We start from the raw sequence: 56,987 nt of genomic DNA, 5'->3' as shown, positions 1-56,987 counted from the left end.
GGCGATCAACGGATCAGGGACGCAGAAAATCGCCGGATCAGTTTTCGTCAGCGCACGCTCAAGCCGAACGAAGAACTTCATAAGCTAATGCTTAAAAGTTATTTATTTAGCGATTCTTAGATCATTTAACCTCGCTTCCTGCCGATATCCGGCCGCCTGTCGAGGAGCCTCAACGTGAAACAGTATTCTCCCCTACGCCTTCTGGCTGCATTGTCCCTGGCAACAGCCAGCTTCTTCGCACAGGCCGCCACGGATCTCACCGTTGCCTACCAAACCACCGTTGACCCGGCAAAAGTTGCTCAGGCAGACGGCGCTTACGAGAAAGCCATCGACGCCCCCATCAAGTGGCGCAAGTTTGATAACGGCGCAGACATCATTGCCGCTATCGCGTCGGGCGATGTGCAAATCGGCTATCTGGGTTCCAGCCCGTTGACCGCGGCGATCACCCGTAACGTCCCGGTCGAAACCTTTTTGATAGCCACTCAGATCGGCGGCGCTGAAGCGCTGGTAGCGCGCAACGGCTCAGGCATCAACAACCCGCAGGATCTGATCGGTAAAAAAGTCGCCGTACCGTTTGTATCAACGGGCCACTACAGCCTGCTGGCCGCGCTGAAGCACTGGAACATCGACCCGTCGAAGGTCACGATTCTGAACCTTGCGCCGCCCGCCATCATTGCCGCCTGGAAGCGCGGTGACATTGACGCGACGTACGTGTGGGACCCGGCGCTGGGCGCCGCCAAAGAAAACGGCAAGGTGCTGATTACCTCCGGCGAGTTGAGCACGTTCGGCGCCCCGACGTTTGATGCGTGGATCGTGCGCAAAGACTTCGCCGCCAAACACCCGGACGTCGTCAAAGCCTTCGCCAAGGTGACCCTGGATGCTTACGCCGACTACCACAATGACCCGAAAGCCTGGCTGGCCAATCAAAGCAACATCGACAAGCTGGTGAAGCTGTCGGGCGCCAAAGCGGCTGATATCCCGTTGTTGCTGCAAGGCAACGTGTACCCGCTGGCCACCGATCAGGCGGTATTGCTGGGCGCGCCCACCACCAAAGCCCTCGCTGACACAGCGGCGTTCCTTAAAGAGCAAGGCAAAGTGGACGCCGTGCTGCCTGACTACGCGCCGTCTGTGAACGCCCACTTCGTCGCTCAATAACTCACGCTTTTTCAGGAGCCGCCCGCCATGGCCTTGTTATCACTGGAGCGCATCAGCGCACAGTATCCGGGGGCTGCCGAACCGGTGCTGTCGGACATTTCCGTCAACCTCGGCCCGCAGCAGTTGCTGGTCGCACTCGGCCCGTCGGGCAGCGGTAAAACGTCGTTGCTGAACCTGATTGCAGGCTTTGTCGAACCCAGCGGCGGGCGTATCACCCTCGATGGCGCGCCGGTCCATGGCCCCAGCGCCGAACGCGGCGTGGTGTTTCAGGATGACGTGCTCCTGCCTTGGCAAGACGTACTGGCCAACGTCGGCTTCGGCCTTGAACTGGCGGGTATCGCCAAGGAAAAACGCGAAAGCCGGGCCCGCGAAATGCTCGCGATGGTGGATTTGTCAGGTTTTGAAAAACGCCGGATCTGGGAGCTGTCGGGCGGGCAGAAACAGCGCGTGGGGCTGGCCCGTGCGTTGGCGGCCGATCCTCGCGTGCTACTGATGGACGAACCGTTTGGCGCCCTCGATGCCTTCACCCGTGAGCAGATGCAGGAGCTGTTGCTGCAAGTGTGCCGCCGTACTGCCAAGCCGGTGTTCCTGATTACCCACGACATCGAGGAAGCCGTGTTTCTGGCCACGGACCTGATTCTGCTGGCACCGAATCCGGGACGCATCGTGGAACGCCTGACGCTGGACTTCGGGCAGCGCTACAACGCCGGTGAGTCGGCACGCTCGATCAAGTCCGACCCCCGTTTTATTGAAACCCGCGAACACGTGCTCGAACGCGTGTTTTCGCAACGCGACGCCACCCGGCGGCAGGAGCGCGCATGAGCAGTTATGAACTGGCGAACGACGCCACCCCACCCGCAGCGGCCCATGCACCGCGCCCGGCCAAACGTCCGTTGAGCACGCGCTGGATCAGCCTGTTGACCCTTATTACGCTGATCGCTGCCTGGTGGGCCGTGACCGCTGCGGGCCTGATCGAGCCGCTGTTTTTGCCACCACCGTCTGCGGTGCTGGAAAAAGGCTGGCTGCTGGCAACCCGGGGCTACATGGATTCCACTTTGTGGCAGCACTTGGGCGCCAGCTTGAGCCGCATCGGGCTGGGCCTGGGGTGTGCGATTCTCACGGCGATTCCGGTGGGCATTGCGATTGGCCATAACCGCATTGCGCGGGGGATTATCGACCCGCTGATCGAGTTCTATCGCCCGATCCCGCCACTGGCTTACTTGCCGCTGATCGTGATCTGGTGCGGCATCGGCGAGCTGTCGAAAGTGCTGCTGATTTACCTCGCGATCTTCGCGCCGATTGCCATTGCCACCGCCACCGGCGTGCGCACCGTCGACCCGGCCAAGGTGCGCGCTGCGCAGTCACTGGGCGCGACCCGCTGGCAGTTGATTCGGCATGTAATCCTGCCCAGTGCCCTGCCCGACATTTTGACCGGCGTGCGCATTGGCCTGGGCGTGGGTTGGTCCACGTTGGTGGCCGCCGAGCTGATCGCCGCCACCAGCGGCCTGGGGTTCATGGTGCAGTCGGCCGCGCAATTTCTGGTCACTGATGTAGTGGTGCTGGGCATTCTGGTGATTGCCATCATCGCTTTCGTCATGGAAATGGGCCTGCGCGCCCTGCAACGCAAGCTGGTGCCGTGGCACGGCCAGGCTCACTAACTGTTTCGAACTAACACGACGCTGATCCATCGGCGCGCTGATGAAGAGAATGACCATGAGCCTGACCCTTACCCCGCTTAGCGCTGCCCTCGGCGCGCAGATTGAAGGCGTTGACCTGACTCAGCCGCTGAGCATCGAACAGCGCGAAGCCATTGAACAGGCGTTGCTGACGCATCACGTGATCTTCTTCAGGAACCAGTCGATCAACCCGCAGCAACAAGCGCGATTTGCGGCCAATTTCGGCGATCTGCACATCCACCCGATTTACCCGAACATCCCCGAGCAACCCGAAGTGCTGGTGCTGGACACCGCCGTCACCGACGTGCGCGACAATGCGGTCTGGCACACCGATGTCACCTTCCTGCCAACGCCTGCCCTGGGCGCGGTGTTGAGTGCCAAGCAGTTGCCAGCCTTTGGGGGCGACACGTTGTGGGCCAGCGGAATTGCGGCATTTGAGGGACTGTCAGCACCCTTGCAGCGGCTGCTGGACGGGTTGACGGCGACCCACGACTTTACTAAGTCATTCCCGCCGGAGCGCTTCGGCTCCACCCCGGAAGACTTCGCGCGCTGGGACCAGACGCGCAAGAACAACCCGCCGCTGTCACACCCGGTGATACGCACGCACCCGGTGAGCGGTCGCAAGGCGTTGTTCGTCAACGAGGGTTTCACCACTCGCATCAATGAGCTGTCAGAGACTGAAAGCGAGGCGCTCCTGAAGCTGTTGTTCGCCCACGCCACGCGCCCTGAATACACCATTCGCTGGCGCTGGCAGGAAAACGACGTGGCGTTTTGGGACAACCGTGTCACTCAGCATTACGCCGTGGATGACTACCGCCCCAACCGCCGCGTGATGCACCGCGCCACTATTCTGGGCGATGCACCGTTTTGATTCCCAGGGTTCAGGCAGTGAGGGCGCAGGCTACCACCTGAGCCCGTGGGGATCGGTCATAAAGGGCAGTGATTGACGCTTTGATGGCGGCACATGCACCTCTTGCAGCACAAAGTGGGTCGCAGACGGGGCATAGGCTCTGACAAGCGCCTGAGAGAAGCCCGCAGGCTTGATGGTGAAAGTCGACTCCAGCGGGTAAACGCTTTCGGCCTCATTGACCGGTGATGGCAAGGACATAGCAAGTTTGCCTATGACCGTGAACATCACGGGGTTCAGAGCCCCCCGACGTGTGTCGTAGGACCCCAGCGCAAACCGCTTGGCTACGCTCATCATGTCGCTCACAGACAGGAATTGCTCGGTGCGCACAATGTCCCCTTTTTTGGCTTGTGCGGACAGGGCTTTCAACCCCACATCGCTCACCCTTTGGCCTCTGTAGGTCGTCGTCACGGAGGCGCCGGGGTTGCTGCGAATATGCAGATTGAACAGCTCGACCGCGCGTTGGCGGGTCACACTCAACGCGTCACTCATGCCTGATTCGGCAGGATCAAACGTGACAGCGCCTTCGGGTTGCATGCCGGAGTAGGTCGTCTCGATGTCCGCTGCGCGCCAGTCGCCAGGGGCCGGATTGAAAAGAGGATTGGTCATCCACCTGGCCGCTTCGTTGAAGTAACTGGATGACGCGATATAGACCTGACCCAAGCCCTGCATGATATTGGCTGGCCTGTTGGCGCTGATGCTCACGGACGCGTTGTACAGGGCCATTTCTTCGAAACTGAACCCTTCAGCGCTTAATGCGTTGATGACATCCGCATGCTCACCGCCTGAAAGGCTATGCCGGAAGATGAATGTCTCCAGGGGCTGAAGGTAAACCGTCGGAAAATGCTCCTGAACGTAACGTTCCAAGGCCTGAACACGATTTGGCCTGAGATCCGAATAAGCGCCATTCAAGCCCATGCGATCACGTTTTGAAACCGGGTTGTTACCGACCATGACGTAGCGGTTCAAACCGTCCACGGCGCCCGCGGGGTCGGGGTTGATCCAGCGTTGCAACCATGGCGCGTAATAGCGAAATCCGTAGTAATACAACCCGCTGGCGTCCTGTTCCTTGCCCGAGTAACGCACCGTTTTATACGTGGCCTGCAACGCCGTCCGGGCCGCCCACCAGGCCGTGGCGCCAAAGGGGTAGTAGCTTTCCTGCGTGATTAACTGCCCGTGCCCGTCAAGCTCCAGCGTCGTGCTGCCCGACAGGTCTGCGAGGCTGAAACGCAACTGCGTGTCAGCCTCGGTGTTAATCCGGCTGCGGTCCCATTGCAACACCCTGACCCCGCTCAAGCCGGTTTGAACGGTAATGACATTGAGTTGCTCGCCGGTGGCCGTGTCTTCGCGGATCTCAAGCCCTGGCAAATACAAAACCGAACGGGTATGGACCCTGCTTGCGGCCAGGGTCGTGCGCACTTTCTGCACCCGTTGTCCGGCCGCGTCATAGGTATAAGCCTCCTCGTCGTTGCGGGCATCGGTGCGGTGAACCAGCGTGACGCTCAACAGGTGGTTGTTCACGCTCCATTGAAGGGCCTGCCCTCGACCCAGCGACAGTTGGTTGCCGTTGCGGTCAAACGCACTGCCCAGTCCAGGGGTTTGAGGCGTAACGGCCTCGTCGTCATGCAGTACTCCGTGATTGCTGGTGCTGGCCACCGCCAGGGTCCGTCGATAGCCGCTGCCGGTCTTCACGTGATGGCGTAACTGGGTCAGGTTGCCCGCCTCGTCGTAGGCATACACTTGCCGGTAGTTGCGCCAGACCGTGTCATCTTTCACGCCAAACAGCTTGAGCTCAGATAAAGCCGGGGAGGGGCTGTTATTCGCGTTTTCGCGACCACTTGCAGAGGCCAACTGATAGAGCGTGTCGTAAGTAAAAGTACTGACCGGATCGACCTGGGCATTAAACGACCACTGCACCGGCTGCGCGTTGTCACGGATCCGGATCACATTGCCCACCCGGTCATATTCATAGTTCAGGTCTTGCAGCGGCGACTTCGCCTCGCCAGCCCGGTAAGCCTGCAACCGCTCCAGACGTCCATCAGGCTGCGCGTACTGCGCCACTGTCATGACAGTGTTTGAAGCGCGTTCGGACTCCAACTGGCCACTGGCGTTGTAGGTGCGTTGATCGATCAGCACCTGGCGGCGCTCACCGTTGAGGGTGAGGGCGTTTTCGAGCAACAGCCCGTCGATGCCATAGACACTGTGCTGGCAATGCCCTTTGGCATCGGTTTGCCCGATGACGGCGGCGAACACGTCGTAGTGCCAGGCCGTAGTGAACCCCTCAGGCTTCAACCGTGCATCCCGCTCAGCCACCGCCTGCGGCCAGTCCACCGCGTCCAGTGACTGACAGAGCCTGCGCTGCTCGCTCAACACCTGCCCGGTCAACGAATAGTGCTCATAACGCAAAGACCCCGAGGCATCTTCATGCCGCACCAACCGCCCACAGCGGTTGGCGAGCTGGTCCTGTGGCGTGAAGCTTCCATAGGTCAGCACCTCGACGCAACGTTCGGCCAGTTCATCAGCGCCGCGCTCATGCCGTGCGATCAGTCGCAGCCATGGGTCGAACACCTGCCGCTGTTGTCCACCCCTTGAGTCCCAGCGCCTGAGCACCTGCCCCGCTGCTCCGCGCAACCACCAGCGGCTGCCCGCATCGACGCTGCGGCTAAAGAGGCGTTGGCCGCCGAGGCTGTACAGGGTGCTTTGATTGGAGGGAGGCGCGGGCGAATGGTCCCGCAGGCGATGCAAGCGCGGGTCCCACTGCTCCAGCAGCACGCCCGTCGCGCTAAACACCTGGCGGGTGATGCGCGCCCGAGCCGGTGCGCTGGAGGAGGTTCGGTGATAAGCCACGCGGCGCACACTCAAGCCACGTGGGTCAAAAGCGGCGAGGCTTGGCGTGTGGTGGTGCAGGGAGGAAGGCATGGGCATGACCGCAGGTAAACAAGGTCATGCCAGCCTGACGGCCCGATCAGGCCGTCAGGTAGTGGATAGTTATTGTGGCGTACGGGCCTCTCAGCGTTGCGTCATCACCTGCGCCAGCAATTCATAGGAATGAATCCGGTCAGCATGTTCGTACAGGTCGCAGGTGAACATCAGCTCATCAGCGCCCGTTTGCTCGACCAATACCTCGAGTTTGGCGCGGATCTTCTCGGGGCTACCGACCATGGCCAGGCCGAGGAAGCTCATCACCGCGTCTTTCTCATGCGGCAACCACACACCGTCCATGGTCTTGACCGGCGCTCGCTGCACCAGACTTTGCCCACGCATCAACGCCAGAATGCGCTGATAGACGGACGTCGCCAGGTACTCGGCGTGCTCGTCGGTATCGGCGGCCACCAGCGGCACGCCCAGCATCACGTAGGGTTTGTCGAGTACGGCCGAGGGTTTGAAGTGATTGCGGTAGACGCGAATGGCTTCATGCATCAAACGGGGTGCGAAATGGGAGGCGAAGGCGTAAGGCAAGCCGCGTTCACCCGCCAATTGGGCACTGAACAAGCTCGAACCGAGCAGCCACACAGGCACTTGGGTGCCGGTCCCGGGCATGGCAATCACGCGCTGATCCGGCGTACGCGGGCCCAAGTAGCGCATCAGCTCGGCCACATCCTCTGGGAAATCATCGGCGCTGCCGGAACGTTCGCGTCGCAACGCACGCGCGGTCATCTGATCCGAACCCGGCGCACGGCCGAGCCCCAGATCAATGCGCCCGGGGTAGAGGCTTTCAAGGGTGCCGAACTGCTCGGCAATCACCAGCGGCGCATGGTTGGGCAGCATCACACCGCCAGAGCCCACGCGAATGGTCGATGTACCGCCCGCCAGATAACCGATCAGCACCGCGGTCGCGGAACTGGCGATGCCGTCCATGTTGTGGTGTTCAGCAACCCAAAAGCGGTGATAGCCAAACTTCTCCACGTGCTGCGCCAAATCCAGCGAATTGTGCAGCGATTGGGCAGCGCTGCCGCCTTCACGCACGGGCACCAGATCGAGGGTTGAGAACTTGATATCGGACAGGTGTGTCATCAGCCGGCTACTCCTAATGGGACGCAGGCTCAGACGCTCGCCAAAACCTGCCAGTGCTCTTTGCAATATGGGCATATACCCGAGTTTCAATAGCAGGCTACGAAATGAGCTACTAAAAAAGACGATTGGTCCGACAGGATGAACTTTACTCGGCCGACTACCCTCACAACTCCACACAAGGCGTGAAACCTTCACGCCGTTCTTCAGGAGGCACGCATGAGTATTAAAAAGACAGCATCGGCTCATTGGGCAGGCGATCTTAAAACCGGCATCGGCTCCATCTCCACTGAAACCGGCGTACTGCGCGAAGCGCCTTACGGCTTCAAGGCACGATTCGAAGGCGGCAAAGGCACCAACCCCGAAGAACTGATCGGTGCCGCACACGCTGGCTGCTTCTCGATGGCCCTGTCGATGATCCTCGGTGAAGCAGGGCTCACCGCCGAGAGCATCGACACCACCGCAGAAGTGACGCTGGATAAACAAGACGACGGTTTCGCGATCACCGCCGTGCACTTGGTGCTCAAGGCCAAAGTGCCGGGCGCCACCCAGCAGACATTCGACGAATTGACCACCAAGGCCAAAGAAGGCTGCCCGGTGTCGAAGGTTCTCAATGCCAAGATCACCCTCGACGCCACGTTGCTGGGCTGATCAAGCACGGCACCGCGCCCTGGCCCGCTCACCCTTGAGCAGGCCAGGGCGGTCTTGGCGATCCCCGTGTGTTTGCCCTGGATCAGTCTGGATTGACGCCGAATGTGATCGAATCATCCCCGCGTGCGTCAATGCATGACTTTGCGCATCGCAATCAAGGGAGTCTCACCATGAAACGTTTCGCTTTAGCTGTTATCTGCTGCGCCATGGCGACCACTGTGTTGGCCGCGCCCAAGCCGTGTGAAGAACTCAAGGCTGAAATCGAGGCCAAGATTCAGGCTAATAACGTGTCGTCCTACACCTTGGAAATCGTGACTAACGATGAAGTCCAAGACCAGAACATGGTGGTAGGCACGTGCGAAAACGGCACGAAAAAGATCATCTACCAGAAGAACGACAACTGATCGCTACGGAATACAGTTGACCAGCCGCTCCTCGGCCACCACCTTGCCCTCGGCGTTAAACAGCCGGGCATAGGCGTTGAAGCCCAGGGAGCGTGCCTGCAACCGATAACGCTGACCGGGCTGAAAATCGGCGTAATTGAGCGTCAGGTAGCACAGCCGTTCCTGCGGGTTGCTGAACTGGCTCATGCCCCCGATAAACACCTCATAGTCGAATCGCACCATGAGTTCATGGCTGCCCGGCGTCACCTGAAAATAGCGGCCATCGGCCGTGCGCTGGTTATCCAGCCGTTCCGCCATCACCAGCTTGCCGGTTTGCGTCTCAAGATCGACCCACGCCATGGCGGGGTTGTGCACAGGCAAGGGCGTGCTGGCACACGCACTCAGCAGCAGACACGCTAGCGCCAACCCGGTAAAAGTTCGCATGCTCGTTTCCTTGGCAGTGTGAAGTGCCAGCATAGCGCCTTCACCACGACTGTGGCGCACCCACCCTCTTAACAGCTAGGCTTGCCGCACTCTTTGACTGGATTACCCGATGACGCCCAGGGCTTGTTGTTTATGGGTGCTGGCTGCACTGACCCTGCTCAGTGGCTGTTCCAGCGTGAACTATTACTCACAACTGGCCAGCGGGCAGTTGCACCTGCTAAAAGCCCGCGAGCCGATCGATCGCGTCATCAACGACCCCCAACGCCCCGCAACCCTGCGCAAACAGCTCGCCCATGCTCAGGCGGCGCGCACCTTCGCCAGCCAGCATCTGCTACTGCCTGACAACGCCAGCTATCGCCTGTACGCCGACCTCAAACGCCCTTACGTGGTGTGGAACGTGTTTGCGACCCCGGAATTTTCACTCGACCCCATCACCCATTGCTTCCCGATTGCCGGGTGCGTTGCCTACCGCGGCTACTACTCATTGGCAGGCGCGCGGGGCGAGGCGGCCTTACAACGCGAGCAACACCGGGATGTCTTTGTCAGTGGCGTGGAAGCCTATTCAACCTTGGGCTGGTTCGACGATCCGATCCTCAATACCATGCTGAACTGGGGTGACGAGCGGCTCGCCAGCGTGATTTTTCACGAACTGGCTCACCAGCGTGTTTACGTCAAAGACGACACAGAATTCAACGAATCCTTCGCGAACTTCGTCGAACAGGAAGGCACGCGTCAGTGGCGTGCCCACCAAGGCTTACCGCCCCCCGATCCACGCGCCACTCAACAACGCGAGCAATTTATCGGCTTGGTGCTGCAAACGCGCCAAGCGTTGCAAACCCTCTACGCGCAAGAGTTACCGGCCGACACTCTGCGCCAGCGCAAAGCCCAAACGTTTGAGCGCATGCGCGATCAATACCGCCTATTGCGCGATCAACACTGGGCCGCCAATACGCGTTTTGACCCTTGGATCAACAGCCCGATGAACAACGCCAAACTGCTACCGTTCGGGCTCTACGATCAATGGGTGCCCGCGTTCGCGGCGTTGTTCCAGCAAAGCGGCAACGACTGGCAGACGTTTTATGCCGCCGTGGAACACCTCGCGAAATTGCCGCTGCCGGCGCGCAAAACCGCCTTACGCCAACTGGCCGCACACGCTGCGGCTTAAGCCTTGCCCGGCTTCAGCCAGTTCATCACCACACACGATGCAAATGCACTCGTGCTGCACGCGCCACTGCTCAAGGCTGCACGCAAGGCCGGTATGTCTGCGTTCATCAGGTATTTCGCGCCATCCTTGTAATGCGCATTTTCACCGAAGCCGCCTTGGGTCATTTCTGTAAGAGCCTCTTCTTTGCTCCAGCCCTGAACCACCACGCGGTACATGGCTGACATCAGCCCGGTGCGGTCGGCGCCATGCTTGCAATGCATCAAGACCGGCCCGCGCGCTTGTGCCGTCTGAATGGCGCGCAGCGCAGCCAGTACGTCCTGGTCGTCCACGTGATTGGTGCGATACGGTAGCTGCACCTGAGTCACGCCGGGGGTTTTCAGCCACGTGCTGTCGGCCTCGGGCAGAAAATTGATCACCGTCGCAATCTGCAACGTTGCCAGCAGCGGCTGCGCATGGCTGTCTGGCAAGGCGCTGCGGTAGAGCGTGGGCGACATTTGATACAGGTTGTATTGCGTGGCAACAGGCTGGGCCCATTGCGCAGGGCGAGACGCAGGATGTTCATCCGCCTGCGCCTGTGGCAGCGCCGCCAGCGTCAGGAATATCAGGCACAGCGCAGGGAGAATCCGATGTTTCGCCATATCAGTTCGACCGTTTTTATAAAGATCAGAAAATGTGGGGCGAGGGTGGATCAGCCGCAATAAAAACGCTGTGAGCCGCTTGTCAAAAAAACGTGAAGCCCGCAATTGCCCCGATTTAATTGCCGAGGGGTGCGGCAAAATTACGCATGAAACGATTCACCTAGGTCATTGGCCTGTTAGAATTTGTAACCAATGTTTGCCTGCGCGTTCTTTTTCCCGGTCGAAGCCGACCCGTGCCGCCTGCCAAAACGAAAAGCTGCCGCTGAGCAGCTGTCATCCGTGAATGCCTGATGAGGTGCCTCATGTCTGAACAAGACAACCCGCGGCGTGAGTTTCTGCGCAAAACCCTGACCCTGATTCCCGTGGTGACTGTCGCCAGCACCAGCCTTGGCGGCTCAGTGCTGATGGCCTCGGCCAGCGTCGATGCCAACGCCGCGGCTCGCGAAGGGCGATCGCCCGCGCCGGCTGCCGGCAATGCGTACGAACCCACCTACTTCACCGCCCAAGAGTGGGCATTTGTGCAGGCCGCCGTGGCGCGCTTGATTCCAGCCGACGAACAAGGCCCCGGCGCTCTGGAAGCCGGTGTACCGGAATACATCGACCGCCAGATGAACACGCCTTACGCCAGCGGCGCGCTGTGGTTCATGCAAGGCCCGTTCAATGCTGATGCCCCGGCCGAGATGGGCTGGCAGAGCAAACTGGTCCCCAATCAGATTTATCGCCTGGGCATTGCTGCCACGGACGAGCACTGCAAAAAGGTCTACGGCTCTGTATTTGCTGGGCTAGACAGCGCTATCCGAGACATCGTGCTCTCGCAGCTGGAAGCAGGCACCCCGCAATTGGAGAGTGTCCCGGCGAAGATGTTCTTCAGTTTGCTGCTGCAAAACACCAAGGAAGGGTTCTTCTGCGACCCGATTCACGGTGGCAATAAAGGCATGGTCGGCTGGACCCTGATCGGCTTCCCCGGCGCCCGCGCCGACTTCATGGACTGGGTAGAACGCAATGAGCAGTACCCCTTCCCGGCAGTATCGATCCGCGGCGAGAGGGCCTGAGCATGACCGTTATGAAAAAAGTGGACGCCGTGATTGTAGGTTTCGGCTGGACAGGCGCGATCATGGCCAAGGAGCTGACCGAAGCGGGACTGAACGTGGTAGCCCTTGAGCGCGGCCCGATGCAGGACACGTACCCGGATGGCAATTACCCGCAGGTCATCGACGAACTCACCTACAGCGTGCGCAAAAAGCTCTTCCAGGATGTGTCGAAAGAAACCGTCACCATCCGCCATAGCGTGAACGACGTCGCACTGCCGAACCGCCAGTTGGGTGCCTTCCTGCCCGGCAACGGGGTGGGCGGTGCCGGTTTGCACTGGTCAGGCGTGCATTTCCGTGTCGACCCGATCGAACTGCGCCTGCGCAGCCATTACGAAGAGCGTTACGGCAAACACTTCATCCCCAAGGACATGACCATCCAGGACTTCGGCGTGAGCTATGAAGAACTGGAGCCGTTTTTCGATTACGCCGAAAAAGTCTTCGGCACCTCGGGACAGGCCTGGACCGTCAACGGGCAGTTAGTGGGTGAAGGCAAGGGCGGCAACCCGTATGCGCCGGATCGCTCAAATCACTTCCCGCTGGAATCGCAGAAAAACACCGTTTCTGCACAACTGTTTCAGAAAGCCGCCAATGAAGTGGGCTACAAACCCTACAACCTGCCTTCAGCCAACACCTCGGGGCCGTACACCAACCCCTATGGCGCGCAGATGGGGCCGTGCAACTTCTGCGGCTTTTGCAGCGGCTATGTCTGCTACATGTATTCCAAAGCCTCGCCCAACGTGAACATCCTGCCCGCGCTCAAGCAGGTGCCCAACTTTGAACTGCGCCCCAACGCGCACGTGATTCGCGTCAACCTCGACAGCGACAAAACCAAAGCCACGGGCGTTACCTACATCGACGCCCTGGGCCGCGAAATCGAACAGCCCGCCGACCTGGTGATTCTGGGCGCGTTCCAGTTCCACAACGTGCGTTTGATGCTGCTCTCGGGCATCGGCAAACCTTACGACCCGATCACCAATGAAGGTGTGGTGGGTCGTAACTTTGCCTACCAGAACATGGGCACCATCAAGGCGTACTTCGACAAAGACGTGCACACCAACAACTTCATCGGTGCGGGCGGCAATGGCGTGGCGATTGATGACTTCAACGCCGACAACTTCGATCACGGGCCGCACGGTTTCGTGGGTGGCTCCCCCATGTGGGTCAACCAGGCCGGGAGCCGTCCGATTGCCGGCACGTCCAACCCGCCGGGCACCCCGGCGTGGGGCAGCGCGTGGAAGAAAGCCACCGCCGATTACTACACCCACCAAGTGTCCATGGATGCTCACGGTGCGCATCAGTCTTACCGTGGCAACTATCTGGATCTCGACCCGGTTTATCGCGATGCCTACGGCCAGCCCTTGCTGCGTATGACATTCGACTGGCAAGAAAACGACATCAAGATGAACCGTTTCATGATGGAAAAAATGGGCAAGATCGCCCAGGCAATGAACCCGAAGGCCATCGCCCTGCTGGGCAAAAAAGTCGGTGACCACTTCAACACGGCGTCCTATCAGACCACCCACCTTAACGGTGGCGCGATCATGGGCACCGACCCGAAAACCAGTGCGCTGAACCGCTATTTGCAGAGCTGGGATGTGCATAACGTGTTCGTACCGGGCGCGTCAGCCTTCCCGCAGGGCTTGGGCTACAACCCGACCGGGCTGGTAGCGGCACTGACCTACTGGTCGGCGCGGGCCATTCGCGAGCAGTACCTGAAAAACCCCGGCCCGCTGGTTCAGGCATAAGGAGCGATGACCATGAAAGCACTTGTTATCGCAACCTTCGGGCTGCTGGGCAGCGTCTCGGCCATGGCCGCCGGGGCAGATCCGCAGGCCTTGATCCGGCAGGGCGAGTATCTGGCGCGCGCCGGGGACTGCGTGGCCTGCCATACCGCCAAGGACGGCAAGCCGTTCGCGGGCGGCCTGCCGATGGAAACCCCGATTGGCACGATCTACTCGACCAACATCACGCCAGACAAAAGCGGCATCGGCGATTACAGCTTTGAGGATTTCGACAACGCCGTGCGCCATGGCATTGCGCAAAACGGCAGTACCCTGTACCCGGCGATGCCCTACCCGTCCTACGCCCGGGTGAATCAGGCAGACATGCACGCGTTGTATGCCTACTTCATGAAAGGCGTGGCGCCCGTCAAGCACGCGAACAAACCGGTGGATATCCCGTGGCCCATGAGCATGCGCTGGCCGCTGGCCATGTGGCGCTGGACCTTTGCGCCCGCCGTGCACGATTTCACCCCCGTCGCGGGCCAAGATCCGGTGCTCAGCCGTGGCGCGTACCTGGTGGAAGGCCTGGGCCACTGCGGCGCATGCCACACCCCGCGCGCCCTGACCATGCAGGAAAAAGCATTGAGCGCCACAGACGGCAGCACCTTCCTCTCGGGCAGTGCGCCGCTGGAAGGCTGGATCGCCAAAAACCTGCGCGGCGACCACAAGGACGGCCTTGGCAGCTGGGACGAAACGCAGTTGGTGCAGTTCCTGAAAACCGGGCGCAGTGATCGCAGTGCGGTGTTTGGCGGGATGAGTGACGTGATCGTTCACAGCATGCAGTACATGTCTGATGCCGACCTGACGGCAATCGCACGTTACTTGAAGTCTTTGCCTGCGGTGGATTCAACCGATAAACCCCACCAGTACGACCCGGCCGTGGCCGACGCACTGTGGAACGGCGACGACAGCAAACGCGGTGCGGCGGTCTACATCGACAACTGCGCCGCGTGCCATCGCACCGATGGTCATGGCTATACCCGCGTGTTCCCGGCGCTGGCGGGCAACCCGGTGTTGCAGTCCGAAGACCCGACCTCGTTGATCCATATCGTGCTCAAGGGCGGGACACTCCCGGCGACACACACCGCGCCGTCGACCTTCACCATGCCCGCCTTCGACTGGCGCTTGTCGGATCAGGAAGTGGCCGATGTGGTCAATTTCATCCGCACTAGTTGGGGCAACAGAGGGGCGGACGTCAACGCGTCTGATGTGAAAAGCATGCGCGACTCATCCACACACCCATGATGTATCGGGCGCCACGGCCGCTGCCGAGCAGCGGCCGCAGGGCGCCTGTCTCTCGGCCACCTGCCCTCTCTGTGCCAGAGCGGCCCACCGGCCTTCGCCCCGGATGCCATCTAAGCCCGTTCGGCGTGGGCATGCCTGCGATTAATCGCGCGCTGATAATGTCTAGCTGATCAACCAATCCCTTAGAAATGAGAGCCTTTGGGAAAAGTCCTATTTACGTCCAATGATCGTCGCTCCAATGTGCTGCCTACGCATTAGATCTTCTCACTTATTGCCATCCGACATTAAGGCGTGCATAGGGCAGAAGACTTCTCCCACCTATCGAGTGGATCCTAAGGCGTGGCGCTGCCTGATGGCTGCTCAGTGCCACGCTGTTCAAATGATGTCGAAACTGACGGTTAATTAAAGGGCGGAGTCAGCTTGGCTTAGGCTAGGTGAAATGGAGAAAAATCAATGACTCATGGTTATTTCATTGGTCTGGGCGACAAAACTACCTGCGGCGGGGAAGTGTTGGATGGTGATGACAGAGTCAACATCTTTGGACTTCTTCATGCTTGCGCAGGCGATCGGGTCACTTGTGGCAAGGACGGTAAAACTTATCGGATCGTCGGCGGCATTTCGCACATGGAAAGCCATGGCAGGCTTATGGCCGGCACGCTCGATAGCCTCAGCGATTGCCCCTGCAGAGCCCAACTGATTCCTTCGGCCTATATGGCCACCTATCAAAATCAGGTACGTCCTACAGCACGAACCACTACGGCAGTTAATCAGCCATCAACGCCTGCCTTAACTAGCCACACGGCAACTTCAGGTCAAGCAAGCGTAACCCGCACCTTATTAGACAAAACGCCGGAGCAAGTTACTTGTAATCACCCAGACATGTTGGAGCAGGTGGCCATCTATATCGCCGAAGAGATGAACCGCAACATCACACACCCATCCGTATTGAAAATGAAGAAGCTAACCAGCTTTGACGCGACAGCGAAAAATGCCCTGTTTCAAAAGCTCCCCTGGTATGCACGACTTTCCCCACCTGATTTCCAGGCAATAGAGCGTGGTAACACTGCTGTTGCGATGGCCCTGTGGGCTGAGCGGGTTGGTCAACATAGGCCATGGGATCACAAGGTGACAATTGGACAGCAGTTCGGCGGGCCTTGGCAGAAGCAAGGCGACGTTGACTACTTCTACGACATCTGGTCCAACATCCACTATGGCTACGTAGGGCGCGTTGGTGGTCTTTCAGAAAGTGCTCTTCTGGACGGCGCTGGGCTTGAACAGATTGCATCAGATGCTATTCGAAAAGCTCAGAAGTGGGACGAACGAAAAGGGCCTCACCGCTCAGCCAACATTGAAGGAATGCGAGCTTGGGATGACATCGGCGACCGAGTCTCTATCAGCATTGGTGTCAACCTGCACAAGAAGCGCCCTTACGGCGGGATTACGGCAAAGATGCTAATGGACGAAGTTTTAGCTTTACCACGTTCGAGCTGGGGAGATGGCATACGTGAACACGTCTGCAAATAAACCGAAACGGCATTTCCGGCGGTGGGTGATGGCGCTATTACTCGCCCCCCTCATCTTTTGGTATGTCGCCACACCCCAAGTAAGCTTCCATTTCTCAGACAAGGGACAGGGGCGTCTCGGTTACATTTTGAATGTTCAGCACGACCTCTCAAAAGGTGAGATCTACCCGGGTCAAACCACGGGTGGCGCAGGACACATCTTCCCGAACAGCCAATTTTTTATGGAGTTCGATTGGAACAACGGGGGGAAATCGCACTGCATCCGGGTTAAACCGAAGTGGCCGAAGACCGATGTCTATATCGGGGAAAAGGGGGCTATCGATAGCCGAACGGATGGCAAGCTCATTGAAGCATGCGGGCCACTGCCCAAATAGAACACGCCGAGAACCTGGTCTTTCGTATGACGTGATGACGCAGTATCCGATCTATACGCACCCGCTCTAACGTCAATAAACGGCGTTGGCGATCGATCTTCCTTCACGTTTTCCAGCCCCTTCTGACCGCCACTGTTCTCAACGAACCCGCCAACCTTCAGCCCGTATCAGCAGGGGCAAGAGCAGTTGAGGCGTTCCAGCAAAAGCTAATTGATCAAATGGCGGCCACTGCAGGTCTAACCACTATGATTGATTGCAACATCGTATGTCCCGCTTTCAATCCCTGACAGCAACTCGTTGCCGTTCGTGATCAGGGTTGAGGCCTGCATGCTGCGCTTGCGCCAACCGTTGGCCCGGCTCAACCTCAAACCCGGTCGGGTGCCCGGCGTGCCTGTAGATTCAGGGCGGCGTGTCTGCGTCGAGGGCGGTGTGCGATTCGCATCGGTGGCTAACGTCATCGATCAACGCGGCGTGAGCCAAAGGGCTTATCCGTGGCAATAACAGCAACAGGCCTGGCAGAAAGCGCAGGGTCACTGGGTTGAGCAGGATGCAAGCGATTCGCAATAAAGGTTCGCTTTGCTTTATGTTGGTCCGCTGCGGGTTGGACAGCACTGCGACTGGACGTTGTCTTAACCCCATGAATTTTGTGAAAAACGGAGAAAAAAATGAAAAGTTTACTGTCTCGCGCTGCACTGGCTTCAGTTCTGATGGGCGCTTCGGTCATGGCCATGGCGGCCACCCCGGCACCCGAAGGCGCAAAAGTTTCGATCATTTCCCCGGCTGACGGCGCCACAGTGGATAAAACCTTTACGGTCAAATTCGGCGTTGAAGGCATCCAACTGGCACCTGCTGGCGACCAGACGCCGAACACCGGCCATCATCACCTGCTGATCGACGTTGACCAGCCCATTGCTGCGGGCCAAGTGATCCCGGCAGACGCCAACCACGTGCATTTCGGCAAGGCGCAGACTGAAGCTGAAGTCACCCTCGCGCCCGGCAAGCACACCTTGCAGCTGGAGTTGGCAGACAAGAACCACATGACCTTCGAACCGGTGATCGTGTCGAAGAAGATCACGGTCAACGTGAAGTAACTTTACGGGCGGCACAAAAAAGGAGACCCGAAGGTCTCCTTTTTAGTAGCGCGACTTAGAACAGTACGCGGCAACGGATGGTGCCGGTGATGCTTTGCAGCTTCTCTTGCGCCAGGTCCGAGGACTCGGCGTCGACGTCGATCACCACGTAGCCAACTTTCTCGTTGGTTTGCAGGAACTGGCCGGAAATGTTGATGCCGTTTTCTGCAAAGACCTTGTTGATCTCGCTCATCACACCGGGAATGTTCTGGTGGATGTGCAGCAAACGGTGCTTGCCCGGGTGAGCCGGCAATGCCACTTCGGGGAAGTTGACGGAAGACACCGACGTACCGTTGTCGCTGTACTTGACCAGCTTCTCTGCCACTTCCAGACCGATGTTGGCTTGCGCTTCAGCGGTAGAACCGCCGATGTGCGGGGTCAGGATCACGTTGTCCAGACCACGCAGCGGGCTTTCGAACTCTTCGTCGTTGGAACGCGGCTCGACCGGGAACACGTCGATGGCGGCGCCGATCAGGTGTTTGTCCTTGATCGCGTCAGCCAGGGCGTCCAGCTCGACCACGGTGCCACGTGCGGCGTTGATCAGAATGCCGCCCTTTTTGATGGCGCGGATTTCTTTCTCACCGATCATCCACTGAGTGGCGGCGGTTTCAGGCACGTGCAGGGTCACGATGTCGGACATGCCCAGCAGTTCGTGCAGGTTGCCCACTTGCGTGGCGTTACCCAACGGCAGCTTGGTCACGGTGTCGTAGAAGAACACCTGCATGCCCAAGCCTTCAGCCAGTACCGACAGCTGTGTGCCGATCGAACCATAACCGACGATACCCAGCTTTTTGCCGCGAATTTCGAAGGAGTTGGCAGCGCTTTTGATCCAACCACCACGATGGCAGGAAGCGTTTTTCTCAGGGATGCCACGCAGCAACAGGATCGCTTCAGCCAACACCAACTCGGCCACCGAACGGGTGTTGGAGTAAGGGGCGTTGAAAACAGCGATACCGCGTTCGCGAGCAGCGTTGAGGTCGACCTGGTTGGTACCGATGCAGAAACAGCCAACAGCCACCAACTTCTTGGCGCAATCGAACACTTCTTCGGTCAGTTGAGTGCGAGAACGGATGCCGATGAAATGGGCATCAGCGATCTTTTCCTTCAGCTGATCTTCAGGCAAGGAACTGGTGATGTACTCAATGCTGGTGTACCCGGCGGACTTGAGAACATCAACAGCGGATTGGTGGACGCCTTCCAGAAGAAGGAACTTGATCTTGCTCTTATCGAGAGAAGTCTTGCTCATCTGCGTAAACCTGTGTCCCAGAGAAAAATGGCAGGGAAGTGGACAGCCTGAGCTGACCTGGCCGGCGTGAAGACCGGCACCGAGAATCGTCCTACGGCTCGATTCTACGGGGGGGCCGTATGCTAGCATAAGCGCCCCGCTAAACACCCATTCCTGCGACGTGAAGCGTTCTCAGGATGACCATGAATTGTTCGAGAGTTCTGTTGATGACCCATCCTGCCTTGATTGATGAGCTAAAGACCCTGGTAGAGCCTGGCAAGGTTCTCACCGACGCCGATTCCCTCAATGCTTATGGCAAGGACTGGACCAAGCATTTCGCCCCCGCGCCGCTGGCCATCGTGTTCCCGAAAACCACTGAACAGGTGCAGGCCATCGTGCTGTGGGCCAACGCCCATCACGTCGCGCTGGTGCCGTCGGGCGGCCGTACCGGTTTGTCGGCCGCAGCCGTGGCGGCCAATGGCGAAGTGGTGGTGTCCTTCGACTATATGAACCAGGTGCTGGATATCAACCTGACCGACCGCACCGTGGTGTGCCAGCCGGGCGTGGTCACTGAGCACTTGCAGAACCTCGCTGAAGAACACGGTCTGTATTACCCGGTGGACTTCGCCTCGGCAGGTTCCAGCCAGATTGGTGGCAATATCGGCACCAATGCCGGCGGGATCAAGGTGATTCGCTACGGCATGACCCGCAATTGGGTCGCGGGCATGAAAGTGGTCACCGGCAAGGGCGACATACTCGAACTGAACAAAGACCTGATCAAAAACGCCACCGGTTATGACATGCGCCAGCTGTTCATCGGTGCCGAAGGCACGCTGGGCTTTGTGGTCGAAGCCACCATGCGCCTGGACCGTGCGCCTAAGAACCTGACCGCGATGGTGCTGGGTACGGCCGACTTCGATTCGATCATGCCCGTGCTGCATGCCTTCCAGAGCAAGCTGGACCTGACAGCATTCGAGTTCTTCTCTGACAAGGCTCTGGCCAAGGTCATGGCGCGTGGCGATGTGCCTGCAGCTTTTGACACCGAGTGCCCGTTCTACGCGCTGCTGGAATTCGAAGCGACCACCGAAGAAGTGGCCAATGCCGCGCTGGAAACCTTCGAGCACTGCATGGAACAAGGCTGGGTGCTGGACGGCGTGATGAGCCAGAGCGAAACCCAGTTGCAAAACCTGTGGAAACTGCGCGAGTACATCTCCGAGACCATTTCCCACTGGACACCGTACAAAAACGACATCTCGGTCACGGTTTCAAAAGTCCCGGCGTTCTTGAAAGAAATTGACGCTATCGTCGGCGAACACTACCCGGACTTCGAAATTGTCTGGTTCGGCCACATTGGCGACGGCAACCTGCACTTGAACATCCTCAAGCCTGAAAACCTGAGCAAGGACGAGTTCTTCGCCAAGTGCGCGACCGTCAACAAGTGGGTGTTTGAAACCGTCGAGAAGTACAACGGTTCGATCTCGGCCGAGCACGGCGTGGGCATGACCAAGCGTGATTACCTGACGTACAGCCGCTCGCCGGTGGAAATCGAGTACATGAAGGCCATCAAGGCTGCCTTCGACCCCAACGGCATCATGAACCCGGGCAAGATTTTCGCGATTTAATCAGCGACACCACAGCGGTCGTCGTTGCCGGGCGGTGGTTCACCCACCTGTTTCACTGAAGGCCGCGTGCATTGGGCCTTCAGGGGCAACATCGGCATCGACGCTTTCAGCGAACCCACCAGCGGAGTCGGTCAATGAGCTATCAGCACCAATATGTCGACGGTACGAGGATTCACTTTCCAATCGGAAAAGTGGTGTGCATCGGGCGTAATTACGCCGAGCACGCCAAAGAGCTGGATAACCCGATCCCGACTGAACCCTTGTTGTTCATCAAGCCCGGCAGTTGCGTGGTGCCACTGCAAGGTGGCTTCACTATCCCGACCGAGCGCGGCTCCGTGCATTACGAGGCCGAGATCGCTGTGCTGATCGGCAAGCCGCTGTCCAACCACCCGAGCCCTGAAGAGGTGCTGGACGCCCTCTCCGGTTTTGCTCCGGGCCTGGACCTGACCCTGCGCGACAAACAGGCCGAGCTGAAAAGCAAAGGCCTGCCCTGGGAGATCGCCAAATCATTCGACGGCGCCTGCGTGCTGGCCCCGTTCGTACAAAGCAGCGCGTTCAAGGATCTGGCTGACATTGGCATTCGCCTGACCATCAACGGCGAAGTCCGCCAGGACGGCAACAGCGCCCTGATGCTCAACCCGATTGTGCCGATGATTCAGCACATGGCCTCGTGCTTCTCGCTGCAAGCGGGCGACGTCATCATGACCGGCACGCCGGTTGGGGTAGGTCCGTTGAATGTCGGGGATGAGATCGTGCTGGAACTGCCAGGCGCCAGCCGCTTCGAAAGCCGCGTGAACTGAGTCAGGGTCATAAGCCTCCTGGCCCATCAGCGCCCCTGCTCAGGGGCGCACAATCTCTCAGGCGCCAGCAGTACTTAAACGTTATTCTGTCGAGGATTTTTCCTATACAGAATGTGAACCCGCCGCATGCCAAACTGGAACCACTACTTACAGCGCGTCATTGAATTGATGAAGCGCTATCCGGGGCTGATTGCGCTGTTCGGCTTCTGCTCGGGTGTGGGCAGTTTCATTCTGGTTGATCGCCAGCAAGGCATGGCCCGCTGGATCGCGGTGATTTTGCTGGTGAGCTGGGTCTGGCTGATGCTGGAAAACACCTTCACGCAGCTGTTTATGCGGGTGTTCAAACGCGAAATCCCCCCGCCGCTGCTGCGTTACGCCACGCAGATGATCCATCAGGAAAGCCTGTTTTTCGTCTTGCCGTTTTTCTTTGTCACCACCACCTGGAACAGTGGCCAGCTGGTGTTCACCGGGCTGCTCGGTGCAACTGCGCTGGTGACCATCACCGACCCGCTCTATTACAAATGGTTGGCGCCCAAGCGCTGGCTGTTTTTGGCCGTTCACACGCTGGCGCTGTTCGCGGCGCTGCTGACCGCACTGCCGATCATCCTCAACCTCACCACTTCGCAAAGCTACATGCTGGCGCTGGGTGCCGCTGTGGTGCTGTCCATCCCCAGCCTGGCCGTGAGTTTGCCGCTCAAGACCATGCGCGGCTGGCTGTTGCTGCCGTTGATGGTCATTGCCCTCGGCGGCACGGGGTGGCTGCTGCGTTCATGGGTGCCGCCCGCCACCTTGTGGATGACGGAAGTGGCCGTGACCACGCAATTACAAGACCGCACGCCGGGCGAGAGCCTCAAGCGCATCGACGTCAATGAGCTGCGTGCGCGGGGTCTGTACGCCTACACCGCGATCAATGCGCCACGGGGCTTGAATGAACGGATTTATCACGTGTGGAAGCTCAACGGCCAGGAAGTGGACCGCATCGCGCTGGACATCAAAGGCGGACGCCAGGAAGGCTACCGCGCCTGGACCCACAAACAGAACTTCCCGCCCAATCCTGTCGGCCGCTGGCAAGTGCGGGTGTTGACGGAAGACGGGCAAATGATTGGCGTGCTGCGCTTCCGGGTTACCGACGCAGATCAATCGTCTTCGGCGTCCCGTCAGGCAAACTGACCGGATTGTGCTATTACCTATGGTCTACGTATTCGCGAACCGAGCTTGGAGCCGACGATTATTACTGCTAAGGCTGGCGACGCCCAATTAGACACTTCGAGTAAACCGGCCCGGCTCCACATCAGTGGCGACTGGACGCTGGCCAATTACGCACGCCTCAAGCAACTCAACGCGCAGTTGGCTGGCAAGTACGACGACAGCACCCACGTTGACCTCGATGACGTGACCCGCCTCGATACGGCAGGCGCTTCGCTGCTGGTCGAGCTGCTGGGCGCCGAACGTGTCAGCCAACTGGCCGACACCACCTCCAGACTCCCTGCTGCCGACCGTGCCTTGTTGCAAACGGTCTATTCCTCGATGCGCGACTTCTGCGTGCCGACCAAGGCCCCCGAGGAGAACACCGGCATTCAGGTGCTTAGCCGCATTGGCTGCGCCGTCGACAAGCTGTGGCAAGACTCGCTGAAACTGCTGGGGTTCATCGGCCTGATCCTGCAAACCCTGGCCCGTAACCTGTTTCGCCCCAAGCAATGGCGCATCACCCCGGTGGTGGCGCATATCGAACAGATCGGTTTGAACGCGGCCCCGATTGTGGTGTTGCTGACCTTCATGGTGGGCGCGGTGGTGGCGTTCCTTGGCGCGACGGTGCTGGCCAACTTCGGCGCGGGTATTTTCACCGTCGATCTGGTGGCGTTTTCCTTCTTGCGGGAATTTGGCGTGTTGTTGACCGCCATCCTGCTCGCCGGCCGCACCGCGAGTGCGTTCACGGCACAAATCGGTTCGATGAAAGCCAACGAAGAGATCGACGCCATCCGCACCCTGGGCCTCGACCCCATGGATTTGCTGGTGTTGCCGCGCGTCCTGGCGCTGCTGATCGCGCTGCCGCTGCTCACGTTCCTGGCCATGATGGCCGGGATTCTGGGCGGCGCCGTGGTGTGCATCGTGTCGCTGGGCATCTCGCCCGACATGTTCATCTCGCTGCTGCACTCGGACATCGGCGTGCAGCACTTTTTGGTGGGCATGGTCAAAGCGCCCTTTTTCGCCTTCCTGATCGCCGCCGTTGGCTGCCTTGAAGGCTTCAAGGTGGCGGGCAGTGCTGAATCGGTGGGCGAACACACGACCTCCAGCGTGGTGCAGTCGATCTTTATCGTGATCGTGCTCGATGCCGTGGCGGCGCTGTTTTTCATGGAGATGGGCTGGTGAGTGCTTCTGTGCCAAACGACCGCGAGGCGGTGATTGAAGTGCGCGGCCTGTGCAATCGCTTCGGCAGCCAGACCGTGCACGAGCACCTCGATCTGGATGTGTACAAGGGCGAGATATTGGGGGTGGTGGGCGGCTCGGGCACGGGTAAATCCGTGCTGTTACGCAGCATTGTCGGCCTGCGGCGGCCCAATGAAGGTGAAGTCCGCGTGTTCGGTCAAGACTTGATGAGTTTGCCGGAAGAACAGCGCTCACGGGTCGAACGACGCTTTGGCGTGCTGTTTCAACAAGGCGCGCTGTTTTCATCGCTGACAGTGACCGAAAACATTGCCTTGCCACTGATCGAACACGCAGGCCTGAGCCGCCCGGACGCCGAGCATCTGGCGCTGGTGAAACTGGCCCTGGCCGGGCTGCCGCTGTCGTCGGCCGATAAGTACCCGTCGTCGCTGTCCGGCGGCATGGTCAAGCGGGCCGCGCTGGCCCGTGCCCTGGCGCTGGACCCGGACATCCTGTTTCTCGACGAGCCGACTGCCGGGCTCGACCCGATTGGGGCGGCGGCGTTCGACCAATTGATTCTGACCCTGCGCGATGCGCTAGGTTTGAGCGTGTTCCTGGTCACCCACGACCTCGATACGCTTTACACCATCACCGACCGGGTGGCGGTGCTGTCACAGAAACGCGTGTTGGTGGCCGAACCGATCAAGCAGGTCGAAGACTACGACGACCCGTGGATTCATGAGTATTTCCATGGCCCTCGTGGCCGCGCCGCGTACGAAGCGGCAACCCAGCGTAAGGAGCAATGACATGGAAACCCGCGCCCATCATGTATTGATTGGCTTGTTCACCGTGCTGGTCATCGTCGGTGCCATGCTGTTTGGGCTGTGGTTGGCCAAGGCCAGCATGGACAGCACCTTCAAAGACTACGAAGTGGTGTTCAACGAGGCTGTCAGCGGTTTGTCCAAGGGCAGCTCGGTGCAATACAACGGGATCAAGGTCGGTGATGTGATTGAGTTGCGGCTCGACGACAAGGACCCGCGCCGAGTGCTGGCGCGCATCCGCCTCGCGGCCAATACCCCGGTCAAAGTCGACACCAAGGCCAAACTGGCGCTGACCGGTGTGACGGGCACGTCCATCATCCAGCTCAGCGGCGGCGACCCGAACAGCCCGCCACTCAAAGGCAAAGACGGCAAATTGCCGGAAATCGTGGCCTCGCCCTCGCCTATCGCGCGCCTGCTGACCGACGGCTCGGACGTGATGGCCAACGTCAACATGCTGCTGCACAACGCCAATCGACTGTTCTCCCATGAAAACGTCGACCGCGTGGGTAAAACCCTGAACAACCTTGAGCAAACCACCAACGCCATTGCCGGCCAGCGCGGGGATATCTCCCAGACGCTTAAGCAACTGGCGCAGGTCGGCAAACAGGCGAGTATCACGCTGGAGCAAACCACGGCGCTGATGCGCAATGCCAATGGCCTGCTCAACACCCAGGGCAAGCAGATGTTCGGCAGCGCCGAGCAGGCGATGCAGTCGCTGGAGCAAAGCGCGGCCACCATCAACACCTTGCTCAGCAATAACGAAGAGTCGCTGAACAACGGCATGCAAGGCCTCAATCAACTGGGCCCGGCCGTCAATGAGCTGCGCGAAACCCTGAGCACGCTGCGCGGCATTTCGCGGCGGCTTGAGGCCAATCCAAGCGGTTACTTGCTGGGCCGCGAACAGAACAAGGAATTCACGCCATGAGTCGCACGTATCGCCTGGCAGGTTCAATCGTATTGGCCGCAAGCCTGAGCCTGCTCAGCGCTTGCTCGATCTTGCCCAAGCCCGAGCAAGTGGACGTGTACTGGTTGCCCTATGCGCAAACGCCGGTGGCTGCCAGCCGCAGCGCGCCGGTGACATGGTCGCTGCGGCTCGACAAGCCGATGGCCAGCAATGCACTGAACAGCCAGAACATCGCCGTCGTGCCGCAAGGCAACCTGATCAGCAACTACAAAGGCGCACGTTGGAGCGACCCGGCGCCGGTCCTGTTGCGTAATCGCTTGCTGGACGCGTTCTTGCAGGACGGGCGGATTCAGGGGTTGAGCACGGACGACAGCAACCTGCAGGCGGACTACGAATTGGGCGGCGAGTTATTGGCCTTTCAGACCCATTACAACGGCAAAAACCCTGAAGTGCTGGTTCAGTACAACGCGCGTCTGGTGCGCACCAGCGACCAACGGGTGATCGCGTCTCGCCGCTTTGAAACGCGCCAGCCCCTGAGTAATCCGATGGTGCCAGGCGTGGTGGCAGGGTTTGGCCAAGCAACCGATGCACTGATGCCTCAAGTGGTGCAGTGGGTAATGCAACAGGGCCAGGCGCAACGCGTCATCGCCCCTTAGTCGACAACGCAAGCGCGCCCCTGGCTGGACATTACCGGGGGACGCGGCGACGACAGCCCGTTGGCCTTAACCGAAGAACCAGTAACACACACCAATGGCCGCCACTACGCCCGAGAACTCCGCCAGCAACGCGCAACCCACGGCGTGGCGGGCGCGCTGGATACCGACCGCACCGAAGTACACCGCCAGTACATAGAACGTCGTTTCGGTACTGCCCTGCACCGTCGCCGCCACCAGCGCCGGGAAGCTGTCGACCCCCTGGCTCTGCATGGTTTCGATCAACAACGCCCGCGCCGCACTGCCCGAGAAGGGCTTGACCATCGCGGTGGGCAGGGCGTCGACAAAACGCGTGTCCCAACCCAGCCATTGCACCGCATGGCGAATACCGTCCAGGCCGAAGTCCAACGCCCCCGAAGCCCGCAGCACGCCGACGGCACAGAGCATGGCCACCAAGTAGGGAAGCAGGTTCTTGGCCACGTCGAAGCCTTCTTTGGCGCCTTCGACAAACGCCTCATACACCTTGACCTTACGCAGCGCGCCGATAATCAAAAAGATCATGATCAGCCCGAAGAGGGTCAGGTTGCCAAGGAGGGACGACAAACTGGCCAGCGCCGTGGCAGACAAGCCTGCCAGCAAGGCCATGAACCCGCCCAGAATCAGCGCGCCCGGTAGCAAGTACGCCAACACGACCGGGTCCCACAGGCGCAAACGCTGCATGAAGGCCACTGAGAGCAGCCCTACGAGGGTTGAAGCGCTGGTTGCCAGCAAGATAGGCAGAAACACCAGCGTCGGGTCAGCAGCGCCCTGCTGGGCGCGGTACATGAAGATGGTGACGGGCAGAAGCGTCAAGGACGAGGCATTGAGCACCAGAAACAGGATTTGCGCATTACTGGCACTGGTCAGGTTGGGGTTGAGCTCTTGCAGGGCGCGCATCGCTTTCAAACCGATCGGCGTCGCAGCGTTGTCCAGGCCCAGTCCGTTGGCGGCGAAGTTCAGGGTAATAAACCCCAGCGCCGGGTGGCCGGGCGGCACTTCGGGCATCAGGCGCTTGAACAACGGCCCCAGCGCCCTGCCCAGCCAGTTCACGATCCCGGCCTTCTCGGCGATGCGCAGAAACCCCAGCCACAGGGTCAGGGTGCCGAACAGCAGAATCATCACCTCAACCGAGAGCTTGGCCATGGCGAAAATGCTTTCGACTATCGCGGCGAAGATCCCGGCATTGCCACCCACTAGCCATTGGGCGAGTGCGGACACGGTCGCGACGACGAAAAAGCTGAGCCATAGGCCGTTAAGCATCAAAAGCACTCCTCAAAGATGCGGCGAATGATAGCGGCCAACCCCCGAAAACAACAAACCCCGGACAAGTCCGGGGTTTGGCGGTTCAAGCATGCGCGGGGCGATTATTCGCCTTTTGGCAGGGCTTGCTTGCTGCGCCAGTGCGGCAGCGAGTTCCAGTAGCGCTGGCCCTTGGCATCGTCGTACATGCCTTCCCAACGCGAGATCACCAGTACCGCCAGGGCGTTACCGATCACGTTCAGGGCCGTACGGGCCATGTCCATGATGCGGTCAACACCGGCGATGAAGGCCAGACCTTCGAGCGGGATACCGACGCTGCCCAGTGTCGCCAGCAGCACCACGAAGGATACGCCCGGCACACCGGCGATGCCTTTGGAGGTCACCATCAGGGTCAGGACCAGCAGCAGTTGCTGGCTGATCGACAGGTCAATGCCGTACAGCTGGGCAATGAAGATCGCCGCGATGCTCTGGTACAGGGTCGAACCGTCGAGGTTGAACGAGTAACCGGTTGGCACCACGAAGCTGCAGATCGCTTTCGGGCAACCGTAGGCTTCCATTTTCTCGATCACACGCGGCAACACGGTTTCCGAGCTGGCGGTGGAGTAAGCCAGTACCAGCTCATCCTTGAAGATGCGCATCAGCTTGATGACGGAGAAACCAAACATCTTGGCGATCAGGCCCAGTACCACGAAGCCGAAGAACAGGATGGCGGCGTACACCAGCACCACCAGCTTGGCCAGTGGCAGCAGCGAGGCAAAACCGAAGTTGGCGACGGTCACGGCGATCAGCGCAAACACACCGATTGGCGCGTAGTTCATGATCATGTGAGTCACTTTGAACATCGACTCGGACACGCCCTGGAAGGTTTTCACCAGCGGGTCGCGCAGCTCGGCGTTCAGGCTCGACAAACCAAGACCGAACAGCACCGAGAAGAAGATGATCGGCAGCATTTCACCGCGAGCCATGGCCGCGAAAATGTTCGATGGGATCAGGTTGAGGATGGTTTCGATGAACGCATGTTCGTGCTGAACTTCTGCGGCCGTCGCTTGATATTTGGAGATATCGACCGTGCCCAGGGTGCTCATGTCGATGCCGGCGCCCGGGTGGAACAGGTTGGCCAGTAGCAGGCCGACCACGATCGCGATGGTGGTCACCACCTCGAAGTAGATGATGGTTTTAAGCCCGATGCGACCGAGTTTCTTCGCATCCCCCACGCCTGCAATCCCGACAACCAGTGAAGAAATCACGATTGGGATTACGATCATCTTGATCAGACGGATAAAGATATCGCCAGCGGGTTGCAAGACGTTGCTGATCCACCAGGCCTTTTCAGCACTGAAATGGTTAAGCAGCGCGCCGATTGCAATACCCAGGACCAGACCGATGAGGATCTGCCAGGCGAGGCTCAGTTTTGCCTTCTTCATGTCATTACCCTTACTTCAAGTGGACTCGGGAAGAGGCTCAGACTAGAGCGCCGCGAAGCGCATAAATCCAAAACCTCTCCCCCCGTAGAAGGTCGCCCAAATCGAGCCAATCAGGCTCTTCGGCAGGCGAAAAAAGGCGCAACTATTCCCATGCAAGGGGAAGCCGTCTAATGCCGTAAACGCCTACCCTATGCCGAATCGGCATGGATATTGTCCGACAAGACCTTAAAAGCATGGAGCCGTAAAGACAGAGAATAGACGACATAACCGCCGCATACCGGCTGTTTCAAGGTCTTTTTGTCACCGCGAGGCGAGCAAAAATACGTTCTGACCTCAGAAATATCCGACAACATAAATCGGTTATAGAGAAGTGATCATTTTGCTATTAGTCGATAAAAGGTCGACGTTCGCAAAGGCGCCTCAAGCCACATGTGTTTTGAAAAAAATGAGCCGTGAGAAGGTTTTACGCATAAGAAAGAGATTTTTCAGACGAAAAAAAACCAAGGCATGACCTTGGTTTTTTCACTGATCAACAGCTGAAGAAACTGCCCAACGGGTTAGTACCAGTTAGGGTCTTTCTTCAATTGTTCTTTAAGCAGTGCTTGCATACCGACATCAGGCTGACCCAAGAATCGATAATCGGCATGACGCGTCGGTGACTTGTCTGCCGGCAAACCCGCCGGGACTTCAACCAACATGGCGTAAGCGTCCTTCTTGTCGAGGCTGACCGCCACGATAAGACGCTTGTTCAAGCAGGTTTGGGCGGTTTCGCAAAGCGGGCCGACCAAGTAAGCATCGCCGTCTTCAGTCACCGCATTCATCTGCTCGGCACTGCCCGACAGGTTCATCACCCATTCCGGCAGGCGCTCTTCCTTTTTAACGACCTTTTGCCATGCATCGCGGTAAGCAGGGTCATTTAACAGTTCGTTGGCACGGGTCTGGCCATCGTTAGCGGCCATGACCATGGCGCTGCTGCCCATGAGCAGGGCAGCGGCCATTGCCTTAAAGGATCGGCTAAACATGGTTACCCTCGACCGCGGCGACCGAAGATGAAGGACACGACGAACATCACCAGGAACACGACAAAGAGAATCTTGGCGATACCCGTGGCGGTGCCAGCGATACCACCAAAGCCCAGAACGGCTGCGATGATGGCGATAATCAGAAAGGTAATTGCCCAACTCAACATGGTGATTCTCCTTATTACTGTGGGAAAGCGTGTCTGTATCAATGCAGCCCCCTCAAGCCCGCAAGGGTCTCAAGGTTGTGAACACTTAAAACACCCAACGTTCCTGCGGCACTTCAGTATTTGCGATTTGCGTCTCATCGGCTGCCGTCAGGGCGTAGCCGGCGATCACCTCGGCGCTCGAGCCGATCGCACTGAAGTGCGTCTGCTGGGCGGGTTGGTGCAAAACTGTTTGGGCAGGTGGTGAAACCTGCTCAAAACGCACGAGTTGCTGACCACCGATCAACGTGACCAGAAGCGCCAAGCTGGCGAACAGGCCTTGCTGAAGCTGAAGCGAAGAAACGCGAATGCGGGATAGACCTAGACGATTCATGCTCAGACTCCTGCCACTCGGTGGTCATTGTTGGGTTGAGTCCGCCAGCGTTAACCGCTGCAAGACTGCGTTACAGGGGTTATTGCAGGCGGCATGCCAACTTTTTAACAACCACAAAACCCTTATAAATCAATGATTTATAAGCGATAACAAAATGCGCTAGCGAGCATCCTGCACGATGCACGGAGGTTGGGTCGGGCGTTCTGCACGACGGACTGAGGCCGAGTTCCACTCAGGCCGGGAAGGGATGGCACAATGCAATTGTTTTAGTGAGAGGGGATGACCGGCGTCGGAGCTTAAAATCACGTTAAATCAGTGAGTTACAGCATGCAGGCAAGTGGCTACCCTGCTAGCCTCTGAATCATTCGTGAAAAATCATGCAACTTGCCCGATGATTCCGACACTAACCAACATCACTCACTAAGGAACGTAGGAAATGGAGTCAGCCAAAGAGCACCAAGGCCGCATTCTGCTGGTCGACGATGAGTCCGCCATCCTGCGTACATTCCGCTACTGCCTCGAAGACGAGGGGTACACCGTGGCCACGGCCAACAGTGCCGCCCAGGCCGAAGCCCTGCTGCAACGCCAAGTGTTCGATTTGTGCTTTCTGGACCTGCGCCTGGGCGAAGACAACGGCCTGGATGTGCTGGCCCAAATGCGCGTTCAAGCCCCCTGGATGCGCGTGGTTATCGTCACCGCTCATTCCGCTGTAGACACCGCGGTCGACGCCATTCAAGCAGGCGCGGCAGATTATCTGGTCAAGCCATGCAGCCCGGATCAACTGCGACTGGCCACGGCCAAACAGTTGGAAGTGCGTCAGTTGTCGGCGCGCCTTGAGGCGCTGGAAGGGGAAGTGCGCAAGCCTAAAGACGGCCTGGACTCCCACAGTCCGGCGATGATGGTGGTCCTGGAGACCGCGCGCCAGGTGGCCAGCACCGACGCCAACATCCTGATTCTGGGCGAGTCGGGCACCGGTAAAGGGGAACTGGCGCGTGCCATCCATGGCTGGAGCAAACGGGCGAAGAAGTCTTGCGTCACCATTAACTGCCCGTCATTAACGGCCGAGTTGATGGAAAGCGAGTTGTTCGGCCACACCAAAGGCGCGTTCACCGGCGCCAGCGAAAGCACTCTGGGCCGCGTCAATCAGGCCGACGGCGGGACATTGTTCCTCGATGAAATCGGCGACTTCCCACTGGCGTTACAGCCAAAACTGCTGCGCTTCATTCAAGACAAAGAATATGAGCGCGTCGGTGACCCGGTCACACGCCGGGCTGACGTGCGTATTCTGGCCGCCACCAACCTTAACCTTGAGGACATGGTGCGCGATGGCCGCTTCCGCGAAGACTTGCTCTATCGCCTGAACGTCATCACGTTGCACTTGCCGCCCTTGCGCGAGCGCAGCGAAGACATCCTGACGCTGGCCGACCGCTTTCTGGCGCGTTTCGTCAAAGAGTACGCACGCCCCGCCCGCGGCTTCAGCGAAGAAGCGCGTCAGGCACTGGCCAATTACCGATGGCCTGGCAATATCCGCGAACTGCGTAACGTTGTAGAACGCGCCAGCATCATTTGCCCGCAGGAAGTCGTTGAAGTCAGCCACTTGGGCATGGCCGAGCAAACCACGCCCAACGCCCCGCGTATCGGGGCTGCATTAAGCCTCGACCAGTTGGAGAAAGCGCACATCGGCGCGGTACTGGCCACCAGCGACACCCTCGATCAAGCTGCCAAAACCCTCGGTATTGACGCCTCAACGCTGTATCGCAAACGCAAGCAGTACAACCTGTGAGTAATCTTCGATGAAACTCGCTATCAAGCTTCGAACACGCCTTTTTTTGAGCATTTCAGCGCTGATTACCGTGGCGCTGATGGGGTTGGTGCTCGGCGTGTTCGGCGTGATGCAAATGGCCAAAACCCAGGAAGCGTTGATCCGCAATAACTTCATCACCCTCGATCTGGGGCTCAAGCTGCGCCAGACCTTGGGGGATCAACTGATCCTGATGCTGCACAACACACCCGATGCGGCCGCACTCAAGGCCTCATCGGAGCAGTACCTCAAACTGCTCGACGAAGGCATCGAACACGAGCGCAAGCATAATTTGACCAGTGGGTTTGCCAAGGCGCGGGTCGATTATGTGAGCTTTCTGGAGGCGTTCAATCAGACGCATCGCCAGGGTCTTAACCTGAGCAACAACAATGACCTCACCAACCGCTTCAATGCGCTGCGCAACGGCCTGATTGACGAACACCGCAAGGCGCTCGAAACCATCAACACCGCACAGGCGCAGGCGCGTGAACGGGCCATGGTGATCGCCACGGTACTGGGGCTGGTGGGCGTTGCGGTGCTGATCATCGGCTTTATTACTGCCCACGGGATCGCCCGACGTTTTGGCGCGCCCATCGAGGCGCTGGCCAAAGCGGCCGACAACATCGGTAAAGGTAATTTCGAGGTGGTTTTGCCGCTGTCTTCCGCCACCGAGATGAACCTGCTGACGCGGCGTTTCGGCATCATGGCCGAAGCCTTGCGCCAGCATCAGGCAACCAACGTCGATGAACTGTTGGCCGGGCAACAACGGCTACAGGCAGTGCTCGACAGCATTGACGACGGGTTGTTGATGATCGATCAAGAGGGCCGTCTGGAACACCTGAACCCTGTCGCTCAGCGTCAGTTGGGCTGGGACGAAGGCCGTCTGGGCCAGCCGCTGGGCGAAGCCTTGCAGCGGCCGGAGCTGGATCAGCAACTGTTGACCGTATTACGCGGCGGCAGTCTGGAACGCTTGCCGGAAGACCTGAGCGTCGACATTGAGGGGGAAACACGCCTGCTGACGTACAGCCTGACCCCGGTCAGCCAACCCAAGGGCCCGATTCTGGGCGCGGTGATGGTGCTGCATGATGTGACCGAGCAGCGGGCGTTCGAGCGGGTTCGCAGCGAGTTTGTGTTGCGCGCCTCTCACGAGCTACGGACCCCGGTGACCGGCATGCACATGGCGTTCGGTTTGTTTCTGGAGCGTGCGCATTTCGATCCGCAATCACGTGAAGCGGACTTGCTGAACACGGTCAACGAAGAAATGCAGCGGCTGATGCAGCTTATAAACGATCTGCTGAACTTCTCCCGCTATCAGAACGGCATGCAAAAACTCACCTTGGCACCGTGCGACCTTCAGGAAATGCTGGAGCACGCGCAAGCCCGATTTGCTGACCGGGCCAACGCCAAAGATGTCGAGTTTGTGATCGACCTGCAGTCGCCACTACCGCGCCTCAATGCCGATCAGGCGCAATTGGAACGCGTGCTGGACAACCTGATAGACAACGCCTTGCGCCATACCCCTATTGGCGGGCAAATCCGCCTGCAAGCGCGGCGCCATGGAGAGCGGGTGATTATCAGCGTCGAAGACAATGGCGAAGGCATCGCCTACAGCCAGCAAGGCCGTATTTTCGAGCCCTTCGTGCAAGTCGGCCGTAAAAAAGGCGGCGCAGGGTTGGGGCTGGCGTTGTGCAAGGAGATTGTGCAGTTGCACGGCGGACGCATCGGCGTCTACTCGCGTCCTGGCCAAGGCACCCAGTTCTATATGGCGCTGCCGTTATAGGCGCGGCTTACACGTCGTCGTCAGCACGACGTGGGCCCAGCCGTCGGCCACCAGTGATGCGCTCCCGGAACTGGTGCGCATTCAGCGGTTTCTCAAACAGCCAGCCTTGCCCATAGACCACGCCCTCGCTGCGCAACAATTCAACCTGATAGTCATGCTCGATGCCTTCAGCGATCACCTTGAGGTTCAAGGCGTGAGCCATGCGGATGATGTGTGGCGCCACGCCGCTGCTGGCCGCGTCATAGCCCAGCGCATCAATGAATGCCTTGTCGATTTTCAGGCAGTCCACGGGCAAGGTTTGCAGGTACGCCAGGCTGCTGTAGCCGGTGCCAAAGTCATCAATCAGGATCGAATGCCCCTTGTCGCGCAAGGCTTGAAGCTTGAGGCGCGCGACTTCGACATCGATCATGCCGCGCTCGGTGACTTCAAACGCGATCTGGCTGGCCGCCACCTCGTGAATGGCCAACAGACGCGCCACCACCTTGCCAATGCGCGGCTCCATCACGTCACACGCGGACAAGTTAATAGAGACATATAGCTGCGGATTGGCGCGCAACACCGGCCCCAATTGCTCGAGGGTGCGCACCAAGACGAAATCGGTCAGTTGACGAATCTGCCCTGTGCTTTCTGCCAAGGGAATGAACAACTCGGGACTGGTCATGGTGCCATCTGCATGTCGCCAGCGAATCAACGCTTCAGCCCCTACAAACTGGCGGGTGTTGAGGTCGACAATCGGTTGATAGCGCACCTTGAATTCGCCCCGCCGCAGGGCACCCTGCAACTCACCGCCCAGTGACTGACGCTGACGGGCCAGGTGCAACACCAGCGCCCCCATGCACAGCGCAATCAGCAGGCTGCCGGGGAGCATCCACCACAGCTCTGCCAGATACGCCTTGGCCTCGGCACGCGGCAGGCTCAACACCAATTGATAGTCGGAACTGTCCGTAGGCAAGCGGTACAACATGCGGTAATCGGTGACCACCACTTCGCCGTCGTCCGGTGGCCAGCCTGCACTGGGCGGCCAATCCTGAGCCTGCCCCAACACAGGAAGCGCCCGTTTGCCCTCATCGACCACCACCAGCAGACTGCCGTCGGGGGGCAAATCCACCGCATCGCTCAAATGCCCGCGCGAGGTGGTGACTTCAAAATCGCCGCGGCCCAGCATCAACCCGGCAAGATTGTCGTCCGGTTCATTGGGGCTGGTGAGCCAGTAACGATAGACCGGGCCTTTTATGTCGGGCTCGCGGCCGGGTGAAGGGGTCAGACTCAGACGCGCAGGCCAGTTGGAGCAGATCTGGGAGCCATCATAGAAAATGGCTTCATAAATGAAGCGGTACTGAAAACTGACCTGCTGCAACTGGTCAATCATCAACGGGCCGCAATCGCGCAGCGGCTGATTGTTCAAATCATCCAACCCTTTGCGCAACTGGTTGAACAGTTGTTCGAGTCGTTCAAGCAACCGTTCGCCATGCACGCTCATTTGCTCGCGCTCGCGCATCTGAACTTGATGCATGGCAATCGGAACGCTCAGTGCCAGCAACAGGCTGGCACTGAGCAAGGTCGCCAGTATGGCCAGCGACCATGGACGGTAAAGAGCATTGCGCAGGCTTTTGGTAAAAGTCCGCAGCGTCACACGTCCTGAGGCCAATCCCTGCTCCTGATCTTATTGAGTGGTGTTCAGCACATTCAACATAGCTGCCGTTTCCGCGTCCGGGAGGCCGTCAAAGCGAGAAGGGCGGAAACGCATCTGGAACGCGGCCAAAACGTGTCGCGTCGCGACGTCCAGTTCACCTGTTTGCGGTGTTTCATAACCGAACAGGGCCAATTGTTGCTGAAACCAGGTGATGCTCGGCAGCTGTCGGTCATACACAGCCTGAGCGCGAGCAACCGCCTGGGCATTGGGCCAGACGCCGAAACCTGCGTCTGCCAGACGTTTCCAGGGGAACAGCGGACCGGGGTCGAGCTTGCGCGTCGGCGCAATATCGCTGTGACCGATGATGTTCTGCGGGTTGATTTTGTAGCGCGTGGAAATGTCCTTGAGCAGGGCGATCAGGGTCTGGATCTGACCTTCGGTATACGGGTACCAGACCCGACCTTGAGGCGTGTCGCGAAAGCCCTTGTTGACGATTTCGATACCGATGGAGCTGGAATTCAGCCAGGTGCGGCCTTTCCATTGGCTTTCGCCGGCGTGCCAGGCGCGCTGGTTTTCATCCACCAGTTTGTAGAGGGTCGGCGGGGTATCGCCAATCAGGTAGTGACTGCTCACCGGACCGTGGGTGAGCAACTCAAGCGAGCGCTCCAGCGAGGTCGATGTGTAATGCAGCACGATGAATTGCACACGGCTGTCGTAGTTGACCGAAGGATGGCTGGTGTCCATGCGCGGCCCGCTGGCACAACCGGCCAGCAGCAGGGCAGACAAAATCAGGGTGATTACTTTCATGGTTTAAGTTTTAGCGTTGGGGCAGACAGGCAACAGCATAACGTAAGGCAGGCGTTTAACCCTGCTCAATGGTGTTGCGGCCTGCCGCTTTGGCGCGATACAGCGCTTGATCCGCGCGTTTGAGGACCTGATCGCTGCGCTCGCCGGGCTTGAACGCGGCTAGGCCGATCGAAACCGTGACGGTCACAGGCTCGCCCTTAAAGTGAAACGGGCACGCCTCGATGGCAGCCCGCAGCGTGTTGGCCAGTTGCATCCCCACCGCCATGCTCGTCGCGGGCATCAGCATGACAAACTCTTCACCCCCAAAGCGCGCAATAAAGTCGTTAGGGCGCAGGCGTTTGCGCAACTGCGTGGCGATGATCTTCAAGACTTTGTCGCCCGCCAGATGACCATAACCATCGTTGATGCGTTTGAAATGATCCAGATCGAGCATGGCCACCAGCAGCATGTTGCCGTGTTGTTGCCATTGTTCGACCTCGTGGGCCAATCGCTCGCCCCACGCCGCCCGGTTGGGCAAGCCGGTTAACGGATCAATCAGGGCCTTTTGTCGCTGCTCTTCAAGGTGCTCGCGGTAGCCTTGGGCTTCCTGCTCCATATGCGCCACCCGCTCGGCCAAGCCTTGCAGGTGCGTGGCAACTTCCTGTTCGCGGGCATCGCGCTGTTGCTGATGTTGGTCCATGGTGCCCAGCAACGCTTCCAAGCGGCTTTCGAGAATGTGTTTAAGGCTGTTGAGGTCCGCGGCGTCTTGTACGCTGCTCTGCAGATCGTCGACGTGTTCGCGCAGTTGGGTGTGCATGTCATCGGCTGCGGTACGGCCTTCAGCATGGCCCGCACTCGCCGCCTGGAGATTGCCTTGAAAGGACTCCAAGCGCTCGTTGAGCTGCTTGAGGTAAGCCTCGAACTCATGTTGACCGCTGTCCGTAATGGCCAACATCAACACGGCAAGATCGTCGAGGATCGGCAGTAATTCGTACCAGTTCAGTCCTTTTTCGAGACGGCTGCGCATCGCTTCGGCTTGCGGGCGATGATGCTCCGGCAACGAAAGATCGCTCAACAAGCCCAGCAGGGTCGATTCAATGTGCGAAGCGACCGAGCTATAGGACGGCTCGGGCGTGTCGGGCAGTGCGTAAACCGGGTCTTCTTCGGCACTGAGCGGTTCAAGCGCGTCAGGCTCGGGTTCGGGTTCGGGGGCCAGCGATTCAGAAACGGGCGACACCCCGGCCTCGACCCGCTCGGCATCGGCCTGGGCGAGCACCGATTCCAGCGCGCCACTCGAGGCCTCATCTGCATCGGGTTCGGTAGCGTCAGGCACCTCCACCGCTGCGGCCTGCGCAACAGGCTCAAGGGGTGGCAGCGACAGGATTTCGACTTCAATGGGCGAGGGCTGAAGCGCCTCGGGCGCCTGTTGCGGTACCTCCGCGACTTCCTCGTCGGGTTGAGTCGCAGGCACAGGCTCGACAGCCAGCGCGGGCCGCACTGCAACCGGTTCAGCACTGATGGCCACCGGGTCTGGGTTGATGGGCTGCGGGCTCGAGGTTTCGAACTCCGGCGCAGCCTTTTCCGCGTCTGCGCTGCCAAACAAACGTTGCAGCAAGCCCGGCTTCTGCGGCTCTGCATCGTTGAGTTGAGGCGCAAGCGCCTGCCCCTGCAAGGCACTTAATTCGCCCAAAAGCAGCGGAATCTCACGCGCCTGTGTCACGCGGCTGTCGAGCTGCTTGGCAAAGGTCTTCAGGGGCTTTCGGACGTCCCTGGGCAAGGGCAGCGCCTGCAACTGATTGACCAGCGTATTGAGCGCAGTACTGATCTGTTCGACACGGGTTTCACGGCGCTGCTCGGAGTCGAGCACGGCCTTTTCAAGGCGTGGCATAAGGGCGGCCAGCGCCGCGTCCATCTCGTCCGTGCGCACCGCCTCGCGCATCTCTTTCATGCACTGGTCGACCGTACGGTCAGAACCTTCGGCGGCCAGCGTGCTGCGCACCAGCCCACGGCGCAGCAAGTCGAGCCGTGCGTTCCAGCGACGCTCGAGTTTTTCTTGGTGCTCGATGCTTTTAAGGTACTTCTCTTTCCAGCGCTTGGCGTCGTCGGCGGTCATGCAGGGGGCTCACTGGCGGGGGGACTCAACACGGGCAGTGAGTCGACACCCACCGAACCGGGCAAACGTATTTCAACCGCGACCGGTAAATGGTCTGAAATGGGTTGGTCCAGTACCTGAACCCGCTCCAGGGTCAGGGTTGGACTGAGCAAAATATGATCAAGGCAACGCTGCGGACGCCAACTGGGGAAGGTGGCTTCCATTTGCGGGGCCAGTAAGCCTAGATCGCGCAGTGGCGAAGTATGTAACAGATCACTGGCATGGGTGTTCATGTCCCCCATCAACACTTGGTGCTGATAGCCGCCAATCAGCTCGCGCACATACGCCAGTTGCAAGGTTCGGGTCTTGGTGCCCAACGCCAGGTGCATCATGACGACGACCAGAGCGTCCGCTCCTTCACCAAACCGCACCAGAATCGCGCCACGACCCGCAGGGCCGGGCAGGGGGTGGTCTTCAATCGCGGTAGGGCGCAAACGGCTGAGCACCCCGTTGCTGTGCTGGGCCAGGCGCCCGAGATTGCGATTGAGTTGTTGGTACCAGTAAGGGAATTCGCCCTGCTGGGCCAGGTACTTGACCTGATTGATGTAGCCGGAACGGTGGCTGCCGCCGTCCGCCTCTTGCAGCGCAACCAGATCGAAGTCGCTCAGCAGGTCGCCGATTCGATCCAGGTTGCCGGTGCGCCCCTTGTGCGGCAACACGTGCTGCCAACTGCGGGTCAGGTAATGACGATAACCCTGAGTGCTGTTGCCGACCTGAATATTGAAACTGAGCAGCCGCAAACGACGATCATCCGATAACCCGCGGGTTACCAGAGGGTCTTCATTGACCTGCGGCTCATGCAGGCCAACGATGCGTTCATTCTTCCAGCGCCGCACAGGAAAGGCCCCCCTTACTTCGCAGCCTCTGCACGCTCTTTGGCGATCAACTGATCGGCCACGTTCAAGGTTTGCTCAGCGCCACCTGAAGAACCCAGGTCAAAACGGTACTTGCCGTTGACGATCATGGTAGGCACACCGGAGATTTCATATTTTTTGGCAAGTTCTTTGGCTTTGTTGATCTGGCCCTTGATGGCGAACGAATGGAAGGTCGACAGGAACTTGTCTTTGTCTACGCCTTGAGTGGCCAGGAATTCAGCCATTTCATCAGGTTTGACCAGGCGCTTGCCTTCTTTTTGGATGGCGTTGAACACCGCATTGTGCACTTTATGCTCAACACCCATGGCTTCAAGGGTCATGAACATTTGCCCGTGAGCATCCCATGGGCCGCCGAACATGGCAGGAATACGCACAAAATTCACATCCGCAGGCAGCTTCTCGACCCATGGGTTAATCACTGGCTCGAACGAATAGCAATGCGGGCAGCCGTACCAGAACAACTCAACAACCTCGATCTTGCCAGGCTTAGCCACCGCAACAGGACTAGACAACTGAACGTATGTTTTACCCGCTTCGAGCGGTACGTCGGCAGCGTGGGCCGACATGCCAAACAGGCTGGCACTGACGAGAGCGGCGCTGAGGATCAGATTACGCATGCTTTACTCCTGGACAAATAAGGTCGCTGTCACGTGACCTGTATTCAGACAGGCCCGCGCAGTCTTGAGTTCGGTAGTGTAACGGCAGATGCCATAAAAAAGGGCAGCCAACGCTGCCCTTTTAAACTCACACTCAAGGATTAAACGATCGTTAACATGGCCAACGACTCACGCCTTGGCTCACCGACCGTAGCAACCTTAGTGCAGACCTTGAATGTAGCTGGCCAGGGCTTTGATGTCCTTGTTGCTCAGCTTGGCCGCGATACTGCGCATGACCATGGTGTCGCCGTCGTTTGTACGGTCGCCTTCACGGAAAGCGGTCAGTTGTTTCTCGATGTAGCCGGCATGTTGGCCACCCAGGTGCGGGAACCCGGCGGGTGCGTTGCCCTGACCGTCTGGCGAGTGGCAACCGGTGCAGGCTGGCAGGCCTTTCTCAACATTCCCACCACGGAACAATGCCTGGCCACGCTCGACCAGTTTTGCGTCAGCCGCGCCGACAGAGCCCTTCTGGCTGGAGAAATAAGCGGCAATGTCTGCAAGGTCCTGGTCACTCAGGTTGGTCAGCATGCCGGTCATTTCCAGCACCTCACGCTTGCCGTCCTTGATTTCGTGCAGCTGTTTGAGCAGGTATTTATTACCTTGCCCAGCCAGTTTTGGGAAGTTTGGCGCCATGCTATTGCCGTCGGGACCGTGACAAGCGCCACATACAGCGGTTTTTGCCTGACCGGCAGCAGCATCGCCCACAAGAGCAGTGCCTGCGGCCTGGGCAACACCGGTGACGCCCAAGGTCAACAGCAGACTCACGAGTAATTTGTTCATCAGCTAATCCAACTACGGCTAAGGGTTAAAGAGTTATGGGCCGGGCTCACTCATTCATCACACGATGATCATTGCGGTAAACCTCGACACTGCAGTCCATGCACAAACCACGCGGCGGCATCGCCTTGAAACCCTGGGTCACGTGCTGCACCAGCGTTTTCATACCCTGTTTGCTTCTAGTCTCAGGCTTTCCGACGACCGGTTTCGGGTCGGTTGGCGCGGGCCAGAACGTCAGGTCATACAAACGCGGTTGTACACGGCTTCCGGATCCTGTGTAGCCTGAGCGCTATTCGCGGCATCAAGACACCGACAGCCAGCAGTCATAAAACGACCTTTCAGGGTTGGGAGCTTGCTGCGTTCTAATGCGCAACCTAGGTCAATCGCTCCCGTGTACTTCATCCTACGCTGGGACAAAGCGCACACAAAATCTGCGGCATTATATACTGGCGTCACTGAAACGGAAACGACACTGCTCGCCGCGTCCATTCCTGACGCCGCTCACATCGGAAATCCCATGCAACTCAAGAACCCCATTCTCGGTCTGTGCCAACAGGCTAAATTCATGCTCAGCGCCGCCAAAGTCGATCAATGCCCTGACGATGAAGGCTTTGAAGTCGCTTTTGCCGGGCGTTCCAACGCCGGTAAATCCAGCGCTCTGAACACCCTGACACACGCCAGCCTGGCACGCACCTCCAAAACTCCGGGCCGTACCCAACTGCTGAACTTCTTCCAGCTCGACGAAGAACGGCGCCTGGTCGACTTGCCGGGTTACGGCTACGCCAAAGTGCCCATCCCGCTGAAACTTCACTGGCAGCGCCACCTGGAAGCCTACCTGGGCAGTCGTGAGAGCCTCAAAGGGCTGATTTTGATGATGGATATCCGTCATCCCATGACTGACTTCGACAAGTTGATGCTCGACTGGGCAGTGCAAAGCGGCATGCCGATGCACATCTTGCTGACCAAAGCCGACAAACTGACCTTCGGCGCCGCCAAGGGCGAGTTGTTGAAAGTGCAGTCACAAATCCGTAAAGGCTGGGGCGACGCGGTGACCATCCAAATGTTCTCGGCCCCCAAGCGCATGGGCCTGGAAGAGGCGTACACCGTGCTCGCAAACTGGATGGAACTGCCGAACAAAGGCGAAGAAGACGCGGGCGAGTAACAAATCGCAGGCAAAAAAAACCCCGGACTTCGTATGGGGAGGGGGAAGTTCGGGGTTCAAGTACTGAACCGCTAGGGCGGGGTTCAGAATTCTGCCAACACTTAACACAACATTAGGAGCATTGAAGGGCTTCACCACCCATTCAACAGATCTGAGTGGTGAAGGAGGATTTAGTTCCAGACGCCTAAAAACTCTTTGATCTAAGCAAATTCCCTTCAGAACTAATGGCAAATTGCCTGTGACGATCAGTCGCAGGCAATTCAGCGTTTTAGTGCGCCTCATCCCAGTTATTGCCGACGCCCACTTCCACCACCAGTGGCACATCCAGCGTGGCGGCGTCACTCATGTGTACGCGCAGCGCTTCGCTCACCTGTTCCACCAGGTCTTCGCGCACTTCCAGCACCAATTCATCGTGCACTTGCAGGATGACGCGCGCCTCAAGCCCCGAAGCGCTCAACCAGTTATCCACCGCCACCATGGCTTTCTTGATGATGTCAGCCGCCGTGCCTTGCATCGGTGCGTTGATCGCGGTGCGCTCGGCGCCTTTGCGCAAGGCCGGGTTCTTCGCATTGATCTCGGGCAAGTACAGGCGACGGCCGAAAATGGTCTCGACATACCCTTGCTCAGCCGCCTGCGTGCGCGTGCGCTCCATGTAGTCGAGTACGCCGGGGTAGCGTGCGAAATAACGGTCGATGTACGCCTGCGACTGCTTGCGGTCGACCCCGATTTGCTTGGCCAGACCGAAAGCGCTCATCCCGTAGATCAAACCAAAGTTGATCGCCTTGGCACTGCGTCGCTGGTCCATGGTGACATCGCTCAGCTCAACCCCGAACACTTCCGCCGCGGTCGCACTGTGTACGTCCAGATTATTGCGGAAGGCATGCAACAAGCCTTCGTCCTTGGCCAGATGCGCCATGATCCGCAGCTCGATTTGCGAGTAGTCCGCCGCCAGCAATTTGTAACCTGGTGGCGCGACGAATGCCTGACGAATCCGGCGGCCTTCCGCCGTCCGAATCGGGATGTTCTGCAGGTTCGGATCACTGGACGACAAACGGCCTGTCGCCGTGACCGCCTGGTGGTAGGACGTGTGAATCCGCCCCGTGCGCGGGTTGATCTGTTCAGGCAGGCGATCGGTGTAGGTGCTTTTCAGCTTGCTCATCGAACGGTACTGCATCAGCACTTTGGGCAGCGGGAAGTCTTGCTCGGCCAACTCGGCCAGAACGGCTTCAGCGGTTGAAGGCTGACCTTTGGCCGTCTTGCTGATAATGGGCAAGCCCAACTTTTCGTACAGGATCACGCCCAATTGCTTAGGGGAGCTGAGATTGAATTCTTCGCCCGCAATTTCAAACGCCTCACGCTCCAGCGCGACCATTTTGTCGCCCAGTTCAACGCTCTGCACACCCAACAGCTTGGCGTCCACCAAGGCACCTTGGCGCTCGATGCGCGCCAATACAGGCACAAGCGGCATCTCAATGTCGGTCAGCACGCTGTTGAGGCTCGGTATCGCCAGCAGTTTTTCATGCAGGACATTGTGCAAACGCAATGTCACATCGGCGTCTTCGGCGGCGTAAGGGCCAGCCTGTTCCAGCGAGATCTGGTCAAAGGTCAGCTGCTTGGCCCCTTTGCCGGCAATATCCTGAAAACTGGTGGTGCTGTGACCCAGATACTTGAGCGCCAGGCTGTCCATGTCGTGGCGAGTGGCCGTGGAGTCGAGCACGTAGGACTCCAGCATGGTGTCGAAAGCAATGCCTTGCACACTGATCCCACACGCCGGATCGCCGCCGATTGCGCAATTGGCGAGGATGTTCATGTCAAATTTGGCATGCTGCCCGACCTTGGCCTTGTTCGGGTCTTCGAGCAGCGGCTTAAGGGCGCGCAGCACGGTGTCACGGTCCAGTTGCTCAGGCACGCCCATGTAGGAATGCGTCAACGGAATGTAAGCCGCTTCACCCGGCTTGACTGCAAACGACAGACCCACCAACTGCGCTTGCTGAGCATCCAAACCGGTGGTTTCGGTATCAAATGCGATCAGTTTGGCGTCCTGTAACTTCTTCAGCCACACCTCAAAACGGGACTGATCGAGGATGGTTTCGTACTGCACCTCGGTATCGGCACTCTCGACAGGCGCTTCCTGGGCAATCACCTGACCCGCCCGCTTGGCTTCGCGCTCGACTTCAGCGATCCAGCTCTTGAACTCCAGCTCGGTGTACAACGCGATCAGCTTTTCGCAATCGGGCGCTTTGAGGTGCAGGTCTTCAAGGCCGATATCCAGCGGCACATCGATTTTGATCGTGGCCAATTGATACGACAAAAATGCCATTTCCCGGTGTTCTTCAAGCTTCGCGGGCAGGTTTTTGGCCCCACGAATGGGCAGCGTCGGGACGATGTCGAGTTTTTCGTACAAGTCGACCAGACCGCCGCCTACGCCAACCAGCAAGCCAGACGCCGTCTTCGGGCCAATGCCCGGAACACCCGGAATGTTGTCGGAGGAATCGCCCATCAGCGCCAGGTAGTCAATGATCTGCTCGGGCGAGACGCCAAACTTCTCTTTCACACCTTCAACGTCCAGCACGCTGCCGGTCATGGTGTTGACCAAAGTGATGTGACCGTCAACCAGTTGCGCCATGTCCTTGTCGCCGGTGGAGATCACCACCGGGCGGTCTGCGGCGGCGCTGCTGCGCGCCAGGGTGCCGATCACGTCGTCCGCTTCAACGCCTTCGACACACAGCAGGGGGAAGCCCAGCGCGATCACGCTTGCATGCAAGGGCTCGATTTGCACGCGCATGTCATCGGGCATGCTAGGTCGGTTGGCCTTGTATTCGGCGTACATGTCATCGCGAAATGTCCCGCCCTTGGCATCGAAAACAACCGCGAACGGACTGTCCGGATACTGCTTGCGCAGACTTTTCAGCATGTTCAACACGCCCTTCACGGCACCTGTCGGCAGGCCCTTGGACGTGGTCAGCGGCGGCAGCGCGTGGAAAGCGCGGTACAGATATGAAGAACCGTCCACCAGGACGAGGGGTGCTTGGCTCATGAGCAGGATCAACCTTTTCGGCGAGTCCGGCGCTAGAATGTCCGGACCAATGACGACAAAGGGACAAGGTTATCATGCGTACACTTAATCGCCTGTTGCTCACCGGCTTGATTGCAGCCATTCCGCTGGTAACCTTCGCGGCAGATGAGGCACCTTCCGCCGATCCGGAAGTCACCATTCGCACGGAAGGCGACAAAACTATCCAGGAATACCGTCAAAACGGCTTCCTGTACGCCATCAAGGTCACCCCAAAAGGGGGCAAACCGTACTTTCTGGTACGCGCTGATGGTTCAGAAGGCAATTACATCCGTTCCGACCAGCCGGATATGCTGATTCCATCGTGGAAAATTTTCGAATGGAAATAGCGTCTTAACTTTAATCGGCGCCGCACCCTCGCGGCGCCCGTACTGGCAGTTTTAACCATGTCTGTTTTCACGCAACTGGCTCGTCCCGAGCTGGAAACCTTTCTTGCACCTTATGGGCTCGGCCGTTTGCTCGACTTCCAGGGGATCGCCGCTGGTAGCGAAAACACCAATTACTTCATCAGCCTGGAGAAGGGCGAATACGTTCTGACCCTGGTTGAACGCGGTCCTGTTGACGAAATGCCGTTCTTCATTCAATTGCTGGACGTGCTGCATGACGCCGACTTGCCGGTGCCTTACGCCTTGCGCACGCTGGACGGCCAGGCCTTACGTGAACTCAAAGGCAAACCGGCGCTCCTGCAACCGCGCCTGGCGGGCAAGCACATTCGCGAAGCCAATGCTCAGCACTGCACACAAGTCGGCGAGCTGCTGGGCCATTTGCATGTGGCGACCCGCGACAAGCTGCTTGAGCGCAAGACAGACCGCGGTCTGGACTGGATGCTGGCCGAAGGCCCCGCGCTGAAAAAGGACCTGACCGCTGAAGCGGCCCGGCTGCTGCAACTCGCACTCGATGAGATCAGCGAACGCAAAGCGCAGATTCTGGCGCTGCCACGGGCCAACCTGCACGGCGACCTGTTCCGCGACAACGCGATGTTCGAAGGCACGCACCTGACCGGCCTGATCGACTTCTACAACGCCTGTTCCGGGCCGATGCTGTACGACGTGGCCATTGCACTGAACGACTGGTGTGCAGACGAAGCAGGCCACCTGGACGCTCCCCGTGCCCGCGCCTTGCTGGGTGCCTACGCAGCATTGCGCCCGTTCACCGCCAGCGAAGCCGAGTTATGGCCCACCCTGCTGCGCGTTGCCTGTGTGCGTTTCTGGCTATCGCGCCTGATTGCAGCACAAACGTTCGCAGGCCAGGACGTACTGATTCACGACCCGGCCGAGTTCGAACGACTGTTGGCCGTTCATCAAAACGTCAGTATTCAATTGCCGTTCGCGCTGTAACGCACACGGCCACACAGTGCGATTGAGGGGCAGGGCTGCGATCACCGTGATAGCGCAGCCCGCCCCTCAGCGGCGCCAAGTTACAAATTCTCCAGACACCCCGCCAGGTCGTTGCCCAGTTTCTCCAGCAACTGCTCATAGCCTTGAGCCGTCGCCGGGGTGTAGCCCCCCAACGCATCCAGCTCCGCCAAGGTCACGGGCATCCCGGCCGTCAGCGTTTGCGCCAGGCGCGGACGCAGCGGCGGCTCGCTGAACACGCAGGTTTTGCCCACTGCCTGCAATTGCTTGCGCATGGCGGCCACATGCTGAGCGCCCGGCTGGACTTCCGATGCCACGCTGAATACGCCCGCATGCTTGAGGCCGTAAGCGCTCTCGAAGTAGTCGTAAGCCTCGTGAAACACAAAGAACGGTTTGTCGGCCACGCCTGCCAGACGCGCCTTGAGCCGCGCATCAAGTGCGTCCAGGCGTTCGTTGAAGGCCTTCAGGTTGCGCTGATACGTCGCCGCATTGGCCGGGTCTTTCTCACTCAGGTCAGCCGCCATTTTGGCTGCGATAACCCGTGCATTCGCAGGCGCCAGCCACAGGTGAGCATCCAGCGTGCCAGGGCGATGATCGTGATCGTGTTCGGCAGCATCCTCAGAGTGGGAATGGCTGTCCTCGGTAAAGTGGCGCAGCGTCAGGCCAGGCAAGGTCTGTACCGAGACCGACGGAGCCGTGCGCCCCGTCAGCACGCGCGGCAGGAACCCTTCCATGTCCGGGCCGATCCAGTACAGCAGGTCGGCCGATTGCACACGCCGTACGTCGGATGGCCGAAGCGCGAAGCTGTGCGGCGATGCGTTGGGTGGCAGCAACACATCTGGCTTACCGACGCCGTCCTGCACCGCCGCAGCGATCAGCTGCAAAGGCTTGATGCTGGTCAGCACGTTAACGTCCGCTTGAGCAGGGCCAATCACCAACAAACTGGCGCTGAAAGCAATAAAAATCGAAAAAAGACGGGGCACGATGAGCACTCAGGGTGGTTGAAACGGGTAACATAATAACGTCTCTCTCAGAAATCGTCGCCGCCCATGCCTATTACACCGCTTGCCAGCCGCCCTCACGACCACTCCCATTGCGTCCACAGCGCCCTAAGCGAGGCCGATACCTTGTGCGCGCAAAAGGGCCTGCGCCTGACCGCATTGCGCAAGCGGGTGCTGGAGCTGGTCTGGCAGAGCCATAAACCGCTGGGCGCCTACGACATCCTGGCCGTGCTCAGTGAACAGGACGGCCGCCGCGCCGCGCCCCCGACCGTGTACCGGGCACTCGACTTTCTACTGGAAAACGGCCTGGTGCACCGCATCTCGTCACTGAATGCCTTTGTGGGGTGCAGCCACCCCGAGCACCCGCATCAGGGGCAGTTCCTGATTTGCCGCACCTGCCACGCCGCCATTGAACTGGAGCAAAAATCCATCAGCGACGCGATTATCAGCAGCGCACACGATGTCGGCTTTACTGTCGAAGGCCAGACGGTCGAAGTCGTCGGCTTGTGCGCAGGCTGCCGGGAGGCTTGATGAGCGCTGCATTGATTCGCCTTGAACACGTCACCGTGACCTACTCGGGGCAAAACGTGCTCGACAACATCGAGCTGAGCGTCGAGCCGGGCCAGATCGTGACCCTGATCGGGCCCAATGGCGCGGGTAAAACCACACTGGTCAAAGCCGTACTGGGCCTGATAAAGCCGACGAGCGGCAGTGTGTGGCGCAAACCCAAACTGCGCGTGGGCTACATGCCCCAAAAACTGCACGTCGATCCGACGCTTCCGTTGTCAGTGCTGCGTTTTTTGCGCCTGGTACCGGGGGTTGACCGGGCTCAGGCGCTCGAAGCCCTGAAAGAAGTGGGCGCAGAAAAGGTCATCGACAGCCCGGTGCAGAGCGTGTCCGGGGGCGAAATGCAACGCGTGCTGCTGGCCCGCGCCTTGCTGCGCAAGCCTCAACTGCTGGTGCTCGACGAACCGGTGCAAGGCGTGGACGTCGCCGGTCAGTCCGAGCTGTACGCCCTGATTACCCGCCTGCGCGACCGTCATGGTTGCGGTGTGTTGATGGTGTCCCACGACCTGCACCTGGTGATGAGCACCACTGACCAGGTGGTGTGCCTGAACCGTCATGTCTGCTGCTCAGGCCACCCGGAACAGGTCAGCGGCGACCCCGCTTTCGTCGAGCTGTTCGGCAAAAACGCACAAAGCCTGGCGATTTATCACCACCATCACGACCATGCCCATGACTTGCATGGTTCGGTGGTCAACGCAGACGCCCAAAGCACACACCCCCACGTTCATGGAGAAGGCTGCAAGCATGGCTGATTTTCTGTTTTACGCCCTGCTGGCAGGCTTGGCTTTGGCGATGGTAGCAGGGCCTTTAGGCTCTTTTGTGGTGTGGCGGCGCATGGCCTATTTTGGCGATACGCTGTCCCACGCGGCCTTGTTGGGCGTAGCGCTGGGTTTCTTGCTGGACATCAGCCCGGCCATTGCCGTGACGGTCGGTTGCCTGTTGCTGGCCATCCTCTTGGTAACCTTGCAACAACGACAACCACTGGCTTCAGACACGCTTCTGGGAATTCTCGCACCCAGCACCTTGTCCCTCGGCCTGGTCGTACTAAGCTTCATGCATGAAGTGCGAATCGACCTGATGGCCTACCTGTTCGGTGACCTGCTGGCGATCAGCCCGACCGACCTGATGTGGATCGTGGGCGGTAGCGCTGTGGTACTGGCGCTATTGGTCGCATTGTGGCGGCCGTTGCTGGCGATTACAGTGCACGAAGAGCTGGCCATGGTCGAAGGCTTGCCCGTCGCCGCATTGCGCATGACCTTGATGCTGTTGATTGCTGTCGTGATTGCCGTGGCAATGAAAATTGTCGGGGTGCTGTTGATTACATCGCTGCTGATCATCCCGGCAGCGGCGGCTCAACGCCATGCCCGTTCCCCTGAGCAAATGGCCCTCGGGGCCAGCGTTCTGGGGATGATGGCCGTGTGTGGTGGCCTTGCGCTGTCATGGTTCAAGGACACACCGGCTGGCCCTTCGATTGTGGTCTGTGCCGCTGCACTGTTTCTGCTGAGTTTTGTTCTGCCCCGTCGAGGGGTGTAGACTTGCTCGTTTTTTGCGCACTTAGAGAGCCGCAGGAATGAAGCTGTTCAATTACCGTTATGTGCTTCTGGTCGCATTTTCCGTGCTGCTGGGCGCCTGCCAAAGCACACCGTCTGCCGACCAGCTCGCGCAGCAGCAACGTGCTGCAGCCATCGCTCAGCTGGAGCAAAACCTGGCCAGCAGTGAACTGGCGACCGCCGAAGACGAACTGGCGGCCCTGCAAGCGCAAACCCCGGACGACCCCCAGTGGGTGCAGTACCAGCGCCAACTGGCCGAAGCCTACCTGCAACGCAGTCAAATCTACCTGCAAAAGGGTGATGTGAATGCGGCTGCCACGGCCCTGAGCCGCGCCCGCACCCTGATGCCCAAAGCGCCTGCGCTGACCAGCGGCGTCAACAGCGCCATTGCCCATGCACGCAAAGCCGAACTGGACAAGGCAGAAGCCGCCCTTAAAGCGGCTGAAAAACGGCCACCGGCCAAGGTCATCGACCCGGCAGCAGAGAGCACCACCGTTGCGCTGAACATCACCGACATCAAGAAACTTCGCCATCAACTGGACCTGATCGCGCAGGACATCGTCAATTATCAGTGCGCCGTGACGTTACAAGTGCCGCGCACCGCCGATTACCCATGGCTGGCGACCCTGATCACCAAACGCGTTAAAAAGCTCAACCCCGGCTTCGACTTCAAACTTGATCGCCACATCGTGCGCCACGTCCCGGCGCAAATGGTGCTGATTCCAAGCAAGCCTTAACCGACAGGCTCCAGACGTAAAAAAACGCGCTTGCAGGCTCTGCAAGCGCGTTTTTTTTCAGGCTCACCTTATGCCGGGATTGCTTTGGCCTTCGGCTCGCGCGCCCAGACACGATGCTGGCCAATGGCAGCAAAGAACGCCTTGAAGTCCTTGGCATCCTTGAGCACCAACAGCCCCTCATCCGCCTGCAAATGCAGCACATCCAGCAACTGCTTGGCTTCGCCGTGCAGCGCAATCGCTTTCAGGTGTTTGTAGGCTTCCAGTACGTAATGCAACGCTACGCCATCGCCGCTGAGCGCTTTGATCGATGCTGCGCCGCCCGGCACGTAAACCGCGTCGAACACCACCGAGGGCATGCCTTCCATCGACGCATCCACTGGCAACGCCTTGCCATCCGCTGTTTTCACAGGCGCTGAAGTCGGCCCCAGCAGCTTGGCATGCGCGCCTTCAGCCGCCAGCGCCTGCTTAAGTGCATCAATAGCGGCACCATCGACGCCGTTGGCAGCCAAAATCGCCACTTTGCGGGTTTTGATATTGCCTGGCAGCAGGTTGGCCTGGCTTAGCGCAGGGGACTGGCTAACCGTGGTTTTGCGAGCCTCCACCGTGCCGGCTTTAGGCGCTGGCAGACCGAGGTTTTCAGCCACACGCTTGGCCAGTTCAAGATCAATGTTGGCCAAAATCTCGTTTACCTGACGCGCGCGGATGTGTTCGCGCTCCACCTTGCCCAGCTCAAAGCTATACGCCGCAATGATGTGCTCTTGCTCGTGCTTGCTCATGCTGTGGAAAAACAGCCGTGCCTGGGAGAAGTGGTCGCTGAACGACTCACTGCGCTGGCGAATCTTGTTCGCATCAATGCGCTCAGGGTAGCTTTCAAAACCGCCATCCTGTGCCGCTGGAGGGGTTTCTTTCGGCCAGCCACCATCAATCGAGTTAGGCTCGTAAGACGCCCGACCTTTATGAATGGTGCTGCGGTGCTGTGCATCGCGCTGGTTGTTATGGAACGGCGCGACCGGGCGGTTGATCGGGATCTCATGGAAGTTCGGCCCGCCCAGACGGCTGATCTGCGTATCGGTGTACGAGAACAGACGACCTTGCAGCAACGGGTCATTCGAGAAATCGATACCGGGCACGATATGACCGGGGCAGAACGCAACCTGCTCGGTCTCGGCAAAGAAGTTATCCGGGTTACGGTTGAGCACCATTTTGCCCAGAGGCGTGATCGGCACCAGCTCTTCCGGGATCAATTTGGTCGGATCAAGGATGTCGAACTCGAATTTGTGCTCGTCTTCTTCAGCAATGATTTGAACGCCCAGCTCCCACTCCGGGTAATCGCCGACTTCAATCGACTCCCACAGATCACGGCGATGGAAGTCGGTGTCTTTACCGGCGAGTTTTTGCGCTTCGTCCCACACCAGTGAGCAGGTGCCAGCACTTGGGCGCCAATGGAATTTGACGAAGTTGGATTTACCTTCGGCGTTGACCAGCCGGAAGGTATGCACGCCAAAACCTTGCATGCTGCGCAGGCTTTTCGGAATGGCACGGTCAGACATCGCCCAGATAACCATGTGCGCGGACTCGGGCACCAGTGAAACAAAATCCCAGAACGTGTCGTGGGCTGAACCGCCGGTAGGAATTTCGTTATGCGGCTCAGGTTTTACCGCGTGTACGAAGTCAGGAAATTTGATGGCGTCCTGAATGAAAAAAACCGGCATGTTGTTGCCGACCAGATCGAAGTTGCCTTCATCGGTAAAAAATTTCACGGCAAAGCCGCGAACGTCGCGCACCGTATCACCCGACCCGCGAGGTCCTTGTACCGTGGAAAAACGCACAAATACGGGGGTTTTCTTGCTCGGGTCTTGCAGGAAACCCGCCTTGGTCAGGGCGGTGTGGGCTTCGTACGTCTGAAAGTAACCATGGGCGCCGGTGCCCCGGGCGTGGACGATACGTTCTGGAATGCGTTCGTGGTCAAAATGCGTGATCTTCTCGCGCATGATGAAGTCTTCAAGCAACGAAGGGCCTCGGGCGCCGGCTTTCAAGGTGTTTTGATTGTCTGAAATCTTCACCCCTTGATTGGTGCGCAACGCCTGATCGGTGGCGTCATCCCTGAAGCGTTCCAGGCTGTCCAGTTTGACGTTCGTGTTGCCACGATCCAAGGTGTCGGTTCCGGCCATCTGGCTCTTGTTCGAAGACGGTTTTTTGGTACTCATCAGACTTCACTCCTTGTAGGCAAAAGCCCCATGGGCCGGGCTTTGTAGACAAATCTCCCGAAACGGGATGTGAGTTGCTTCAGGGTCTGTTCCCGTTTGATCGCCGCCGCTTTCATTGAAACGTGAACAGACCCTAGTACTGACTTGTCACCCTTAGCGGCGTTCCTTTTTTCTGACCTTTGATCGTCTTATTGCCAAATCGATGGTTGGAGCGCAAATAAATGCTAAGAACCTCTATACGGACAGGCTAAAATGCGCGCCCGGCTAACCGCTGATCTTATTTTTTCGCGCCCCACAAGGTTCGCTACGTGATTGAGTTCCATAACGTTCATAAAACTTACCGGGTCGCCGGTAAGGACATTCCCGCGCTGCACTCCACCAGTTTGCGTGTCGAGAGCGGCCAGGTATTTGGTCTGATTGGCCATTCCGGCGCGGGTAAAAGTACATTGCTGCGCCTGATTAACCGCCTCGAAACACCGAGCGGCGGGCAGATCATCGTCGACAACGAAGACGTCACGGCGATGGACGGCAACGGCCTGCGCCGTTTCCGTCAACAAGTCGGCATGATCTTTCAGCACTTCAACCTGCTGGCCTCCAAGACCGTGGCGGACAACGTCGCGCTGCCTCTGACGCTGGCCGGTGAATTGTCCCGCAACGAAATCGACAAACGCGTCGCTGAACTGCTGGCACGGGTAGGCTTGTCCGACCACGCCAAAAAGTACCCGGCGCAACTGTCAGGCGGCCAGAAACAGCGCGTGGGTATCGCCCGCGCCTTGTCCACCCAGCCAAAAGTGTTGCTCTGCGACGAGGCCACCAGTGCCCTCGACCCGCAAACCACGGCTTCGGTGTTGCAGCTACTGGCCGAAATCAACCGTGAGCTGAAGCTGACCATCGTGCTGATTACCCACGAAATGGACGTTATCCGTCGCGTGTGTGACGTGGTGGCGGTCATGGATGCGGGCAAGATCGTCGAGCAAGGCCCTGTGGCCGACGTGTTCTTGCACCCCAAGCACCCGACGACCAAACGCTTCGTGCAGGAAGACGAGCAGATCGACGAAAGCGAACAGCGTGACGACTTCGCTCACGTGCCAGGCCGTATCGTGCGCCTGACGTTCCAGGGCGAATCCACCTACGCGCCATTGCTGGGCACCATCGCCCGTGAAACCGGGGTGGACTACAGCATCCTGGCCGGTCGTATCGACCGCATCAAAGACACCCCTTATGGGCAACTGACCCTCGCCATCACCGGTGGCGACATGGAAGCTGCTTTCGCGCGCTTCACCGCCGCAGACGTACATATGGAGGTGCTGCGCTAATGGAAACCCTCTTGAGCTTCTTTTCCAACATCGACTGGTACGAAATCTGGTTGGCCTCCATCGACACCCTGATCATGCTCGGCGGTTCGCTGCTGTTTACGGTGTTGCTCGGTTTGCCGCTGGGCATTCTGTTGTTCCTGTGCAGCCCGCGCCAACTGCTGGAACAGAAAGCCCTGTATTCGGCCCTGTCGTTCGTGGTGAACATTCTGCGTTCGCTACCGTTCATCATCCTGCTGGTCGTGATGATCCCGTTCACGGTCCTGATTACCGGCACCTCGCTGGGCGTCGCCGGTGCGATTCCGCCGTTGGTCGTGGGGGCCACGCCGTTCTTTGCGCGCCTGGTCGAAACGGCGTTTCGGGAAGTGGACCGCGGCATCATCGAAGCCACTCAGGCAATGGGCGCCAACACGCGTCAGATCATTACCAGTGCGTTGTTGCCTGAAGCACGTCCCGGCATCTTTGCGGCAATTACGGTGACAGCCATTACGCTGGTCGGCTACACCGCCATGGCGGGTGTGGTTGGCGCGGGCGGTCTGGGCGACCTGGCCATCCGCTTTGGTTATCAGCGCTTCCAGCCTGACGTGATGATCGTGACAGTGGTGCTGTTGCTGATTCTGGTGCAAATTCTGCAAACCGTTGGCGATCGGCTGGTGGTGCACTTTTCGCGCAAGTGAGCGCGACCCTCGTTAATCAACGTAACCGCCAGCCTACGGGCTGGCAGGCGCCTGAAGTCAGGTGTTCACAAGGAGTTGCTGGATGAAGAAGTTATTTGCTGCGGTCGCCGCTGTTGCGGCATTTTCAGCCCACGCGGGCGATCTGACGGTGGCGGCTACCCCGGTGCCGCACGCCGAAATCCTTGAATTCGTGAAGCCAGCCTTGGCCAAAGAAGGCGTCAACCTCAAGGTCAAGGTGTTCACCGACTACATCCAGCCCAACGTGCAAGTTGCCGAAAAGCGCCTGGATGCCAACTTCTTCCAGCACCAGCCCTACCTGGATGAGTTCAACAAGGCCAAGGGCACCCACCTGGTCAGCGTGGCCAACGTTCACCTTGAGCCGCTGGGCGCTTACTCGTCCAAGTACAAAAAGCTTGAAGAACTGCCCAATGGCGCAACCGTGGTGATCCCCAACGACGCCACCAACGGCGGCCGTGCCCTGTTGCTGCTGGACAAGGCAGGCGTGATCAAGCTCAAAGACTCGACCAACATTCTCTCGACGCCTAAAGACGTTATTGAGAACAACAAGGACCTGAAATTCCGTGAACTGGAAGCGGCCACCATTCCGCGTGTGCTCACCCAGGTAGACCTGGCGCTGATCAACACCAACTACGCGCTGGAAGCCAAGTTGAACCCGGAAAAAGACGCACTGGTGATCGAAGGCAGCGACTCGCCTTACGTGAACATTCTGGTGGCTCGCCCGGACGACAAAGATTCGGCTGATATGAAGAAACTGGTTGATGCGCTGCACACGCCGCAAGTGAAAGCGTTCATCAATGAGAAGTACAAAGGCGCCATCGTTCCGGCGTTCTAATGCCTCAGACCCTCGCCTGATCGCTGCCGCAGGCTGTGAGCTTTGATCCGCAAGCTCGCAGCCTGTGCCCGCAGCAACCGCTTTGCCTTATTTCCTTTCGATCAAACCCGGCAACTGGGCAACCATTTTCTGGTTGTTGAACGGTGCGCGGATGAAACCCCGCTGAGTGCCGTCCGGGCCAATCAGCGCCAGATTGCCACTGTGGTCGACCGTGTAGTTGGGTTTGCTGGTATCCGCCGGAATGAACGGAATACTCACCGCATTGGCCAGGGTTTGCAGCTCTTCAATCGAGCCGGGCGTCAGGCCCACGAACTGCGGATCGAAGTAACCCAGGTACTGCTTGAGCTGCTGCGGCGTATCACGGTTCGGATCGACGCTGACCAGCACGATTTTCAGTTTGTCTTGCGCGGCTTTCGGCAGCTCACTTTTGATCTGACGCAGCTGGGCCAGGGTGGTCGGGCAAATATCGGGGCAGAAGGTGTAACCGAAGAACAACAAGCTCCACGTGTCGGTCAGTTCATTCATCTGCACCGGCTGACCGTCCTGATTGGTCATCTTGATGGCCGGTAACGGACGGCTCTGCGGCAGCAGAATGATGCCCGCATCGATCAGCGCCGTATTGTCGCTCTGGCTTTTGCCGGACATGATTTTGTTAAACGTCAGGCCCATGACCAATGCCACCAGCGCAACGAGGATGTAGACGGTTTTTTGAGTTTTAGTCATAGGTTCAACACTGAGTAATGGTCGACAAGCAGCGCGATGAACAACGCGAACAGGTAGTAAATAGAGTACTTGAAGGTGTTGATCGCGGCGTGCGGCAGGGTGCCACGGTACAGCACCCACGCCCAATACAGAAAGCGTGCGCCCAACCCTAACGCACACACCAGATAGAGCAAGCCGCTCATGCGAATCACAAACGGCAGCAAGCTCACGGCCAGCAGCACACAGGTGTAAAGCAGGATGTGCAACTTGGTGTACTGCTCACCATGGGTCACGGGCAGCATGGGAATGTCGGCTTTCGCGTACTCAGTTTTGCGATGGATCGCCAGCGCCCAAAAGTGCGGCGGGGTCCAGGCGAAGATAATCAGCACCAACAGCAGCGGTTCGGCAGTCACATGCCCGGTCACGCAGACCCAGCCCAACAGCGGCGGCGCAGCCCCGGCCAGCCCGCCGATCACGATGTTCTG

54 protein-coding genes and 1 pseudogene (1 of these 55 running past the window's edge) are annotated in these 56,987 nt (G+C 58.9%); 33 read left to right on the top strand and 22 right to left on the bottom strand.

Translation table 11 applies throughout. The features are described 5' to 3' along the window. Positions 1 to 174 precede the first annotated feature (174 nt). From tauA to tauD, 4 genes are read left to right on the top strand one after another with little or no spacing between them, the layout of a single operon-like run. The gene (gene tauA, locus IF654_RS01310) at positions 175 to 1,155 is read left to right on the top strand and encodes a taurine ABC transporter substrate-binding protein (RefSeq protein WP_094987299.1); all 981 of its coding nucleotides are present in this window, start codon (positions 175 to 177) and stop codon (positions 1,153 to 1,155) included. Positions 1,156 to 1,182: 27 nt separating this feature from the next. Further along, positions 1,183 to 1,977: a taurine ABC transporter ATP-binding subunit gene (gene tauB / locus IF654_RS01305; RefSeq protein ID WP_094987300.1), complete on the top strand. Its 795-nt coding sequence runs from the start codon at positions 1,183 to 1,185 to the stop codon at positions 1,975 to 1,977. Then, entirely contained in the window at positions 1,974 to 2,813 is an 840-nt protein-coding gene (gene tauC, locus IF654_RS01300; RefSeq protein ID WP_194862827.1) for a taurine ABC transporter permease TauC, read from the top strand. The genes tauB and tauC overlap by 4 nt, the downstream gene beginning before the upstream one ends. 55 nt (positions 2,814 to 2,868) lie before the next feature. Further along, positions 2,869 to 3,702 (top strand): taurine dioxygenase, encoded by an 834-nt coding sequence (gene tauD, locus IF654_RS01295; RefSeq protein ID WP_194862828.1) that lies wholly within the window; start codon positions 2,869 to 2,871, stop codon positions 3,700 to 3,702. A gap of 30 nt (positions 3,703 to 3,732) precedes the next feature. Here the strand turns inward: tauD and IF654_RS01290 are convergent, their stop codons facing one another. Together IF654_RS01290 and IF654_RS01285 are read right to left on the bottom strand one after the other, a co-directional pair. Beyond that, on the bottom strand, positions 3,733 to 6,657 hold the full coding sequence (locus IF654_RS01290) for an RHS repeat-associated core domain-containing protein (protein ID WP_194862829.1): 2,925 nt from the start codon (positions 6,655 to 6,657) through the stop codon (positions 3,733 to 3,735). 90 nt (positions 6,658 to 6,747) lie between these two features. Next, positions 6,748 to 7,752 carry an LLM class flavin-dependent oxidoreductase gene (locus IF654_RS01285; protein WP_047278592.1) on the bottom strand — a complete coding sequence of 335 codons (1,005 nt, stop codon included), beginning with the start codon at positions 7,750 to 7,752 and terminating at the stop codon, positions 6,748 to 6,750. A gap of 216 nt (positions 7,753 to 7,968) precedes the next feature. On the opposite strand from IF654_RS01285, the gene IF654_RS01280 reads away from it, so the two are divergent. Continuing rightward, the gene (locus tag IF654_RS01280) at positions 7,969 to 8,400 is read left to right on the top strand and encodes an OsmC family protein (protein WP_094987303.1); all 432 of its coding nucleotides are present in this window, start codon (positions 7,969 to 7,971) and stop codon (positions 8,398 to 8,400) included. Positions 8,401 to 8,570: 170 nt separating this feature from the next. Beyond that, positions 8,571 to 8,804, top strand: coding sequence for a DUF1161 domain-containing protein (locus IF654_RS01275; protein WP_047278597.1), 234 nt, complete (start codon positions 8,571 to 8,573; stop codon positions 8,802 to 8,804). Positions 8,805 to 8,807: 3 nt separating this feature from the next. Here the strand turns inward: IF654_RS01275 and IF654_RS01270 are convergent, their stop codons facing one another. After that, positions 8,808 to 9,227, bottom strand: coding sequence for a PA0061/PA0062 family lipoprotein (locus IF654_RS01270; RefSeq protein WP_047278598.1), 420 nt, complete (start codon positions 9,225 to 9,227; stop codon positions 8,808 to 8,810). A gap of 109 nt (positions 9,228 to 9,336) precedes the next feature. On the opposite strand from IF654_RS01270, the gene IF654_RS01265 reads away from it, so the two are divergent. Beyond that, complete coding sequence (locus tag IF654_RS01265) at positions 9,337 to 10,392, top strand: aminopeptidase (RefSeq protein WP_047278601.1); 1,056 nt, start codon at positions 9,337 to 9,339, stop codon at positions 10,390 to 10,392. Here the strand turns inward: IF654_RS01265 and IF654_RS01260 are convergent. Continuing rightward, positions 10,389 to 11,030 carry a dual specificity protein phosphatase family protein gene (locus tag IF654_RS01260; RefSeq protein WP_094987304.1) on the bottom strand — a complete coding sequence of 214 codons (642 nt, stop codon included), beginning with the start codon at positions 11,028 to 11,030 and terminating at the stop codon, positions 10,389 to 10,391. The genes IF654_RS01265 and IF654_RS01260 overlap by 4 nt on opposite strands. 302 nt (positions 11,031 to 11,332) lie before the next feature. Here IF654_RS01260 and IF654_RS01255 point away from each other — a divergent pair, with 302 nt between their 5' ends. From IF654_RS01255 to IF654_RS01220, 7 genes are all read left to right on the top strand, one after another. Further along, entirely contained in the window at positions 11,333 to 12,082 is a 750-nt protein-coding gene (locus IF654_RS01255) for a gluconate 2-dehydrogenase subunit 3 family protein (protein WP_094987305.1), read from the top strand. 2 nt (positions 12,083 to 12,084) lie between these two features. Continuing rightward, the gene (locus IF654_RS01250; RefSeq protein ID WP_162493706.1) at positions 12,085 to 13,866 is read left to right on the top strand and encodes a GMC family oxidoreductase; all 1,782 of its coding nucleotides are present in this window, start codon (positions 12,085 to 12,087) and stop codon (positions 13,864 to 13,866) included. Positions 13,867 to 13,878: 12 nt separating this feature from the next. After that, positions 13,879 to 15,147 carry a c-type cytochrome gene (locus tag IF654_RS01245; protein ID WP_047283272.1) on the top strand — a complete coding sequence of 423 codons (1,269 nt, stop codon included), beginning with the start codon at positions 13,879 to 13,881 and terminating at the stop codon, positions 15,145 to 15,147. Positions 15,148 to 15,600: 453 nt separating this feature from the next. Then, positions 15,601 to 16,671 carry a polymorphic toxin type 44 domain-containing protein gene (locus tag IF654_RS01235; protein ID WP_230683749.1) on the top strand — a complete coding sequence of 357 codons (1,071 nt, stop codon included), beginning with the start codon at positions 15,601 to 15,603 and terminating at the stop codon, positions 16,669 to 16,671. Further along, complete coding sequence (locus IF654_RS01230; protein ID WP_230683748.1) at positions 16,652 to 17,044, top strand: hypothetical protein; 393 nt, start codon at positions 16,652 to 16,654, stop codon at positions 17,042 to 17,044. Before IF654_RS01235 ends, IF654_RS01230 begins: the two co-directional genes overlap by 20 nt. A 327-nt stretch (positions 17,045 to 17,371) precedes the next feature. Then, a complete protein-coding gene (locus IF654_RS01225; RefSeq protein WP_194862830.1) occupies positions 17,372 to 17,545 on the top strand; it encodes a hypothetical protein in 174 nt (57 codons plus the stop codon). A 164-nt stretch (positions 17,546 to 17,709) separates the two neighbouring features. Beyond that, complete coding sequence (locus IF654_RS01220; protein WP_047278611.1) at positions 17,710 to 18,135, top strand: DUF4399 domain-containing protein; 426 nt, start codon at positions 17,710 to 17,712, stop codon at positions 18,133 to 18,135. A 55-nt stretch (positions 18,136 to 18,190) separates the two neighbouring features. Here the strand turns inward: IF654_RS01220 and serA are convergent, their stop codons facing one another. Beyond that, on the bottom strand, positions 18,191 to 19,420 hold the full coding sequence (serA, locus tag IF654_RS01215) for a phosphoglycerate dehydrogenase (RefSeq protein WP_047278613.1): 1,230 nt from the start codon (positions 19,418 to 19,420) through the stop codon (positions 18,191 to 18,193). 206 nt (positions 19,421 to 19,626) lie between these two features. On the opposite strand from serA, the gene IF654_RS01210 reads away from it, so the two are divergent. The 7 genes from IF654_RS01210 (at position 19,627) to IF654_RS01180 (ending at position 26,566) form a co-directional block, all read left to right on the top strand. After that, positions 19,627 to 21,021: an FAD-binding oxidoreductase gene (locus IF654_RS01210; RefSeq protein WP_047278616.1), complete on the top strand. Its 1,395-nt coding sequence runs from the start codon at positions 19,627 to 19,629 to the stop codon at positions 21,019 to 21,021. 134 nt (positions 21,022 to 21,155) lie between these two features. Then, positions 21,156 to 21,821, top strand: a complete 666-nt coding sequence (locus IF654_RS01205) for a fumarylacetoacetate hydrolase family protein (RefSeq protein WP_047278618.1) — start codon at positions 21,156 to 21,158, stop codon at positions 21,819 to 21,821. Between the two features lie 126 nt (positions 21,822 to 21,947). After that, a complete protein-coding gene (locus IF654_RS01200; RefSeq protein WP_047278620.1) occupies positions 21,948 to 22,991 on the top strand; it encodes a DUF5924 family protein in 1,044 nt (347 codons plus the stop codon). A gap of 57 nt (positions 22,992 to 23,048) precedes the next feature. Further along, a complete protein-coding gene (locus tag IF654_RS01195; protein WP_047279204.1) occupies positions 23,049 to 24,191 on the top strand; it encodes an ABC transporter permease in 1,143 nt (380 codons plus the stop codon). A gap of 8 nt (positions 24,192 to 24,199) precedes the next feature. Continuing rightward, the gene (locus IF654_RS01190) at positions 24,200 to 24,991 is read left to right on the top strand and encodes an ABC transporter ATP-binding protein (RefSeq protein ID WP_094987348.1); all 792 of its coding nucleotides are present in this window, start codon (positions 24,200 to 24,202) and stop codon (positions 24,989 to 24,991) included. A 1-nt stretch (position 24,992) separates the two neighbouring features. After that, positions 24,993 to 25,931 carry an MlaD family protein gene (locus tag IF654_RS01185; RefSeq protein WP_047278624.1) on the top strand — a complete coding sequence of 313 codons (939 nt, stop codon included), beginning with the start codon at positions 24,993 to 24,995 and terminating at the stop codon, positions 25,929 to 25,931. Further along, a complete protein-coding gene (locus IF654_RS01180; RefSeq protein WP_047281527.1) occupies positions 25,928 to 26,566 on the top strand; it encodes an ABC-type transport auxiliary lipoprotein family protein in 639 nt (212 codons plus the stop codon). Before IF654_RS01185 ends, IF654_RS01180 begins: the two co-directional genes overlap by 4 nt. 66 nt (positions 26,567 to 26,632) lie before the next feature. Here IF654_RS01180 and IF654_RS01175 read toward each other — a convergent pair whose 3' ends face one another. The 5 genes from IF654_RS01175 to IF654_RS01155 all read right to left on the bottom strand — a co-directional run bounded on the left by IF654_RS01175 (position 26,633) and on the right by IF654_RS01155 (position 30,845). Then, complete coding sequence (locus IF654_RS01175) at positions 26,633 to 27,862, bottom strand: nucleoside recognition domain-containing protein (protein ID WP_194862831.1); 1,230 nt, start codon at positions 27,860 to 27,862, stop codon at positions 26,633 to 26,635. Between the two features lie 104 nt (positions 27,863 to 27,966). Continuing rightward, on the bottom strand, positions 27,967 to 29,286 hold the full coding sequence (gene gltP / locus IF654_RS01170; protein WP_047278630.1) for a glutamate/aspartate:proton symporter GltP: 1,320 nt from the start codon (positions 29,284 to 29,286) through the stop codon (positions 27,967 to 27,969). A 557-nt stretch (positions 29,287 to 29,843) separates the two neighbouring features. Continuing rightward, on the bottom strand, positions 29,844 to 30,308 hold the full coding sequence (locus IF654_RS01165; RefSeq protein ID WP_047278632.1) for an inhibitor of vertebrate lysozyme family protein: 465 nt from the start codon (positions 30,306 to 30,308) through the stop codon (positions 29,844 to 29,846). A gap of 2 nt (positions 30,309 to 30,310) precedes the next feature. After that, positions 30,311 to 30,475 (bottom strand): DUF1328 domain-containing protein, encoded by a 165-nt coding sequence (locus tag IF654_RS01160; RefSeq protein ID WP_019828122.1) that lies wholly within the window; start codon positions 30,473 to 30,475, stop codon positions 30,311 to 30,313. 85 nt (positions 30,476 to 30,560) lie between these two features. Continuing rightward, a complete protein-coding gene (locus IF654_RS01155) occupies positions 30,561 to 30,845 on the bottom strand; it encodes a hypothetical protein (protein ID WP_047278635.1) in 285 nt (94 codons plus the stop codon). Positions 30,846 to 31,281: 436 nt separating this feature from the next. On the opposite strand from IF654_RS01155, the gene algB reads away from it, so the two are divergent. After that, positions 31,282 to 32,628 (top strand): sigma-54-dependent response regulator transcription factor AlgB, encoded by a 1,347-nt coding sequence (gene algB, locus IF654_RS01150; RefSeq protein ID WP_047278637.1) that lies wholly within the window; start codon positions 31,282 to 31,284, stop codon positions 32,626 to 32,628. A gap of 10 nt (positions 32,629 to 32,638) precedes the next feature. Continuing rightward, the gene (locus tag IF654_RS01145; RefSeq protein ID WP_094987307.1) at positions 32,639 to 34,426 is read left to right on the top strand and encodes an ATP-binding protein; all 1,788 of its coding nucleotides are present in this window, start codon (positions 32,639 to 32,641) and stop codon (positions 34,424 to 34,426) included. 7 nt (positions 34,427 to 34,433) lie between these two features. Here the strand turns inward: IF654_RS01145 and IF654_RS01140 are convergent, their stop codons facing one another. The 7 genes and pseudogenes from IF654_RS01140 to IF654_RS01110 form a co-directional block, all read right to left on the bottom strand. After that, a complete protein-coding gene (locus IF654_RS01140; protein WP_418889548.1) occupies positions 34,434 to 36,074 on the bottom strand; it encodes an EAL domain-containing protein in 1,641 nt (546 codons plus the stop codon). Positions 36,075 to 36,089: 15 nt separating this feature from the next. Then, positions 36,090 to 36,866, bottom strand: a complete 777-nt coding sequence (locus tag IF654_RS01135) for an N-acetylmuramoyl-L-alanine amidase (RefSeq protein WP_047283278.1) — start codon at positions 36,864 to 36,866, stop codon at positions 36,090 to 36,092. 55 nt (positions 36,867 to 36,921) lie between these two features. Continuing rightward, positions 36,922 to 38,958 carry a GGDEF domain-containing protein gene (locus IF654_RS01130; protein WP_094987309.1) on the bottom strand — a complete coding sequence of 679 codons (2,037 nt, stop codon included), beginning with the start codon at positions 38,956 to 38,958 and terminating at the stop codon, positions 36,922 to 36,924. Next, positions 38,955 to 39,833: an endonuclease/exonuclease/phosphatase family protein gene (locus IF654_RS01125; protein WP_047278645.1), complete on the bottom strand. Its 879-nt coding sequence runs from the start codon at positions 39,831 to 39,833 to the stop codon at positions 38,955 to 38,957. The genes IF654_RS01130 and IF654_RS01125 overlap by 4 nt, the downstream gene beginning before the upstream one ends. Positions 39,834 to 39,847: 14 nt before the next feature. After that, a complete protein-coding gene (locus tag IF654_RS01120; protein ID WP_083333111.1) occupies positions 39,848 to 40,489 on the bottom strand; it encodes a thiol:disulfide interchange protein DsbA/DsbL in 642 nt (213 codons plus the stop codon). 198 nt (positions 40,490 to 40,687) lie between these two features. Further along, positions 40,688 to 41,308: a c-type cytochrome gene (locus tag IF654_RS01115; RefSeq protein ID WP_047281532.1), complete on the bottom strand. Its 621-nt coding sequence runs from the start codon at positions 41,306 to 41,308 to the stop codon at positions 40,688 to 40,690. 46 nt (positions 41,309 to 41,354) lie between these two features. Continuing rightward, positions 41,355 to 41,607, bottom strand: a pseudogene (locus tag IF654_RS01110) (c-type cytochrome). Between the two features lie 215 nt (positions 41,608 to 41,822). Here IF654_RS01110 and yihA point away from each other — a divergent pair. Next, positions 41,823 to 42,467: a ribosome biogenesis GTP-binding protein YihA/YsxC gene (gene yihA, locus IF654_RS01105; RefSeq protein WP_047278652.1), complete on the top strand. Its 645-nt coding sequence runs from the start codon at positions 41,823 to 41,825 to the stop codon at positions 42,465 to 42,467. Between the two features lie 268 nt (positions 42,468 to 42,735). On the opposite strand, the gene polA is transcribed toward yihA, so the two are convergent. Then, positions 42,736 to 45,504 carry a DNA polymerase I gene (gene polA / locus IF654_RS01100; RefSeq protein WP_094987310.1) on the bottom strand — a complete coding sequence of 923 codons (2,769 nt, stop codon included), beginning with the start codon at positions 45,502 to 45,504 and terminating at the stop codon, positions 42,736 to 42,738. Positions 45,505 to 45,578: 74 nt separating this feature from the next. Here polA and IF654_RS01095 point away from each other — a divergent pair, with 74 nt between their 5' ends. Together IF654_RS01095 and IF654_RS01090 are read left to right on the top strand one after the other, a co-directional pair. Next, positions 45,579 to 45,869, top strand: coding sequence for a DUF2782 domain-containing protein (locus IF654_RS01095; protein ID WP_047278657.1), 291 nt, complete (start codon positions 45,579 to 45,581; stop codon positions 45,867 to 45,869). A gap of 57 nt (positions 45,870 to 45,926) precedes the next feature. After that, entirely contained in the window at positions 45,927 to 46,877 is a 951-nt protein-coding gene (locus IF654_RS01090) for a homoserine kinase (protein ID WP_047278660.1), read from the top strand. Positions 46,878 to 46,957: 80 nt separating this feature from the next. Here IF654_RS01090 and IF654_RS01085 read toward each other — a convergent pair whose 3' ends face one another. After that, a complete protein-coding gene (locus tag IF654_RS01085; protein ID WP_047278662.1) occupies positions 46,958 to 47,878 on the bottom strand; it encodes a zinc ABC transporter substrate-binding protein ZnuA in 921 nt (306 codons plus the stop codon). A 66-nt stretch (positions 47,879 to 47,944) separates the two neighbouring features. On the opposite strand from IF654_RS01085, the gene IF654_RS01080 reads away from it, so the two are divergent. The 4 genes from IF654_RS01080 to IF654_RS01065 are packed head-to-tail and all read left to right on the top strand — an operon-like array spanning position 47,945 to position 50,750. Then, complete coding sequence (locus IF654_RS01080; protein ID WP_047278664.1) at positions 47,945 to 48,427, top strand: Fur family transcriptional regulator; 483 nt, start codon at positions 47,945 to 47,947, stop codon at positions 48,425 to 48,427. Next, the gene (znuC, locus tag IF654_RS01075) at positions 48,427 to 49,215 is read left to right on the top strand and encodes a zinc ABC transporter ATP-binding protein ZnuC (protein ID WP_047278667.1); all 789 of its coding nucleotides are present in this window, start codon (positions 48,427 to 48,429) and stop codon (positions 49,213 to 49,215) included. Before IF654_RS01080 ends, znuC begins: the two co-directional genes overlap by 1 nt. Next, positions 49,208 to 49,996, top strand: a complete 789-nt coding sequence (znuB, locus tag IF654_RS01070; protein WP_047281535.1) for a zinc ABC transporter permease subunit ZnuB — start codon at positions 49,208 to 49,210, stop codon at positions 49,994 to 49,996. Before znuC ends, znuB begins: the two co-directional genes overlap by 8 nt. 37 nt (positions 49,997 to 50,033) lie before the next feature. Beyond that, positions 50,034 to 50,750, top strand: a complete 717-nt coding sequence (locus tag IF654_RS01065) for a PA5502 family lipoprotein (RefSeq protein WP_047278671.1) — start codon at positions 50,034 to 50,036, stop codon at positions 50,748 to 50,750. A gap of 68 nt (positions 50,751 to 50,818) precedes the next feature. On the opposite strand, the gene katE is transcribed toward IF654_RS01065, so the two are convergent. Next, on the bottom strand, positions 50,819 to 52,957 hold the full coding sequence (gene katE, locus IF654_RS01060; RefSeq protein ID WP_047283283.1) for a catalase HPII: 2,139 nt from the start codon (positions 52,955 to 52,957) through the stop codon (positions 50,819 to 50,821). Positions 52,958 to 53,265: 308 nt separating this feature from the next. Here katE and IF654_RS01055 point away from each other — a divergent pair, with 308 nt between their 5' ends. The 3 genes from IF654_RS01055 (at position 53,266) to IF654_RS01045 (ending at position 55,800) form a co-directional block, all read left to right on the top strand. Further along, positions 53,266 to 54,273, top strand: coding sequence for a methionine ABC transporter ATP-binding protein (locus IF654_RS01055; protein ID WP_047278675.1), 1,008 nt, complete (start codon positions 53,266 to 53,268; stop codon positions 54,271 to 54,273). Continuing rightward, positions 54,273 to 54,947 carry a methionine ABC transporter permease gene (locus tag IF654_RS01050; RefSeq protein ID WP_047278677.1) on the top strand — a complete coding sequence of 225 codons (675 nt, stop codon included), beginning with the start codon at positions 54,273 to 54,275 and terminating at the stop codon, positions 54,945 to 54,947. Before IF654_RS01055 ends, IF654_RS01050 begins: the two co-directional genes overlap by 1 nt. Positions 54,948 to 55,029: 82 nt before the next feature. Further along, the gene (locus IF654_RS01045; protein WP_047283285.1) at positions 55,030 to 55,800 is read left to right on the top strand and encodes a MetQ/NlpA family ABC transporter substrate-binding protein; all 771 of its coding nucleotides are present in this window, start codon (positions 55,030 to 55,032) and stop codon (positions 55,798 to 55,800) included. Between the two features lie 87 nt (positions 55,801 to 55,887). Here IF654_RS01045 and IF654_RS01040 read toward each other — a convergent pair whose 3' ends face one another. Both IF654_RS01040 and cyoE read right to left on the bottom strand, forming a co-directional pair. Then, on the bottom strand, positions 55,888 to 56,523 hold the full coding sequence (locus IF654_RS01040) for an SCO family protein (RefSeq protein WP_047278681.1): 636 nt from the start codon (positions 56,521 to 56,523) through the stop codon (positions 55,888 to 55,890). After that, a protein-coding gene (gene cyoE, locus IF654_RS01035; RefSeq protein WP_083333117.1) for a heme o synthase crosses the window boundary here: on the bottom strand, positions 56,520 to 56,987 show its 3' portion. It continues 432 nt past the right edge of the window; 468 of the gene's 900 nt are visible here — the last part of the coding sequence; its start codon lies beyond the right edge, outside the window; the stop codon is at positions 56,520 to 56,522. The genes IF654_RS01040 and cyoE overlap by 4 nt, the downstream gene beginning before the upstream one ends.

This window comes from Pseudomonas lundensis (genome assembly GCF_015377145.2).
Taxonomy (GTDB): domain Bacteria; phylum Pseudomonadota; class Gammaproteobacteria; order Pseudomonadales; family Pseudomonadaceae; genus Aquipseudomonas; species Aquipseudomonas lundensis.
The sequence above is the reverse complement of the archived record's forward strand: the minus strand, read 5'-3'. Positions and strand labels throughout refer to the sequence as shown.

Bases quoted from the DNA above. Each gene is read 5' to 3' on its own strand.
- tauC (WP_194862827.1), top strand. From the start codon at position 1,974: ATGAGCAGTTATGAACTGGCGAACGACGCCACCCCACCCGCAGCGGCC.
- IF654_RS01040 (WP_047278681.1), bottom strand. From the start codon at position 56,523: ATGACTAAAACTCAAAAAACCGTCTACATCCTCGTTGCGCTGGTGGCA.
- IF654_RS01080 (WP_047278664.1), top strand. From the start codon at position 47,945: ATGCCTATTACACCGCTTGCCAGCCGCCCTCACGACCACTCCCATTGC.
- serA (WP_047278613.1), bottom strand. From the start codon at position 19,420: ATGAGCAAGACTTCTCTCGATAAGAGCAAGATCAAGTTCCTTCTTCTG.
- katE (WP_047283283.1), bottom strand. From the start codon at position 52,957: ATGAGTACCAAAAAACCGTCTTCGAACAAGAGCCAGATGGCCGGAACC.
- IF654_RS01265 (WP_047278601.1), top strand. From the start codon at position 9,337: ATGACGCCCAGGGCTTGTTGTTTATGGGTGCTGGCTGCACTGACCCTG.
- IF654_RS01210 (WP_047278616.1), top strand. From the start codon at position 19,627: ATGACCCATCCTGCCTTGATTGATGAGCTAAAGACCCTGGTAGAGCCT.
- IF654_RS01290 (WP_194862829.1), bottom strand. From the start codon at position 6,657: ATGCCTTCCTCCCTGCACCACCACACGCCAAGCCTCGCCGCTTTTGAC.
- IF654_RS01145 (WP_094987307.1), top strand. From the start codon at position 32,639: ATGAAACTCGCTATCAAGCTTCGAACACGCCTTTTTTTGAGCATTTCA.
- IF654_RS01115 (WP_047281532.1), bottom strand. From the start codon at position 41,308: ATGAACAAATTACTCGTGAGTCTGCTGTTGACCTTGGGCGTCACCGGT.
- IF654_RS01275 (WP_047278597.1), top strand. From the start codon at position 8,571: ATGAAACGTTTCGCTTTAGCTGTTATCTGCTGCGCCATGGCGACCACT.
- gltP (WP_047278630.1), bottom strand. From the start codon at position 29,286: ATGAAGAAGGCAAAACTGAGCCTCGCCTGGCAGATCCTCATCGGTCTG.
- tauB (WP_094987300.1), top strand. From the start codon at position 1,183: ATGGCCTTGTTATCACTGGAGCGCATCAGCGCACAGTATCCGGGGGCT.
- IF654_RS01065 (WP_047278671.1), top strand. From the start codon at position 50,034: ATGAAGCTGTTCAATTACCGTTATGTGCTTCTGGTCGCATTTTCCGTG.
- IF654_RS01180 (WP_047281527.1), top strand. From the start codon at position 25,928: ATGAGTCGCACGTATCGCCTGGCAGGTTCAATCGTATTGGCCGCAAGC.
- IF654_RS01090 (WP_047278660.1), top strand. From the start codon at position 45,927: ATGTCTGTTTTCACGCAACTGGCTCGTCCCGAGCTGGAAACCTTTCTT.
- IF654_RS01285 (WP_047278592.1), bottom strand. From the start codon at position 7,752: ATGACACACCTGTCCGATATCAAGTTCTCAACCCTCGATCTGGTGCCC.
- IF654_RS01185 (WP_047278624.1), top strand. From the start codon at position 24,993: ATGGAAACCCGCGCCCATCATGTATTGATTGGCTTGTTCACCGTGCTG.
- IF654_RS01045 (WP_047283285.1), top strand. From the start codon at position 55,030: ATGAAGAAGTTATTTGCTGCGGTCGCCGCTGTTGCGGCATTTTCAGCC.
- IF654_RS01260 (WP_094987304.1), bottom strand. From the start codon at position 11,030: ATGGCGAAACATCGGATTCTCCCTGCGCTGTGCCTGATATTCCTGACG.
- IF654_RS01155 (WP_047278635.1), bottom strand. From the start codon at position 30,845: ATGAATCGTCTAGGTCTATCCCGCATTCGCGTTTCTTCGCTTCAGCTT.
- IF654_RS01050 (WP_047278677.1), top strand. From the start codon at position 54,273: ATGGAAACCCTCTTGAGCTTCTTTTCCAACATCGACTGGTACGAAATC.
- IF654_RS01270 (WP_047278598.1), bottom strand. From the start codon at position 9,227: ATGCGAACTTTTACCGGGTTGGCGCTAGCGTGTCTGCTGCTGAGTGCG.
- IF654_RS01235 (WP_230683749.1), top strand. From the start codon at position 15,601: ATGACTCATGGTTATTTCATTGGTCTGGGCGACAAAACTACCTGCGGC.
- IF654_RS01160 (WP_019828122.1), bottom strand. From the start codon at position 30,475: ATGTTGAGTTGGGCAATTACCTTTCTGATTATCGCCATCATCGCAGCC.
- IF654_RS01165 (WP_047278632.1), bottom strand. From the start codon at position 30,308: ATGTTTAGCCGATCCTTTAAGGCAATGGCCGCTGCCCTGCTCATGGGC.
- IF654_RS01220 (WP_047278611.1), top strand. From the start codon at position 17,710: ATGAAAAGTTTACTGTCTCGCGCTGCACTGGCTTCAGTTCTGATGGGC.
- IF654_RS01205 (WP_047278618.1), top strand. From the start codon at position 21,156: ATGAGCTATCAGCACCAATATGTCGACGGTACGAGGATTCACTTTCCA.
- IF654_RS01130 (WP_094987309.1), bottom strand. From the start codon at position 38,958: ATGACCGCCGACGACGCCAAGCGCTGGAAAGAGAAGTACCTTAAAAGC.
- IF654_RS01250 (WP_162493706.1), top strand. From the start codon at position 12,085: ATGACCGTTATGAAAAAAGTGGACGCCGTGATTGTAGGTTTCGGCTGG.
- IF654_RS01245 (WP_047283272.1), top strand. From the start codon at position 13,879: ATGAAAGCACTTGTTATCGCAACCTTCGGGCTGCTGGGCAGCGTCTCG.
- IF654_RS01120 (WP_083333111.1), bottom strand. From the start codon at position 40,489: ATGCGTAATCTGATCCTCAGCGCCGCTCTCGTCAGTGCCAGCCTGTTT.
- IF654_RS01255 (WP_094987305.1), top strand. From the start codon at position 11,333: ATGTCTGAACAAGACAACCCGCGGCGTGAGTTTCTGCGCAAAACCCTG.
- IF654_RS01200 (WP_047278620.1), top strand. From the start codon at position 21,948: ATGCCAAACTGGAACCACTACTTACAGCGCGTCATTGAATTGATGAAG.
- IF654_RS01135 (WP_047283278.1), bottom strand. From the start codon at position 36,866: ATGAAAGTAATCACCCTGATTTTGTCTGCCCTGCTGCTGGCCGGTTGT.
- polA (WP_094987310.1), bottom strand. From the start codon at position 45,504: ATGAGCCAAGCACCCCTCGTCCTGGTGGACGGTTCTTCATATCTGTAC.
- IF654_RS01175 (WP_194862831.1), bottom strand. From the start codon at position 27,862: ATGCTTAACGGCCTATGGCTCAGCTTTTTCGTCGTCGCGACCGTGTCC.
- tauD (WP_194862828.1), top strand. From the start codon at position 2,869: ATGAGCCTGACCCTTACCCCGCTTAGCGCTGCCCTCGGCGCGCAGATT.
- yihA (WP_047278652.1), top strand. From the start codon at position 41,823: ATGCAACTCAAGAACCCCATTCTCGGTCTGTGCCAACAGGCTAAATTC.
- IF654_RS01095 (WP_047278657.1), top strand. From the start codon at position 45,579: ATGCGTACACTTAATCGCCTGTTGCTCACCGGCTTGATTGCAGCCATT.
- algB (WP_047278637.1), top strand. From the start codon at position 31,282: ATGGAGTCAGCCAAAGAGCACCAAGGCCGCATTCTGCTGGTCGACGAT.
- IF654_RS01280 (WP_094987303.1), top strand. From the start codon at position 7,969: ATGAGTATTAAAAAGACAGCATCGGCTCATTGGGCAGGCGATCTTAAA.
- znuC (WP_047278667.1), top strand. From the start codon at position 48,427: ATGAGCGCTGCATTGATTCGCCTTGAACACGTCACCGTGACCTACTCG.
- znuB (WP_047281535.1), top strand. From the start codon at position 49,208: ATGGCTGATTTTCTGTTTTACGCCCTGCTGGCAGGCTTGGCTTTGGCG.
- IF654_RS01225 (WP_194862830.1), top strand. From the start codon at position 17,372: ATGCTGCGCTTGCGCCAACCGTTGGCCCGGCTCAACCTCAAACCCGGT.